The organism is Paenibacillus sp. VTT E-133291, from assembly GCF_002264395.1.
Lineage (GTDB): Bacteria > Bacillota > Bacilli > Paenibacillales > Paenibacillaceae > Paenibacillus_AQ > Paenibacillus_AQ nitricinens.
In genome coordinates, this window is the sequence record NZ_NFVA01000010.1 from 57,672 (window position 1) to 104,484 (window position 46,813).

The following is a 46,813-nucleotide window of genomic DNA, read 5'->3' on the forward strand; positions in this document are numbered from 1 at the left end:
CTCATACGTAATTATCTCGTTGTTTTCATTAAACCACTTTCGGGCTGCTGTCTTAGCAACATCACGCTGAAAAGTCATTTTTTCCCCTCCGTTGTCTTGAAATTCAGATGAACCTATCTTATCAAAGTTTTGCGTAGTGACTTCAGTATGGCTGCGGCACCAATCATAGAAGATGCAGTAACTTCTTGTTGCTCTGTTTGTTGGGGAGTTTGGTTCTTGAGTTTGAACTGTTTGAGTCTTCTTGTCCGAACAAGCGATCAGTTAGAGCTCCTTTTAATATATGTCTCGTATCTTCAGGCAAGCTAGCTAAGTAAGAATCAGTTGATGGTTATGTGCCGTGGCGATTACCGCCTACTGGGAGTAGACTTTCTAAAAAGCTTCAGAATGAAGAAAATCAAAAATTTCTTTAAATTTATCATCGTATTGAGGAATATCATTGAAAAATACTTTATCAACACCCGGTTTCTCTTTATTTTTTCTTATTGATTGTTCTCTAACCATCAAGTCATTAGCATTGTGAATACCTAATTCAGGGCGGGCAAGCTGCTTTACGTGGTAATCCATTAACTGTGAGTGTTTTAATACGTAATATTGCTCTCGATAGATTTCATCTTGAATTGCATAAGAATGTACGAGAACCCAGAAGTCAGGAGTAGGAATACTGATGTCATAATAAGTCTGAAAAAATCTAGTAGGGACTGAAATTTCCTTAGTTGCTTTTACCTGTATTTTTACACTTTTATTATTTGCAGTAGCTATAATGTCGAATGATTTTTTATTTCCATGTGTTAAGAAGGCATCTATACCGTATCTAGATAATTTCGCAATAGTCCCAAACTCACCAACGCGATTAATAAAATAATTTTTCTGATCTGAAAGCGTTCCGTTCTTATCAAGAATGTCCCTATAAACGATTTTTTTACTTTTCGGCACTAATTGTTCCTCTCCTTATCGTATAATAGGATAACTTGGTTGCCTATTAACTTTAGACATTAGTTGTAACTACTGGGAAAACAAATATTCAGATAAGATTCTATCCTAAATCCTTATTATTTGATATATTTTAATGATCAAAAAGAAGGGAATAGCAAAGCTTAGATTATGGCTTTCATTGGTTGTTAATGAAGATGGTTATGTGAAAATAAAGCCGTTATCAAACTTAGATTATAAAATCATATGCGGAAACTCTCTTATTGAAGATTTAATTGTTGGTGAATATCATATAAAATTATATGATGCCGATTAAGTTAGAACGAAAAAAAGGATTAAGTAAAAAAGAGAAAGTTGATGTTTTTCAATTAAAATTGTGGCTAGAAAACCCATTATCTTGCTCTATTCCTATGAAAGATCCTACACAGGATAGGTACTTATTATGAAATTCTGAAGAAACTATAAGTGTATGCGATGAGGAGAAAATCTTGAAAAAAATATTAAATCATATGTATTCGGACAGTGTTGAATCACAATTGATTGACCCAGTTGGAGACGAGAAGATTATCGACGGAGTCCTTTATAAAAGACGATTTAGTTTAAAAATACCAATAACAAAAAGAGATTCCAAAAATTCGATTGTAGTCATTTTAAAAAATCCAAGCCAGGCTGATAAATCCAAATCAGATCTGACAATTAATAAAGTAATCGAATATATACTTCGAAATGAACAACTAAAAGATCACGATCAAATTATTATTGTCAACCTATTAGCTTTGTATCGAACGAGTTCAAAAGAAATTAAATCTATTATTAAATGCACGAGTGAGGAATTTGTGGCTGGAAATGATAGTAAGTTGGAAAAAAATGATTCTGCTATTATCAATGCAATTACTGAATCAAAAACGGTTATTTTGGCTTGGGGAAATCATGCATTAGGAATTAAAAAACTTTATGATTATAGAGTTCAGACTGTGTTGAAAATGGTTTATCAACTACAAAAGCAAAAGAAAGTATATTACGTTAAATCACTAAGCAAATATGATAATCCTCGTCATGCACAAGTTTGGGGTTACGAAAATTCATTACATTCTTGCTTGATAGAAAAAAAAATCAAGAAGTATTCAATTATTAGAAAAAATATTCAAAATTAAGACATATAAAACCGTTTTACGGGTGCACGAATTATCGGAATTACCGAACAACGATGAACAAATAAAAAAATCGCCTCGTCCTGGGCGATTTTTCATTAGTTTATAAACTAGAGTGGTTTACTATGCCAAAGAGACTGCTAAACTTAAATCAATTGCGCTGAAGTCCCTTGGGTGAAGAGAACCTTGTTTAGGATCTTATTGCGCGCTCATAAGCTATTTTACTTACGACAGCGATGGAGCCTACATCTAGAAACTTGTTATGCTTTCGTTTGATTATTACGCTAATGTTGGTAGTCTAACTTGAAAAAAAGTGGATTGCAGCTAAATTCTTTTAAGCGATTATACTGATTATAACCGAACTTGGGGTCAGTTAATCTGAACAAATTGATAACTGTCGTCTCAATGTTTCTTATGGCTACATCATCTTTTTGTTTTGTGCTGTACAACGGATAATGCGAAAAGTTTGCCTCTCCGAAGTTTTCGAAATCTTCCTGAAAATACTTGGTTCTGTGCTTTCCGTTTCGCAAATCATGTAGCATACTAGCATGCCTGTGATAAATATTACCTTTCCCACAGTACATTTTGTTATTGACATGATTAATGTAGAGATATACTCCATAATCATCTCTGGCAAATTTGCTTTCTTCATTAACAACGGCTGCGTCTTGACTTTTAATGAAGTTATCAAACTCCCTCTGTGTCTCTTGTAATAATGTTGTGATCTTATCAGATATTGATTTACTCATTGCTTCAACATCTCCTATATCTAAAATTGGGAACACTATAAAATATAGTGTTCCCAATTTAATGAAATATTATACATTATAGTTATTATGAACCATATGAACTTCGTTTTTCTAGTCAATTCTTGTGGACACAGAAAGCAGAGAGTAACTTGCCTTTATATTAGATGGAAGCCTCTTTTGATTAATTTTGTTTCGAAATACGACGGGACACTATAGTTCATAAGAGTTTTGTTATTGTGTTGTATAAACAACTGTGAATAAGCTGCTACTCCACAACTTTTGAGGAACTCAACTAATTTGTAAAACTTCCCTTTCAATACCACCGAATTCTTCCGCCTTTTCCACTAACCAATTATCTATAACTTCCCTATCAATACGATCCGCTGTATATAACAAATCTTCAGATGCAAATATATCGAAAAACTGAAAAAACAGGTCACTACTACATGATTCAAAAACTTCTAAATCGCCGAAATTAGAAAAAGCGTCTTTTGTCATATAATTTATTAATTCAAACATGTCGTTCCTTTCTTCATCCGTTAGCAAATTCATTAAATGATAGTTGTGTGTGATTAAAATTGTTTTCAAGCTAAAAAAACCGATTTTTTTCTCTAATTCTTGCAGTAACCTCTGTTCTTCTAAATCCTGTTGTATCTTCTGTTCGCGCACAATATTTTTTTTAATTCTGTCAGACAGCGGTCCATCAATAGATATCTTCAAAGTATATTCGCCATAGTGGGAATGATCATTATTATTTCCCGAATTCAGGGACACAGTTGACTCCCATTTGGCAGCAAAACTAGTGAGTTTCTTATATGCCATTTGTACATTTTCAAAGTCACTTAAATAAGTATCAGGTTTCGAAGCATGTAGTATGAAATACCCATCATCTGTGATCTTGATTTGATTTTTAATAATTGCCGTAACTGATGGAACAAGACGAATTGATTTATTCATTATGTATAAGTTCCTATTATCGTATGATGGTATCTAAGGCAAAAAATAACAAGTGGAGGAACATTTTATCCAAGTCTTTTTTATTGTAAGCCTAATTTGTCACTCTAATATTACCCTAGAGAAGGTACCTATCGTTAGAAAATTAACTCTGTCTATTAGGATGAACCAGTGAAATTTATACAGGAGCGCTAAGCTAACGAAATCAATTGTTAAAAAGAAAATGCTACCGCATGATGATAGCATTTTCTTATTTTAATAGAACAAGCATTTATAATGTATCACCAAACAATGTGAGAGCGGGTGTGGTAATTAAAAGGGTGAATGAGAATGAGAAAGAGATGGATCAATATCTCTATCCGTTAAGTTACCTTATCAGCTATCGTATTATTTGGAGTTACTTAGTAAGTGGTTATATACTGAGAAATAACAAAAAGAGGCTGCTAATCTAGTAGCTTTTTTGATATAAGCATATTTCTTTGTTTACTTAGCCGTTCCTATATAAATTCAATTTTCAATTTTACTAAGGGCGAGCCTAAAGTAGGAAACGCACGTGTTTCGACCAACCTGCATAATTATCTATTGAATTAATAAATCTCCCGCCAGTAAGCTGCGGGGAATTAAACCAGTAGTGATTCAAGATAAAATCTTAAGTGCTACGTCAAATATAAACAGGTACTTCCATTTGATTAGAAAAACCTTTTATGTGAACAATATCAACAAAATACTCATTATTATCTATTATTTCTCGAAATATAGTTGCCCAAATAAATATTTATACAAAGGTATTAATCCTCATCCCCATTATCCCGCTTGTAACTCTCTCTCCAATCGGCATTGAGCGAGTCCCCCCAAGTACGATCCGCTTCTCGGTCATACATCTCCACTGCCCAACTAGGACCACCAGTACGTCTCTCCATATCAGCCATACTAGCGTTATGTTCTCTGTTTTTAGCAACTATTTCTCTATCCTCAGCATCGTAATCACGTTCAACTCCTGTAGAGAAATTATCTTCATCAGAATGAGAATATGATGAGTAACTACCAGTACCAACGCCTTTAGATTTTAGGTTAATTGCTGCATACACAAATATTGATACGGCACATGTGATGACAACCACAACCTGCCATACGAAACGATCCAAGGCACCTTCAAATGATAAGAATGGATTATTGGTAAAGATAGAGAGCAAATAAAAGTATCCTGTAAGGACAGTTATCCAAATTGTGCTCCTTCGAAATGTTATCCCCAAAATAATAAAGAGAATTGTCCCAATCCAATGCAATGTTTCAACCCCTGTAGTACGTGCGAAAAATAACCCGAATAACGCATAGTGGTAAAAGAGACCAAAAGCCGCTGCATTTAATAGTCTGGAACATGTTTTTTTAAAATTAGATAGGAGCAAGCATACTCCTAAACTGAGAAAAAAGATAAAAAAATTCATATCGTTATATTTAGTAAGAAAACCAATACTTCCTAACAATAACAAAAAATTAAGAAAATGAAGACTCCTATAAACTTTCATATAATGTACGCTCTCCTTATGTATAGATTAATTTAGCTTCGACGTACAACTGAATATTTATTTTTACTGTTTGGCAATGTATCGACGATCTTTCCATTAGCAAGTAATTTAAAAGGACTAAGTAGATATTTCCTTTTTGAACAGAATCAAAACCTTTAGAGGGATAGACCGATTTGGGTTTGTTTGTGTCTACCGAATTCATCGTTACACTATAGTTACAAAGAAAAATACATTAGTTATACTCGTATAAACTATTCCCTGTTGATCTTTCGCCCCTTTCTTTTCTGCACGCTCAAAGAAATACCCAAGAGACTTGAAATGAAAATTCATGGAACTACTGAGAAAATTTTTTTAGAAAAATCGAACCATTTGGTGTTTTTGGTACCTTAAATCTAGATCTTTCACCAAAAGGACTTTTACATAAGGCTAAACCGATACACGATGCGAATAAGTTGTGAAAGTTTTTCTTCATACTGCCCAATATTGATCGCATAATATTCGCGAATTGAAGAGGAATATCGGTTCATAATACCACTGTGAATCGTATTAGTATGATTTTTATACTTAATAGAGGACACTTCTGGGAAAAAGTTCGGTTTCAAACCTAACTCAATTTTCTAAATCTCGCTTTTTTAGTTTGAATTTCAGTTAAAAGAGGAAGGGCTTCTGCCACTTCCTCTTTTGATGAAACCTTATTTTTCTTTATCGAATGGGACAATGATCGCAGTGCTTTCAAGGAGTCCCGTATTTGTGATTGAAATCTTTAATTGTCCTGTTCCAGCCCCAATTTGTGGCAATTTGATTTTCACTGAGTTTTGTCCGCTTACGACTGCAATTGATGTAACTAATAGCTTACCTTTACTGTCGTAGACCTTAATAACGTCACCCTTTTTCAACTTATTAATTGTAACCGAATCATTAGCACCTTTACCGTTTGAAATCAAAATCTGTTTAAGATTCAAGGAATTTGATGCTGCTGATACCTTGAAATAATAGGGCACTCCATCAACATTACTGGTTGCATAACTTATTCTTAAATAATATTCACCCGCAGGGAGTGAAGCTATTGATTGTGTGCTTCCTTTAGAGAGGTTACTGTAATCGGTCGACTGATACCAATCAAATGACTTACCGGTGGAATCATAAAGCTGATAATTCCAACCTATATTTGATTTATTAATCATGCTAATTGCTACTTTTGCACTCGATGGTAAATTGAATTTATAGAAATCAACATCACTATTATACTGTAAGTGAGCTTCATATTGCTTGTTTAGGACAAGAGGACTTGCACTGGATAGATCATTATTGAATTCTTTTTCAAAAAACTCCCCTGCTGTAAATTTCACTTGTAGAGAGTAGGGGATTCCTTCGACATTATATGTAGTCTTACTTACTCTTAAATAATAAGTTCCAGCAGGCAAGCCTATGCCGCTTTCCGTGTTACCTTTTGCCAACTCACTGTAATCGGTCGACTGATACCATTCGAATGACTTACCCGTGTCATCATAAAGCTGATAATTCCAACCTATTTTTGATTTATTCACCATGCTGATTGTTACTTTTCCACTCGAGGGCAAATCGAATTTATAGAAATCAACATCGCTATCATATTGTAAGTGAGCTTCATATTGCTTGTTTAGAACAAGCGAACTTGCACTTAATAAATCATTATTAAATTCTTTTTCAAAAAATTCCCCTGCTGTAAATTTCACTTGTAGAGAGTAGGGGATTCCTTCGACATAATATAAAGTCCTACTTACTCTTAAATAATAAGTTCCTGCAGGCAAGCCAATGCCGCTTTCCGTGTTGCCTTTTGCCAACTCGCTGTAATCGGTTGACTGATACCAATCAAATGACTTACCCGTGTCATCAAAAAGCTGATAATTCCAACCTTTATTTGGTTTATTCGCCATGCTGATATTTACTTTTCCATTAGAAGTAGTAGTAAACTTATAAAAGTTAATGTCACTGTCAGTATCTAAAACACCTGAGTATGTCTCGTTAAGATTGATGGTTGTTGCTTGCTCAATGGAATCATCGTTAGCGTTCGCAAAGACTGATCCATATGGATCAATGGAGCAAAAAAACATGAATAATAAAAATGAAAACAAACCTTTTTTCATACATATCCCACTTTCCATATTTGGTTAATTAATCAATATAATATCATTAGATAAATTGAAATTCTATTGTTATTTTAATTTTTACTCATTTATCATTACCATTATCTAAAAGAAGCTCTTTTTTATCAGTTTTGCTAACTTCTCTTTCCGCTATTATTTATAGAGAAGTGGTGGGTACCCACTCACCTGCTTGTGGAGTATATGTAGATACTGATCAAGAATCTATTGGTATAAAATTTGATGAACAGCTTCTAACCACTATGGCGTTTTCTTGAATTGCATTTCTTTTTATCCTGTATATTGTAGAATGTTGTTCCCGGCATTTTATGAAGTAATTCTAGGTGTACCGTTCGGAAATCCACTTCTACTTGCCCTTAATACCATAGACATCGCGTCGAACAAAATCCTAATGAAATTGAATAGTCCAAACATAATCTCGAGTATTCTGGATGATCAATATTTAGTTTTTTGAATTTAACTACATAAACGCTAATCAATACAAGAGACAGAATAATCGCTAAACTAATTCAGCTCAGCTATCTCTTACTTTTCCTCTACATGCGGTTCAAAGATTGTTTATTAAACATCTCTATCACTGGTAATTGAATTTATGTATAATAATTCTAAATAAAAAATTCACTGGGGGGAGATTTGAATGTCTTTTAAAAAAATGATTTATGTAATAAGTGTATGTAGTTGTCTTTGTATTTTTTTTACAACAGCTACTACTTCGACGTTTGCAGCTAGTTCGAAGACAGCTAGTAAGGCGGTTAAGGTAGCAGATTACAAAGGTTCTTGGACTAACGTAGTAGATGGATCCGGAGATATTCTTGAAATTACAAATATCAAAGGAAATGCAGGGACAATAGAATTAATTACGCTCTGGTATATGGGTAAAAATGGAGAAAATAGCCGTGAGGCTCATAGCGATAAAGTAACAGTAACTTTTAATGAAAAAGGAATCGGATACTTTAAATTTACCGATAATTGGTCTGGCGAAGAAGGTAAAGGGACTATTATCTTAAAGAATGACAAGGTGGTTGTTTATACATCATACCCTGAAGACTCAACCGGTTTTCTTTTCAAACATTACATGAATAATACCAACTACCCTTCGATTCTCAAACGATCAAAGTAGCTTAAATTATGGTGAAAAGAAAAATCCGTCGACTACGGCGGCTTTTTACTTTTTTTGACAATCCCTCCTAAATTTATGACCAGCAATTTTGAAAACTAATTAAAGATCTTTACAGGGGCATCATACTTTATTCCATTATGAGTTACAGACGTCACTTCAACGCATGAATATTGCATCTTATGTTCTGTTCACGTGTTGCTTCTACAGTCGTGATTTGAACATTTTTCCACGATGCTCTGGAAAGAGCTTCTCCAACAGTAATTAGTAAATTATATGATCTTTATTCATGAGATCTAAGCCAGTTAAATAATGTAATTATACTTCGATCAGTCTTAATATGCTTACAAATAACACGAAAGGATGTAATTATAATGGTAAAAAAAATAATCACAGGACTTTTTGTAGCATTGTTATGTTTGTTTATTGTTTTCCCTAACCGTATGTTCGCTGATCCCAGTTATCGTTACAACTTTCCTGGAAACGATACAATTCGAGAAATGTCTGTGACCAAAGACGGCACTGCCTACGGTGTCTTTTTATCCGGAGATCGCGGGAAACTTGTTTCTTTTTCCAAAGACGGCAAGGTTAACTGGTCCATTTATGGTCCTCATCATGAAGAAATGTATATGACCACGGATGGTAAAGGGCGTGTATATACCGCCATTGGTGCCAAAGTGACCGCTTATGATACATTGGGCAAAGTGCGATGGACAAAAAAATTCAGTGAGAGCGTCAACATTGTTGCAACTAAGGAGATTTTCATTGCATATATGCAATCTCGCGTTCAAGCCTTCACACTGGAAGGTAAGTCCGTATACGATGTGAAATTTAGCGCCAATGAACTCAAAATCCCAAGCCCAGATATAGGGTATGGTATCTGGAGCGTGTGGTTGGAAAATACAATGGACGTGTACAAAAAAGACCGAAAGTTATTTTCTATTAAAGGTCCTAAAAATACGATACTTGGCGAAATCACTACAAGCCCAGATTCGAAAGTGATATATGTGCCATTAAAAACGCAACAATACGGATCACCTTCGTATATGCTCGCCTATGATTTAACGGGAAAACAACTATGGAAAACGGATGTGGGCACTAAAGCAGGGCGTATTGATGACGTTGCGGTTCTTTCCAATGGAACCATCGTGGTACTTCACAATATCAAACAGCTTTTATCGGGTCTTGATAAAGATGGCAATCTACTTTGGACGCAAAGAGTTAAACCAATCATGGGACATATCAAGGCATCCGGTAATATTATTTATGTTGGTGGAGATCTCTATGATGCTTCGGGGAATTTGCTGCAATCCATTGAAGGACCTACTCAAAATATTCTTTACGGGGAAGATGGTAGTGTTATTTTCTGTAATATTTCGTATTTTGAGAAAAAAATGCCTTCTCTTATAACCCAGTAACACAAACAACCTCACGGCTCTGTGAGGTTGTTTGTGTTTGTCAGGTCGGCGTACATAGGTTGGTTGATGATTCGTTGTGAGTTTTAGATAATGACTGGACTAGATTTGGAAATTACATTCACCCGTTATATTACCGCATCAGCCGATATCGTATGATGTGGGGAGCGAAAAGGACGTCTGCGCAGCAAACCATTGTGGGCATCTTTCAAAGTTCCTGCTGCGCTAAAAATTTTAGTTACCTCAAGCGCCTCACTCTCAGACAATTTCGGAAGGATACTTGGAAGGCGTTTAATCAGCATCGTCTTCCCTGTACCCGGTGGACCGATAAGTAGTATATTATGCATGCCAGCTGCCGCAATGGTTAGGGCTCTTTTTACATGTTGTTGCCCTAGCACATCACTGTAATCATCCATCATCTCGTTCATTACATATGAGGCGTCCTCAGATGCACCGTAAATCGGGGTATATTTAAGATGTTCCAAAGAAAGAAGTAGAACCGGAGATCGTTCATTAGCTTCTATCCCCTTGGTCACAGTTACAGGAAAAGGAAGAGATGATAAAGAAGTCATCTCTTCGGAAACTCTTCCATACCGTTGATTCTGTTCGTCTTCCCCTTTTATACCCTTAGCTGAATTGGATGGTGATTCTTCCGGGTTCGGTAATGCACGCAAATGGTTGATTGCGTATATATTTATGCCACTGATCAAAGCTGCCTCAGCAGCATTTCCTTCAGGAAGCAGTACAGCCTTAAATCCATTCTTACGCGCAGCTTCCACCATTGGTAGAACACCTGATACTGGACGCAGACTACCGTCAAGCGCAAGCTCTCCAATAAAAAGCACCTCATGGGCTGAGGGCATTATCAGTTGTCCACTAGTTATCAGTATCCCCAGAGCAATCGCTAGGTCAAAGGCAGATCCTTCTTTTCGTAAGTCGGCTGGTGCTAGATTTATCGTAATGCGCTGCTGGGGATAACGATAACCACAGTTCTTAATAGCGGCTCTTACTCGTTCTACTGCCTCACGAATCGCAGAATCAGGCAGACCAATGATATTTGTCTGTGGCAATCCATTCGCAAGATCAATTTCTACACCTATCATTACCCCCTCAATTCCATACAGACATGCACTATGCATTTTTCCATACATAAAAACACCTCGTCTCCTGAAATACACCCCTGTTTGGGTGTCACATCTTCAAGAAAAAAGGTGCTTCCTTATTTTCCGGTAATAAATTAGCTACATATCTCATTATATATATGAAATCTTAGCGTAATCAAGAATTATTAATAAACATCAAATTGCATTAACACGCATAAATAATCATTTAGACCCACATTAACCTTCTTCACTAACTATGACAGAGTCCCTAATCTGTTCAAAAGTCAATGGTTTATAGCTCCAATGCTCTACACAAATGTTAAAATAATTCTTTCCTTCATATTTTTGTCCGTGAATATGACCATGCACATTTACGTAAGGCATATGTTTATTCATATACATAGGCTCGTGAGAGAGAAAGAAGAAATCCTTATAAATCAGCGGATATTCACTAACCTCGTCAAAGCCTGCTTCAAGCCACCAATCCCGACCGCGTCCCCGATCATGATTGCCGAGAATTAAAATCTTATAGCCATGTAACCTCTCCACAATAGCACGTGTCGCTTCCTTATTAAGAAACGAAAAGTCTCCCAAATGAAACACTTTATCATCCGGATTCACTACCGAATTCCAACTCTCAATCATAGCTTCATTCATTTGCCCCACATCTATAAAGGGTCTGGATTCAAAATCAATAATCAACTTATGGCCAAAATGATGGTCGGATGTAAAAAAAACGTTAGCCATATTCACCCTTCTTTCTTTTTTGATCATAGTTTGTATGATTATCACCAGTCACGCCGCTTATGTGATCGTTTTTTATTATCGCTCTGGATCAGTTCAGCTAGAGGGGGAGTCTCTTCATTCTCAATGAGCCAGCCACGCATTTCTTTAATCGCTTCCACCTGTCCATTTCCTTTATCTCGCCATGTAAGAAGCTCTATGACTTTTATAACAAGCGCTAAGAGACTGCTATTGCTGTTTTGTGATTTATCAGCACGGATTTTTTGAAATAGCGCCTCATTTTTCCAATCGATTAATATTTCCTCAGCTATAGTGGGCCGCATAACCGTGAAGTTCTTATTGCAATTTGCACAACAGACAACGGATACTGGCTCTGCGGTAAATTTCACTTCAATCTTCTGCTGGCAATATTGGCAAGCAAAACTAACCTGCATTTCAAAAGGTTTATTCTTCACTTAAACAGCCCTCCTCATGATGACATTAAAAAGTTACTCTAATGTTTACCCATTTCTTTTGAGAAATGACCCACTGTGCGGAGGCTATGTAAAGACTTTTTTCATAAGAATGCTAGTGCCCATAATGAATGGCGTGAGAATATGGGGTGCAGCTTAAAAAGCCTCACGTATATGCCCCAAAGAAGCGATGCTTAAATCTTCATTCAGTAAAATGCTAATGACGTCAAAAGTTACTCTTCGATCATCATAACCTTTCATATGCAAATAAACCTGTGCCGTATTTCGCACTTGATGTATTTTTCTTGTATTCACAGATTCCTCCGGAGTCCCTTGATATAGCTCTCCACTACGACTGCGAACTTCAACAATAATAATACAGCCTTCATTCTCCGCAATAATATCAAGTTCTCCGGTTCGACAACGCCAATTTCGTTCTAAGATCTTGTACCCACAGGTAGATAAGTACTGCACAGCCCCTTCTTCAGCAGCGGCTCCCTTCTGTTTGCGGTTGTAGCGTTCTCTTGTGTATGGCTCTTTCATTCCGGTCTCCGTTCACCGGCGGAACGGTCGCTCTGATACACAAAGCTGAGGATTTCAGCCACTAGCTGATAAAGTTCAGATGGAATCTGTTGATCTAGATCGAGCTTTGAAAGAACTTCTACGAGAGCTGCGTCCTCTTGGACAGCAACCCCACTCTCTTTAGCTTTTTGCAGAATCAGATCCGCTATCGCCCCTTGTCCTTTGGCAACAACGACAGGTGCCTCGCTTTGTCCTGGGCTATATTTGAGAGCGACCGCTTTTTTGAGCCCTTGTGAAATTAGAGGTACAGGCTCATTCTCGTTCATATACGGTAATCCACTCCTTTATAAACATCAGGAACATAATCAACAAGCTTACTATGGGGATTGGCAAGTTCTGTAGATAGCTTTAATTCTGGCAAAGGTTCAGTTCTTAATCCCGACAACTGATAACCAATAGATTCTACTGCCGTTTTAATGTCATCACGCCGCTGTTCCAACAGCTCAAGCACCCAAGGATGATCATTATGCAGCTTAAGACTAACGATTCGATCAACAACCTGCACATCAACCAGTGTCTGGCCGAGCTGCTTCATATCCAAATCAAACCAGAGCCTGCAATTGGCAGCATCTAATTCACCCTTGCGTCCCCGACGCGACTGAATATGAACGGAAGCTGTCTCCTGCCCATCTGGACCTTGCAGCGGCAAGAACAAAGTTACTTGCGCGAAAGGAGCCGTTCGATCTGTATTGAGCAGCAGCTGTTGTCCTGTCAGCTGCTGCACTAGTCCGCTCGCGGCTTCTTTTACCGCGGGCGGCACCTCGCTGCTGCTCATGATCTGCAGCAGCACGCCCTTTAAGGTGTCGGTGGCTTGTTCGCCACCGACACCCGCACTGCCAAGCGCGGCCGTACCTGCCGCCGCGCGGGCCGTCTCAGCGGCGGCTATTGCGCCGCCGCGCACCGCCTGCTGCTCGTGCTCCGCACCGAGCAGCTTCAGCACCCGCCCCACCCACGACTCCGCGTCCGCGGATGGGGCGGTGTCCGGCTGCACCGGCGAAGCCGTCGCAGCCGGGGTCTCCCCGCGCGGCGCAGCAGCGGGGGCAGGGCTTGCTCCCGCCGCGTCAGCGGGCGGGACCAGAGCGAGCTGCGGCAAGCTGCCGCGCAGCTCGGTGAGCACGCCCTGCAGCTTCGCGAGCAGGGCGGCACCACTTGCTGCGTGGGGCGCCGCACCAGCAGCAGGACCTTCGGCGCTCACACTCGCGCCACCCGGCATAGCCCCTCTCTTATCCATCGAGGCAGCCAGACTCTTATCCGCATGTATAACATTATCCAATGCCCCATCCTTATTCAAATTCAAGGCATTCCCTTGAATCTCAACTTCGCTAGAACGGATAGGATTATTCGCTGCACGATCAGCTTGAGCGCTTAAAGCACTATTTAGAGCGCCGGATATCATGGCAGGTGTTGATTTACCAGCCATAGACTCTGTAACAATACCACCCTTCAGGATCTGAGTCCCTTCACCTGTCTCATCAACTACAACTGGCTTGCCAGTTCCTATCACCGTTTCATTCTCAGAAGCTATATTAAGAGTCACCTTGACTGGCGCACCTTGTTCAACCGGTTTCAGAGCACCTTCAGTTGCTCCTTCCGAAAGAGCAGTACTTCCGCTTGCGATAGTCCCATCAGCAATTTTAGTTGTAGCTTGTCCATTTCCTTTAGCTGCCGATTGTAAAGAGTCTGCTTCTGTAGCGTCTCCCTCTACAACTCCCATGTTATTCCCACTTCCAGCACCTGCAGTTACCGAGATTTCAAGTTTACCAGTATTTGTACCCATTCCAGCCTTAGATTCTGCTGTAATTGTTTCATCATTAGCAATTTGACCTGCCCATATTGTAATCTGATCTTCCAGTGCTGATAAAAGCTGATGCAGCTGCGGGCCAAATACAGCCTGCTGCAATCCTTTCACACTCTCAGCTGTAACGGGTAGTCCCCGCTTTACAGAAATGACTGCTGCGTCAAGCCACTCTGAAGCAGGCACACCAGCTGGTTTTGCACTCATTACCGCATCCAGCAGAGCCGCTGTCTCTTTTGTAAGCGGAACGCCTCCTGCTTGCATCGCTAGTACGATTTCTCGACCTGCTTTGGAATCAGCTAATCCTAGCGACTCCAAAGCCTCACCCATGCTTTGGGGAGTGACTAACGCCGTTTCACCGAGGGAGACCGGCTTCAATACGGGCAATCCGCCTTCTCCGGGTGATCCGACCTGTAAGTTCATGGTTTCTCCAGGCAGTAATGGTGTCTCTAATTCCGCACGAACAGGTGTACCTTGGATTTGCACAACCGCTTCTTTGCCTGAATCCGATACAGAGAGAACAACACCACGGACAACTTGCCCTTCTTTTAATTCTAAAGACTTCGCCGCACCCGGTTTTTGATCTCCAAGCAATCCACGGATCAATGTTCCGATATTCATACCGTTTCTCCTCCCTCCATTTTCTCTCTTCTTACTATATCGGTATTCATCCTACTTTTTTAAGCATTGCTTCTAGAATAACGTTTGCTGCTCCGCGAGAATCCGCCCAATAAAACTGCGTCGATGCATAGGTGTTGGACCTAGAGCTGTAATTTGTTCCCGGTGAAGCTTGGTCGCGTAACCTTTATGTATCGCAATCCCATAATCAGGGTATAATTCCTCCCAAAGACCTTCACACAGCCTGTCTCGTGTTACTTTAGCAATAATCGAAGCCGCAGCAATGGACTGACTATTAGCATCTCCTTTAATAATTGCCTGTTGCGGCAAAGGGAGATCTACCTTTTCAGCATCGATCAGCATATAGTCAGGAGTGTGTTCCAGACTCTCTACCGCTTTTTTCATGGCAAGACGTGAAGCCTGCTTGATATTAATTTCATCAATAACATTAGAATCCACATAACCCACACCCACTGCCAGCGCTTGCTCCATTATAATCTCGTATAAAGCCTCTCTCTTCTTCGCTGTAAGTTTTTTGGAATCATTTACACCATCAATAATAAGCCCCTCCGGCAAAATCACCGCTGCTGCGACAACGTCCCCAAACAAGCATCCTCTTCCTACTTCATCTACGCCTGCTATTCGGCGATAAGACTGTTCCCAGCCTTCTTTTTCATAGGCCAACATATCTAACGAACTCACTAATTTGTCACCGCCAATTATGAATTATTCTATGATCTATATAAGTCAGCTTATCATAGTAAAGCTTACATGGTCATCTTAAAATAGGCGTTCCAATTTGATCCATTCCCATAAAAAAAGAGCCTCCGAAATTTCGGATGGCTCTTCCATACCTAGTCCATTAAACGCAGCTTTCACACCACTTAAGGCGTTTCCAGCGTAAAGCGTCCAAGCTTACCTGCCCGTAGCTCATGTAACAAGGCCCGCGAAGCTTTTTCCAGATCTACACGTCCACCGCTAATTAGACAACCGCGTTTACGACCCACAGCTTCCATAACAGCTACGATCTCATCTGGATTCTCCAGATCCTCAGGAAGCTTCTCAATGCCAAAGCGTTCTTGAAATCTAGAACCGTAGTCCTTCACCAAATATTTCACTGCATAAAAGGCAATGTCCTCAATATTCAGGATTTCTTCCTTTATTGCACCCGTTACCGCTAGGCGATAACCTACTTCTTGGTCCTCAAACCTCGGCCATAGTATACCTGGGGTATCCAGAAGCTCCAAGTTGCCGCCTGTCTTAATCCACTGTTGACCCTTGGTTACCCCTGGGCGGTCCCCAGTAGCAGCAATACTCTTACCAGCCATCCGGTTAATGAGTGTTGATTTACCAACGTTAGGAATACCAACGATCAATGCACGCATAGCTCGCGGATTCATTCCCCTTGTGATCTGCCGGTCAATCTTTTCTTTTAACAACAGTTTGACCTGCTCTGGAATATCCTTAACACCCGTTCCAGTAGATGCATCAACAGGATAAGCAACATGCCCTTGTCCCTTGAAGTACGCCAGCCATTTCCGTGTAATTTCAGGATCTGCCAGATCCGCCTTGTTCAAAATAATCAATCTTGGCTTGTCCCGCAAAATATCGTCAATCATCGGATTGCGGCTGGAAAGCGGCAGACGGGAATCGAGCAATTCTATTACAACATCAATCAGCTTCAGCTTATCCTCGATTTGCCGCCTAGCCTTCGTCATATGACCAGGAAACCATTGAATGGCCATTGCCGTCACCTCCTTTGACTTCTGTCAACTTAATGGTTAATCAGTGTAATATCCTTTATCGGCCAGAAGATTAAATCAGCCCGGCCCACAATATCACCTAGAGGTACATAACCGATCATTCGGCTATCCGTACTATCCGAGCGATTATCTCCCATAACGAAAACATGTCCTTCAGGTACAGTACCATCCGTGAACTTTTCATTCGGGAAGTCTTTATTATTATACAGAGCGTTGTTACTATGCGCAGCATCAATAGCGCCTTGGATATATGTCTCGTTAACAACTTCTCCGTTAACTGTAACTACATCCCCTTCTACTTTCACGGTATCTCCAGCCACACCAATTACACGTTTAATAAAATCTCTGCCCTCAGAAGGCACGTGGAATACTATAACCTCGCCCCGCTGTGGAGATCTAATATCGTACAAAATCTCATTTACGATAACACGTTCTCCAGTATGGAAATTAGGCTGCATGGAAGGTCCATCTACAATAAAAGGCTTGAACAAAAGCCAGCGAATCAGAAAAACCAACACTAAAGCAATCGCAATGGCCTTGATCCATTCCAAGACTTCGTTTTTGGGTTTACGTGGGTTCTGCGCGCTTGAATCCAAAGTTTCACTTTGTTCCTGCTGCATAGTTCACCGTCCTCTCTTAATACTACTCTTACTATACAACACAAAAAAACTCCTGCCAAAAACCCCTCCACAGATACTCCTTCAGGAGGCCTTTTCGGAGAAGCTGATCCCCAAGCGTATATGTCGCACGCATTATATACCAAGCTAAAACGCCCTCAGCGTCCTTTAAGGACGGTAAGCGTTTATGCGAGAAATATAAGAATAATGTATAACGTGGAACTTATGCTTTCTTATATTTTCAAAAAATAATAAAACGAAAGGAGCTTGAACTCAAGCCCCTTTCCTTTGTCACTATTCTAGCGACGAATTTCTTTAATTCTCGCTGCTTTACCACGTAGTTCACGAAGATAATAAAGTTTAGCACGACGCACTTTACCACGACGAGCCACTTCGATTTTCTCGATTTTAGGCGAGTTGATTGGGAATGTTCTTTCCACACCAACACCGTAAGAAATTTTACGAACCGTAAAAGTCTCACTGATTCCACCGCCACGACGTTTGATTACAACGCCTTCGAACAACTGGATACGCTCACGAGTTCCCTCGATTACTTTTACATGCACCTTCAAAGTGTCACCCGGGCGAAAACTCGGGATATCTTTACGAAGTTGCTCTTGCGTAATAGCTTGTAGGATATTCATTAAGGACTTCCTCCTTCCGTACAGGTGTTCTTGCCTCTTCCGGAGAGAACTTTGCTCTCCTTCATTATCCGCAGCGGACCACCGTATTCCACACAACAGAGATAATAATACCATAAAGGACGGGCTAATACAACTTATTTTTTCTATTTAAAGCGGTAGCATATCTCTTTTTTTCGCCTTCGATTGGCAATCTTTACATAGACCAACCACAGTTCCGTTATCTTGTGCATAGAAGACAAGCTTTCCATTCTTCTTCTTACAAGAAGAGCAGGGCTGCTCCCCTGGGCTCTGTTTGGCTTTACGATGACTATCCATTGAGATTACATTACTCCGTGTAGTACGCGGATAATTTTTTGTGGTATTTATTTTCCGTTTCCAGACTAAAAAATATACGCCTGTCAAAACTACTAAGGCAAGCAAAATGGCTACATATTTCATTTGGCTCCCTCCACCCTTCAAGATTTATTAAAGAAAGAAAGTAAAAAGACCGCCCTGTTCTGCAAGTGAGGTAACGGTCTATATCTGTATACAATATGAGGATTTCTGCGCCCTTTTAAATATGTATCGTAACCGTATTTATTCAGCGAGTGATCTTTCATTTATTTTAGCACAATTAAAAATCGAAGTGTAGTGAACACTTTTGAGACCTAGTCTTTGGTCCAGTATAATAACCCGCCTCCAGCCGTTTTTACAGATAAATCCCATAAGCTATACTTACAGAAGTACATAACGAAATCACATATGTCAGATCACATACACCCATATTCGAGGAGGAGTTTGTTCAATGAGGAAAAGGAATAATAATAGTGTGTTAGCAGCAGTAGCCGTATTATCTATCGTACTTTTGGCGGGTTGCACTGAATTACCAGGCAGACAATCTGCCAAAAATGAGGTTGAAAAAAGTATTTCTGAGGATGCGCACCAGAACTTTGGTGAAGTTGTCAAGCAAGAGCTAGGAAAAGCAGCTGCAACTGTGCAGCAAGCTGTTGAGGAAACAGCTACTAAGGTAGTTGATGAAGTTAAAGCAGACAGCATTAACAAAGAACTCTCCGTATCGCAAGCGATCGGTTCAGCATCCGTGCTCAGCATGGACAATGCAGTAGGAGAAATAGAAGTAACAGCTGTTACAGGAGATCTGATCCATGTAAATGCAACGATCTCATCCCACAACAGCTCTCTCCATACGTCTGACCGCCAAAAGATTATGGATGATGCTGAAATTTTAGTAGAGGTCAGTGGTGATACTTTGAAGGTGTCTACGCATTCCAAAACAAGTCCTAAGAAGGACTTATGGACATGGGCGCAAGACAAATATGGATATTCAGATTTTAGCATAAGCTATAATATAGAGCTCCCCGCCAGCATGAATAAATATAAAATCACAAATAACGTAGGTCAAATTCGCCTTCGTAATTTAGAGGGTAATTATCATATCGTCAGCAACGTCGGAGCCATCAATATTGAAGGGGCTAAAATCACTGGGAAATCCACTGTAGAATCCGATACTGGCAGTATAAGAATGGATATAGCAGGGATGAAGGATGATAGCAGCCTAAAAGCCAAAACAGAGGTCGGCAGCCTCAGTGCTGTCCTGGCCGATGGTATGAAATGCAGCCTGGAAGCCAATAGTGATCTCGGGCAAATCAAGGGTGTAGAAGGTGGAAAGACCGATATCAATGGAGGCGGACCTTTGCTGTCCCTAAGCTCAAATATTGGTGCAATTACAGTACAGTAATCAGTAATAAACAGACCGTCCGGGAAACCCGAGCGGTCTGTTTTTGGTTCCAAATGATTAGATTAATGCGATGGCCAGCAGAGTGAACAGACTCAGAGTTAAGATCTGATTTCCGGCATAAGGATTTCCATAAAACGCAGAAGTATGCACAGAACCATTTCCAGTTCTTAAGTAAACATTGTATCTATCTACATCTGTAATAACGCCTTCGTGCTGTCTACCATCTCTAGTCAGAATCCGTACCCTTCTATCTTTACAACGCAAACAGTTATAATAAGCTTCCACTAGTGTACTCCTCCTTGTTCGTAATGATATAATCTATGTGTAGGAGTACAGGTCGGTAACGGCGAACTTACATAGGTCGGACTTTGGGTTAATATTTACTTTTTTCGATCCTTGTATCTTTCGTATTCCTTAAGGCTATAGATAATGTAAGACCTATCTTCAGCTTGCAGTCCGCAATATCACATCCATTCGAGGAGGCCAATCTCATGAATGTAGAAAGAAAACAGTTTATTAAAGAAGGCGTACTGCGTATCACCATTTTCGTTATTTTAGCTTCACTTACTTACACCGTCCGCAACTATGCATGGGCTGTTACTGTTCTCGTATGTGTTGCGCTTTACTCACTCCTTACAGGAGTACACAGAATCTTACGCAAAGAATAACATGTGCCTCCACGAACTCTTATAGCAAGCTAAAACGCCTTAGGCGTCCTTTTAAGGACGGTAAGCGTTTGTGCGAGAATTATAAGGATAAAGTATATCGTGAATCATATACTTTCTTATAATTTCAAAAAATAACCACTTTTCGCTGAGATGCTAGATCTCATTGGAAAGTGGTTATTTAACAATAATAATAAAACCATTAGCGACAGCGAACACATTCACTGTTTCTAATGGTTTTATTTACGCGGCGGTCAATCCCTAACATTCAATCTTATATGTTCACTCTTTAAATGGCGAATGGGAATTGCGATTTGTATAAAAATCGATAATATCATTCACGGTGCGGAGCGGCTCCGCCTCCTTGTGGATTGTGTCCACGTTAGGCTTGAATTCTTCATGCGTCTTCGTAGTCACTTCAGTTCATTCCCTTCAATAGTTAAGCTTGCTGCGTGATCAGCTGCATATATTAGTGCGGCACCTCTATTCATTACCCTAAAAAGAAGCTTTTAACGCACCAATACTCATATTATTTTGAAAACTATTATTTGATTTGTTCTCAGGTACACATAACAAAAACGCCTCCTCAACGTAAGATACGTTAAAAAGACGTCAACTATACCTGTTTCATTAAATTATCACTCCGGCTTGTCCACATTTCTTAGACGTTCCAGTGTCTTTTTGTCTTTCAATGTAAGCTCTGCAGTCTCAAGCAGGTCCGGTCTGCGTTCCAATGTGCGCAACAGTGCCTGCTCTCTCCGCCATATGTCGATGTTAGCATGATGACCACTCAGCAAAATATCCGGCACCTTCCAGCCACGAAACTCGGCAGGACGTGTGTAGTGTGGATATTCTAGCAGTCCCGTGCTGAACGAGTCAGATATCGCAGAGGTTTCATTTCCAAGTGCCCCCGGCTGAAGCCGGACTATGGAATCTATAACCGTCAATGCAGGCAACTCTCCACCTGTAAGCACATAATCACCCATTGAAAGTTCATCTGTTACCAGATGCTCACGAATCCGCTCATCATATCCCTCATAATGCCCACATATGAAGATTAGATGCTGCTCTTGCGCCAGTTCCTCTGCAATCTTCTGATTGTAAGTTTTTCCTTGTGGGCACATAAGAATGATACGCGGCTTCACAGAAACCTCTTCATCAGTTCCATTGCGTTCTTCCTCGTTCGGTGTACCAAGCACATGCTCGACTGCATTAAAAATTGGATCCGGCTTGAGCACCATGCCCCCGCCACCGCCATACGGTGTATCATCCACACTATTATGCTTATTTCCCGAGAAATCACGGAAGTTCACAGCATTTAAGGAGACGATTCCTTTTTCACGTGCTTTACCAAGAATACTTGTGCTGAATACGCCTTCGCACATTTCTGGAAAGAGCGTAAGCACATCAATTCTCATCATGGCAATAGCCCTTCCATCAAATGAACAATAATTCGCTTGGCTTCTATATCCACATTCAGGACTACATCGTTAATTACAGGAATTAGGATGTCTTGTCCTTTTGCAGGCTTAACAACCCATACATCATTCGCACCAGGCTGTAAGATTTCTGTAATCGTACCGAGTGGTTTGTTTTCATCTTCATCCGTGTATACCTCACAACCGACGATTTGGTGGAAGTAGTATTCGTTCTCAGGGAGATCCACCAGATCATTACTCGGAACCTTCAGGAGGCTTCCTTTATATTTTTCCACTTCATTGATGTTCGTATACCCTTTAAGCTTAACGATGAACATACCCTTGTGCTCACGAGCGGATTCTACTGTTACTTCGAATTTAGAACTGCCATCTGCAGGGATCACCTGCAGCTTCTTACCTGCAGCAAAACGAACATCAGGGAAATCGGTATGGGATAGAACTTTAATCTCACCGCGAATACCATGTGTGTTCACAAGTCTGCCTACGGTTAACTCTTCTGTCATACAACCCTCTCCTTTACAAGCTTCATCTAATCTATATTTGAACAAAAAGGAGCCGGGATATACTATCCCTAGCCCCTCATTGTACGCATCATTTAAGATAAAATATCTACAGTTACGCGTTTATCGCTCTTGACTGCTGCAGATGTGACCACTGTACGGAGTGCCTTAGCGATCCTTCCTTGTTTGCCAATGACCTTTCCAACATCATCAGGATGTACGGACAGTTCATAGACAATTAGGTGATCCTTCTCCACCGCTCGTACCGTCACATCTTCTGGATGATCCACTAAAGCCTTAGCAATTACTCCAACTAATTCTTCCATAGAGGACCCTCGCAATCAGTCATTATTTCTGTTGCTTAAGCTCATGAAACTTCTTCATTACGCCTGCTTTGGAAAGCAAGTTGCGTACTGTATCAGATGCTTGCGCACCTGTTTGAAGCCATTTAAGAGCTTTTTCCTCATCGATCTTAACTACTGCCGGTTGTTCAATCGGATTATAATAACCGATTTCCTCGATAAAACGACCGTCACGAGGGGACCGGGAATCGGAAACCACTACACGATAGAAAGGCGCTTTATGCGCTCCCATTCTTTTCAGACGAATACGTACTGCCACGAAAAATCACCTCCTTATAATAGTTTCGAGATATTAGAACAGCAAGATCATTTAAAAGGGAACTTCATACCCTTTCCACCTAGACCTTTAAGCTGCTTCATCGCATTCTTCTTAGAGGCTTTGCCGCCTCCGCCCATCATGCCTGAGAATTGCTTCATCATCTTACGCATCTCATCAAATTGCTTAATGAGGCGGTTGACCTCAGCAACCGAAGTTCCGCTACCAGCAGCAATACGTTTGCGGCGGTTATGGTTGATGATCTCGGGCTGACGCTTTTCCGTCTTAGTCATAGAATGAACTATGGCTTCAACGCGGCCCATTTGCTTGTCGTCAACCTTCAAATCCTTAATGCCCTTGGCTTTGTTCATGCCAGGCAGCATGTCAAGAATTTGATCGATCGGGCCAAGCTTCTTCACCTGATCCATTTGCTCAAGGAAATCATCAAACGTAAATTCTGCATTGCGCATCTTACGTTCCATTTCCTTAGCTTTATCAGTGTCAATGTTCGCTTGCGCTTTCTCAATCAGCGACAACATGTCGCCCATACCCAAAATCCGCGAAGCCATACGTTCCGGATGGAACGGCTCCAATGCGTCAATCTTCTCACCTAACGCAGCGAATTTGATCGGGCAACCAGTTACGGCTTTGACGGATAGTGCAGCACCACCGCGGCTATCGCCGTCAAGCTTCGTCAATACAACCCCTGTAAGCTCAAGCTGCTTATTAAAGCTCTCAGCTACGTTCACGGCGTCTTGACCAGTCATTGCATCTACTACTAGCAGAACTTCATCAGGATTTACAATGCCCCGAATCTGCTTCAGTTCTTCCATCAATTCTTCATCAATGTGCAGGCGGCCTGCAGTATCAATAATTACATAATCAAGTCCGTTATCCTTCGCATGTTGTACAGCTTGTCTGGCAATCTCCACCGGACTAGTCTGATCACCCAGCGAGAATACTGGAACTTTAATTTGTTCTCCAAGTACTTGAAGCTGTTTGATCGCAGCAGGGCGATAAATATCTGCCGCAACAAGCAATGGACGATGATTGCCCTTCTGTAATAGCTTGGCCAGCTTACCCGAAGTGGTTGTCTTACCCGCCCCTTGTAAACCCGCCATCATAATGACAGTTGGTGGCTTGTTCGACTTGGCCAGCTTCGCTTGGCTTCCGCCCATCAGTTCGGTTAGTTCCTTGTTAACGATGTCGATAATGACCATCCCAGGTGTAAAGCTGTCCATCACTTCTGTGCCAATAGACTTTTCTTTCACCTTAGCCACGAATTCTTTAACTACCTTGAAGTTAACGTCGGCTTCCAGAAGGGCCAACCGTACTTCGCGCATAGCTTCGTTCACATCATCTTCGGATACTTTACCTTTACCGCGCAGCTTGCTGAACACATTCTGCAATCTTCCGGTTAAACCTTCAAACGCCATATGCAGTTTCTCCCTTCATGCTACTCTAACCTCTGCAAGCGATCCACGATCTCCGCGAACCGAAGTTTATATTGCTCAGGCAGCATCCCATTTTCCGGCAGTCTGCGCAGTTCTTCTAAATATTTGGTACGACTCTCATGCTTCACTAATAAACCAAGTTTTTCTTCATAATTTTCTAAGACTTGCTCCGCCCGTTTAATATGTTCATAAACGGCTTGGCGGCTGATTTCAAATTCAGCGGCAATCTCTCCCAAGGAAAAATCGTCGTGAAAATAATATTTAAGAAACGTTTGCTGCTTATTTGTAAGCAGTCGTTCATAAAAGGCAAAAAGCAGATTGATACGATTCGTTTTCTCGAGCCTATTCTCCTGACTCATTAAGGGCACTCCCTTCGTCAAGGAAAAACACTTTACACCTTCACAACGTCCCTTATGATACCTAAAAGAAAGAGAGATGTCAAGCATTTTTGCTTGTCATCTCTTTCTTTATTAAAAATCCCTTTTTCACGCAATAAATTCGCTTGAAATTATTGGATCGGCAGTACATAAATCAATACGGCGAAGAAGTGTGTGACACTACCCGCAAGGACAAATACATGCCAAATCGCATGATGGTATGGAAACCCTCTCCATACATAAAAAACAGTACCTAATGTATAGAGTATACCTCCAGCCATCAGCAGGATCATTCCTCCGTCAGCTACAACAGCCGAAAGAGGGTTCCAAGCGATTACAATCAGCCAGCCCATTGCAATGTAGAATATGGTTGACATGAACAGAAACTTTTTAACAAAAAATGCCTTGAAGAAAACGCCGAACACTGCGATTCCCCAAATAACGCCGAACAAACTCCATCCAAGCGTTCCCCGAATGGCGACTAACAAAAAGGGGGTATACGTGCCAGCAATAAACAGATAAATAGCGGAATGATCGAAAAATTCGAACAAATCCTTCGCCTTACCCTCTTTGAGACTATGCACTAGTGTTGAATTCAGATACAGAAGCAGCATTGTCGTTCCATAGATGGAGAAGCTGACCACATGCCATGTCGTTCCTTTCAGACTTGCAAAAACAACAAGCAGAACAAGTGCAGCCACGCTTAATACCGTTCCAATCCCGTGCGTAATCGCATTCGCGACTTCTTCTCTCCGGCTGTAGGTGTGAGTATTTGCCATATCCATATCCTTCCGTTTAAGCTTTCTTTCTATTATACCACGCGTATCCTACTTGATTACAGTTTGTAAATCTCCGTATACTTCGCTTCTAAATAATCAGCTAAATAATCTGGACTCAGTGGTTCTCCCGTTACTTGCTCAATAATTTGTGAAGGCGTTAAGCTATTGCCGAAACGATAGATCTTATCGGTTAGCCACTCTTTAATAGGTAGTAGCTTCCCTGCAGCAATTAACTCATCAAACTCCGGTAACTCTTTGCGAAGTGTATTCAGAATCTGTGCAGCGTACATATTACCTAAGGAGTAGGAAGCAAAGTATCCGAAATCCCCGCCAGACCAATGGACATCTTGCAGCACACCAAGAGCGTTAGAAGGCGGAGTAATACCCAAATACTCTTGATACTTAGCATTCCATACCTGAGGCAAATCTTTTACAGAAAGACCCTCATTAAAAATAAGCTTCTCGATCTCATAACGCACGATAATGTGCAGATTGTATGTAAGCTCATCTGCTTCGATCCGGATAAAGGAATTTTCCACGCTGTTGATCGCCCGGTAGAAATCTTCCAACTCCACATTTGCAAGCTGCTCCGGGAATTGTTGTTGAAGATCCCCATAATAACGTTGCCAGAAAGCCCGGCTGCGTCCGATCATGTTCTCCCATAGTCTCGACTGAGATTCATGAATCCCCATCGATGCACCTTGTGCCAGTGGTGTTCCAACAAAATCCTTGCTGATATTTTGCTCATAAAGCGCATGTCCGCCTTCATGCAGTGAACTGAATATGGCACTAGTCACATTATCAAGCAGGTAGGCGGTCGTAATACGAACGTCGCCTGGATTCAATCCTGTAGCAAAAGGATGCACACTCTCATCTAAACGACCCGCGTCAAAATCGTAGCCCATTTGCTCTAAAATAAAGTTGCCGAACTTTTCCTGCTGTTCTTTAGGGAAGATCTGCTGCAAAAAACTTGTGTCCGGTTTATTCGGCGAAGCAGCGATAGCTTCTACCAATGGAACCAAGCGGCTGCGCAGACGGCTGAATACTTCATCTACTTTCTCTACTGTTAGATCAGGCTCGTACATATCCAAAAGCGTATCGTAGCGCGTTCCCTTTATACCCCAGTAGTCGATAAACTCTTGCTTTAGAGCAACGATCTTGCTTAAGTAAGGCTCAAAAGTGACAAAATCATCGTTCTCCTTGGCTTCTTCCCAAATGGTTTGAGAATGCGCGGATAGGACAGCGTACTCCTCAAATCTTTTGGAAGGGATGCTCTTGCTGCGCTCATATTCTTTACGGCAATCGGTAACGATTTTCTGCTGATCATGAGTTAGCTGGCTAATCACTTCAGGACGGGTAAAAAATGCTGTAAATTCTCCCATTTCCTCCGAAATACCAAGTCTAAACAGTTCTCCACTTAGCATCCCTATCGTACCCGAACGAACCTCTACGCCCTTACGCGGCGCACCGGTGCGCAAATCCCAGTGAAGTAATTCTATGGCCTCTGAATATCCACTTATTTTTGATAATAACTCGCTAAATTTTTCCCACTGTTCCTTCACTTGCTGTTCCATTTTATTACACCTGCTTTCTCTGTTTTGCCGACTCCTCTTGATGATACTTTTTTGAATGAGTATAATCAACTTCAGAGATTACATCTCTAATTTAAAATATTCAATGGGTTACATAAGAAGCAAGACTTGCTTCGCACAAAATTTGAAGGAGCGTGAAGCGGCTATGATGATTCAGGTTACACCTCTCGCAGAAAGGAAGTTGAAGGAAAGGCTTGAAGATCGGCCAGGATTTTTCAAGCTCTTTTATGATACGGAAGGCTGCGGGTGTGACGGAATTAATGTATTACTAATTGTTTCAGAAATGGAGGACGGCGATTCCAGGATGGAAAGTGATTCCCTTCCCTTTATCGTAAGCCGCCAGCAGGAAATCTTTTATGAGGACAAGATGCGTCTGGATGCCGAGGAAAGATTCTCTTCCTTTAAGCTAGACAGTGATTCACAGATTTACGGAAAAAATATCCTGGTCAGAGATATGCGTAATGTAAGTACATTTTAGTGATTATAGGGAGGAAAAACAGCCATGAGCCATGTATCCGATATTATTAGCTTTAATAAGAGTTTTGTAGAGAATAAAGAGTATGAAGCGTATTTAACTAGTCGCTATCCAGATAAAAAAATGTTGATTATCACCTGTATGGATACCCGTCTGGTTGAACTATTACCAAAAGCGATGAACTTTAAGAACGGTGATGTCAAAATCATCAAAAATGCCGGAGCGGTTATTTCGCAGCCCTTTGGTAGTGTTATGCGTAGTGTCATGGTTGCTTTATATGAACTTGACGCGGAGGAAGTTATCGTTGTTGGGCACTATGAATGCGGTATGGCTTCCCTCAACGCCGACCATATGATCAATTCCATTAAAGAACGTGGAGTATCCGAAGAGGTGCTGAACACGCTGGAGAATTCCGGGATCAAGCTAACGAAATGGCTACGCGGGTTTGACAATATCCAAGAAGGGGTAGCTCAAACTGTGAGTCTGATCAATAAGCATCCATTACTCCCCCCAAATGTACCTGTGCATGGCATGATCATCGATCCGGCTACCGGAGCGCTTGAACTTGTCGTTGATGGGTATAAATAATTTAAGTAACAACCTTATAACACTTGATTGCGTGGATCCTGGATCCACGCTTTTTTCGATTAAAAAAGTATAAGTTATGACAAGCATAAACTTTCTTATATTTTAAATAAAAATTGAAACCTAGTAGGACTAGCTGCGTAATACTGAACATGCACACAAATTTTATACTCACAGGAGGGTTTTCGTACTAAATGAAACCAATGAAACGCGTAATGATGATTGTAATGGCCTTCACACTTTTTTTCGCCGTAGCTACCCCGAACTTTGTGGATGCGAAGCGAGGTGGTGGCGGATTTAAATCCGGCACTCGTAGTTATTCAACAACTCCAAAAAAATCAACAACCGATAACGTAAGGAAAAGCGATAGCACTAAAAGCTCCACAGCAGGATCTACTGCAAATACGAAACGGGGATTCTTCAGCGGTGGCGGCTTAATGAAAGGTATGATGATCGGTGGTTTGGCAGGGTTACTGTTCGGCGGAATGTTCGCCGGTATGGGTGCCTTCGGTAACATTCTAGGATTCGTCATTAATATGCTTGCTATCTATGTGCTCGTAATGCTCGTGATGTCCTTCTTCCGTCGCAGAAAAGAACGTCGTCGCTTAGAAGATCAAGGTGGGCGTTACTAATGTCAACAATGGTTCTAAGCATGGATGAGATCATCAATGCCCTATGTCTACACATGGCTGAACGTAAAGCGGTTCGCCCTGAAGATGTTCAAGTAGAACTGAGCTGGGAAGAAGACACCGGATACTCTGCTGAGGTTTGGGTACAGGGACGTAGTCAATATTTAGTTGAGTCCAACATGATCGAGGCGATCCTACGTTACATGCTTAGCGAATATGGCATTCGTGCATACCGCGAAGATGTAAGGCTAGACTTGGACGAGGAAATCACCGCTATTGTAACTACAGGGAACTAATAGTAAAAGGGACAACCCAAATGGTTGTCCTTTTTTTTGTATGCATCTATTCATAGAAAAATTGCTTTACCGTTCCTACTCCGTCCGTCACATCAACTTCTGCGTACGCACCGTTAATCAGCGTAATTTGCGGTGGGATATGACCACAATCGATATCATACACAATAGGTACCTGGAGTTCCTCAGAAAGCTCTGCGTAGATGTCTTCGGCCGTGTAGTTCTCTACGGGGCGATTAGCAGGACTTCTGCCAAACATAATGCCAGAACAATTCTCAAACCAACCTGCCAGCTTCATCTGAACTAATGACCTACGTACATCAACCGTATTCAGTTCGCAGTTTTCCAAATACCATAGGATCGGTTCATTGTTAATCATTTGTTCTTGAAAATGCCGCAGATTCCCAAATGGTGTGCCAATCAGATGCCTAATTACATCTATGCAGCCCCCAAGCAAACGCCCTTTCACAGTTACAGGACCAGAGGATACTGTCTTCCAACGGGTATCTTCTGTCAAGTGAAATACATAAGGCGTAGGAGCATCATGTTGCCATTCCCCCTGGTATTTAAGTGAAGAATGCTGGACGATAGAATCCCCTGCTTTTGTGTCTAGAACCGCTTCCCACATGGCTGTGGTATCATCTGAATACTCTCCTCTTAAATCAACGAGGTTAGTCCCGTGGGCTGTGGCAATCCCTGTCCTTAACGTTACTGCAAGCAACAGTACGCTAATATCTGAATAGCCTAAGATCCACTTGTCCTTCATAGTATCAAAATCAATATATTCAAGAACCTCAATTAACAGTTCTCCGCCCCAAGGCGGAATAAGGATATCAATATGCTCACTGCCCATCATCTCGTTAAACTCCTGAGCACGAACTTTGGCTGGTGCGGATTTAGCTTTCTCTTGCGTCCATACGGTATCCCCACAAATCATATTTAATCCTTTAGACTCCAAACGGCTTGAGACCAACTTAATTAACTCTGCGTTTTGAGGACCAACTCCAGATGAAGGTGCTGTTACCCCTACTGTCGCATTTTTCTTCATAATCGGATATCTAATCATATGACACCTCCAGGTTATACAGCAATTATATCAAGAGTAAACTTTATGTATACAAAAAAGAACATGGCTAGATTTCAGCACATGTTCTTTTTCAAGATAATCTAGAGTAAAGAAATGGCAAGCAGTTCGAACAACACAAGCGGCAAAATCACATTATTATTAGGAGGACCTGGGTAAGGACCTGGGCCTGGGTGTGGACCTGGGTAAGGACCAGGACCCGGATGCGGATGATAAGGCTGGTATGGATTATAATAACCGCGTGGCATTTGGCCATTCACCGCAACGTTCAAATATAAATGTTTATTATCTACTCCAGCTAGGGTGCCTTCATGCACTAAGCCATCTAAAGTCTGTATACTCACCTGATGGTTAAGATAGGGCCTGCAGGATTGATGCAAGGAATCACGAACACCGTGCAGGTGCCGGATCACCGCAGGATCGGCCTGATAAATCACATTATTTTGCTGTCCAGTGTTATATGTCGACATGGATGCTCTGACCTCCGTAAATGGATTTGCTCCATTCTATGCAGAAGCCTATATCACGGTGCCTATTTGAGAGATATCCTTATACTGGAAGGGCTACCTTCTCAACTTTCACATTTACCGAAACAAGGGACAAGCCCATCATATTCTCCACAGCATTACGTACATTTTTTTGCAGCATATAGCAGACCTCTTGAATCACACATCCGTAATTAACAATAACCCGCAGGTCGATGGCAACGTCTACTTCCTTCACTTCTACAGATAACCCTTTTTTCACATTTTTACCGCCCAAACGTTTGGCCCAGTTGTCCGAAATATTACTTCCTGACATCCCAGCAATACCTGGTGTTTCCAGAACCACCTGTCCAACGATCGATGTGACTACATCATCTGAGATATGAATTAATCCTTGCTCCGTTCCTTCATTCATATAAACAACCTCCATATTTGTTAATTTAAGAGATATTAAAGACTCTCCTCTACCTCTACCTCTACCTTTACTTCTACCTCTGACTCTGCCCTGTGGTTCTTAACAAACAAATTATACACTTTGGTCAAGAGGATTTTCACAATCATATACAATGGAATAATCAGCAATATCGCAATAATCCCGCCTATATCTCCACCAACCAACACTAAAATGATCGTTGTCAGCGGATGAATATCAAGCTTTTTCCCAAAAATGTAGGGAGCAATCAGATTATCCTGAATTTGCTGAGCTACAAGAACGATGATGATGGACCATACGGCTATGGACGGCGATTGGATGAATCCGATAATAAAAATTGGGATGCTGGAGAGAATTGCACCAATGAAAGGTACAAAATTCATTACAACAGCAATTACTGTCAGCAACAATGCATACTGTAGTCCAATAATAAGGAAACCAATATACATCAAAACACCAAGCGCCAGATTGACTAATACCCGACCAACAATGAATCCACTTAACGCACTGTCAATTTCACTCATCATTGTAGTTCCTTCTCCACGATACTTCTTTGGAAAGAAACTTACAATCTTACGACCAAATTTCCCACCTTCCTTAAGCATGTAAAACAACATAATAGGAAAGGTAAATAAAATAATCGCGAAATTTGAAACAAAGGAGAATAGACCCGTTACGTAATTCGAAATCAGATTAAATCCTTTATTCAAATATTCAGTCAATTGGGAAGCAAGATCCATATCTGCTGGGATAATAGAAGCCAAAAATCCACTGTCCTCGAGCCTCAATAACTGCTGATTCACGGCTGCGATCAGATTTGGCATATTATCGACAAAATTAACTAGCTGTGTTCGAAGTGAAGGCCATACTCCAATACTAAAACCGAACAAGAGCAATGCAATGACCACATATACAATGATGATCGCAACAGAGCGATTTAGTTTATATCGCTCCAAAGTATTGATTAGAGGCCGGAGTAAATAATAGAAAAATCCTGCCAACATTAAGGGCACGATAATAACATTGAACAAAGACAAGATTGGACTGAAAATAAAATTAACTTGTGAGCCTAAAAATACGATGCCTAACACCAAAAGGATCGCTATACAAACTCGAATGAATGTGTTCAGTTTAGCCATAGTTCTCTCCTATCTTCTATTTTCGGGAGGCTTTCATCTCGCTATTTGGGAATACGGATGGTGAATACCGTTGGTTCCTTCTTTTCGCGACTGAGATGAAGCGTGCCACCCATTTTCTCTGTATTTTTCATAGCAATGGATAAACCAAGACCCGTTCCACCTGTAGTTGACCGCGCTTTATCTCCACGAACAAACGGATCAAAAAGCGTTGACCAAAGCTCTTCAGGAATACCTACTCCGGTATCTGCAATTTCAATTGCAACCTCACTCTCCGAAGGGATAACCTCCACACGTAGATGAGTACCTGGCGGATTATAGGTCAAAGCATTGGAGATCAAATTATGAACTACACTCGAGAGCAGCTCCGCATCGAAGCTTGCGAATACTTCCTGTTCAGGAACATTCAGCTGCAGGATGAAGTTCTTTTGTTCAATCTCACCATAGGAGTCTGCAACGATTTCACGAATAAACTCACCCAATTCATGACGCTCCATTCGTAGTAAAAAATCTGGGGAATCTATTTTAAGCAGCTCCACCATATTTTGAATCAGCTTGGTCACTTGCGAGGATTTATTATAGATATAGGTTAAATACCTTTTCTGACGTTCTTCATCCTCCCCACGACCTTCAACCAACGCCTGTGCAAACCCCTGTATACTCGTAATGGGTGTCTTCAGATCATGAGAAAGATCAACCATCATGCGTTTCTTACTTTCTTCCGCTTGACGTTTTTCTTTCGTTGTCTTCTCAATGACGTCCGCCATATAATTAAAAGTCTCCCCTATTTGCGAAAATTCTTTCTCTGCATATAGCGAGATACGAGTATCATAATTTCCTTCAATCATCTGCTTCAAACCAAGCGTAATAATACGCAGCGGCTTCCTGATTCTTCGTGCCACCCAATAGCTGTACACGATAATAAGCAAGAGAACCATTCCAACTCCTAAAAAAACATAATATGAGAGCGAGTGGTTGAAGTATTCAACTAATGGATCACTGTTAATTGAAATGTCGATAACTTCTCTAGGGATCTTCAAAAGCAGCCACTCTGATTCATTCTCATTATTACGTGTAGTCAACGAGTAGAAGTACGCCTGATCTTCTCCGTTTTCCAGATTATTCAAGAGCTGGTTGTCGGTATATTGTGTTACATCGTCTTTCTTCTCACCAACAACGTCGATGACCTTCTTGTCTTGACCCAAGATCTCAATCCACCCACCGCTACGCAGAAGCCGTTTGGTTTCTATACCATGCTCCAGATTATCCCGATAGGCACTCGCTTCAACCTTCAAATCAGGATCAGCGATTTTATTTTTTTCGAACATATGGGTCACATCAAGATTAATGAACAAATAATAAACAATCACAAGAAAAAACAAAATGCAGATGAATAACAAAAAATCCAGCGTCAGTGATGATTGTAAAGGTCGTTGATCTCTATTGCTCCATAGGCGCTTCAATTTTGTATCCCAGCCCTCTAATAGTCTTTAAATAAACCGGCTTTTTGGAATCTTCCTCGATCTTTTCCCGGATATTACTGATATGTACCATGATACTATTATCTTCGTACACATAGAAATCTTCCCATACCGCCTCATATATTTTTTTTCGTGTAAAGACCCGACCCGGTTGTTTCATCATTAATTCCAGAATTTTGTACTCAGTAGAGGTAAGAACGACGGGTTCTCCTGAACGATAGATCAGACACTGGCTTTGATCCAGCCTCAATTCTCCCAACACAATCTGTTCAGCTGTCTTTTCTTCAATTATCTGTGCGTCAAAATGATGTACCCGCCGCAGTAAAGCTCCCGCACGAGCTACAATTTCCAATGGATTAAACGGTTTGGAAATATAATCGTCGGCACCGAGTTCAAGTCCCAGTATTTTGTCGTAATGTTCGCTTTTTGCAGATAAAAACAACACCGGGAAATGATGAGACTCACGAATCTTCTTCAATAATTGCAGTCCATCTAGACCAGGCATCATAATATCAAGAATCGCTAAATCAATTTGATGGTTCTGTACTTGCTTTAACGCTTCAGTCCCACTGTTCGCTTCCACAATGTTGTACTCTTTCTCTAAATATAATCTCAACAATTCCACAATTTCTGCTTCATCATCTGCGATTAGAATTGTATACATAGTAATCACCCCATCTAACTATAATCTTCGATTATTAAACCCACCTAAACGCAATCTAAAGAATAGCTAAATTATTACATCCATCAAATTCTTATATTTAAATAAAAATCGCACACAGGAACCCGTCCCATGTACGATCGTATAATTCCAGAAATCCGAACGCCTGCCGGCAAATATAAACGCCCTCAGAGTCCTATTAAAAAGCAACACCAATTCCACCTTCACCCGCATAGGTTCCCATTACAGGTCCCATACTTGAGAGTAAAACTTCTTTGAACGGGTGCTTTTGTAAGATGCGTTCTTTAATCTCAAGCGCAAGCTTCTCACAGTTACTGTGTACTATAGCGATAACAGCCTTCTCGTAGTCATGCTGCTTCTCATCCAAATGTGCAAGCAGTCGGTTTAATGCCTTTGGAAGACCCCGGGTCTTCTCCACTACCTCAACAGTACCCTCTTCGCTGATTTTGAGAAGTAGTTTGATATTTAGCACGGAAGCAACCGCTCCAGATATCCGGCTTAAACGTCCGCCCTTCATTACATTCTCAAGTGTGTCCAGTGTAAAATATGCTTGAACTTCATCCATTTGCTGAAGCACCTTGACCTTCAGTTCCTGCAGACTTGAACAAGTCTGTGACCACTTCGCCGCAAGACCCACGATCAGCGACAACCCGCCAGAAAAGGTCTTGGAATCTATAACCTCTATCGCATTGGTGTGTCCTTCTTCTTGGTACATTTCCATAGCGATCATAGCCGTCTGATAAGTGCTACTAATATTAGAGGACATACAAATGACCATAATGTCAGTACCTTCCTCTACTTGCCTGAATGTCTCAAGGAATTGGTTTGGACTGGGACTTGCTGTAGTAGGTAGCTCCTTGGATTCACTCATTTTAGCATAAAAGATTTTCGTATCCGTATCCGCAGGCATTAACTCATGCCCAAAATGAACCGGTAGATGGACCACGGAAACATTATACTTCTCCATGTAGTCAAGGGGTAGGTCAGAACCGCTGTCTGTTATGATCTTGATTGCCATAATATAAGTACTCTCCTTTCAATATCAGTACTATTATAGCTATCGGCAAATGAAATCTCCAGTAACCAATATAACTTGAAAAATCCTTCGATTTGTGCTTATGTCTTTCTTCCTTAACTTGTCCTAATATGATATGGTTTATGAATAAGCGTATAGAAATGGAGTGTATGTATGAGTAAGGGAAGAGTATGGAACAGAGGCAAGCATGATGGAACAGGACTATCGAGGAAAAAAACCACAGATCAAGAATTAACGGTGTCTACCGAAACAGAAACCACTGAAGCTTTAAATGAACCGTCAAATGACAGAATTGATACAGTTAAACCGATGAATCGTTCGAACTGGGTAACTCGTCCAGCACGGGTCATCAATAAAAATTCTAAAGACAAACAATGAATTTGACAAAAAGGGTTTCAGAACTTGTCCCTGAGTTCTGAAACCCTTTTTTTATATCTTAAACGTAGGTAGTTTACATATCTACATCCGGACGCTTATACAAAACGAGGATAGCTGCTGCTATAAGGATCATGCCCATAAATGCGGGTGCGGCATGGCCTAGTGATACATAAATCTGACCTCCAATGATAGGCCCAATCATTCTTGCTAAAGCCTGAATAGACTGGCTACCTCCTTGAATCCTACCTTGTTCACTAGAATCGACAGACTTGGAAAGCATCCCGTTAAATGAAGGCCCAAAGATCGAATCCCCAAAGCCAAATATAAACATTCCAGCGATTAAAAGAGGATAGAATGAGAGCAAAGCAGATAAAGCAATAAAACTGTAACCGATAATTTCCGAAGCCATTCCAAGAATTGCTATATGTTTATCACTAAGTTTCTTCAAAAGCTTTGGCATGATCAAACCTTGTGAAATGATGTCTTGGAGACCCATAATCGAAAACATAACTCCGATTAGTGCAGGCTTCCAGCTGAAAGTATCTATCGTAAATTGAGAAAATACTGCCTGTAAAGATCCGTTAGGAATCCAGAGTAAAAAAGCTGAGACTAGCAGCCTATTTAAGTTTTTCGTAGAAAGTAAGTTGGCAAGCTGTGAAAATGGATTTAGTCTTACAAAGGTAATCTCCTTCAGTCTATTCTTCTCGGCAAGGCTCTCTGGCATAAAAAAGAATCCATAAACAACATTCAATAAAGTTATGATTGCTCCAAAATACAAAGGAACAGAATAACCAAACTTAGCAAGTAATCCGCCTATCGTTGGGCCAATGACGGTGCCTACACCTACAACTGCACTCACCCATCCGAAGTATTTGGTTCTCTGTTCTGCAGGAATGATGTCTGCAAAATATGCGAAGATCGTGCTTATGCTCCCGCCTGTTATACCTTCGATTATGCGCCCAGCAAATAGTACCCATAGAGCCCCTCCTATACCAAAAACCAAGTACCCGATGGCGGAACCCAACAGGCATACTAAGAGTAATGGACGCCGGCCATATTTGTCGCTCAAAGCTCCAAGTACGGGGGCTGCAAAAAATACACAGACTGCATAAACCGAGGTCAGCATCGTAACAACTATTGCTTGTTCTCCCGAACTGCTTGTATATGGCTGCACTAAGAAAGGGACGACAGGTATTATGATACTAAAGCCAATTCCGCAAAGAAACACAGAGATAAGACCGAATATTAATGCGTGCTTATCTACGGATTGTCCTGTGTTCTGTTCATTGTGTGATTTAAATATGGACATTTATGTTCACTCCTTAAAGTTGCATTTTGATTCCTAGGAAACATGTTTATCGTATCGCCATTTTGTTTCCTTGTCAACAAAATAATCACAATAAAAATACAGCCGTTCTCCATAGAGCCCGACTGCATCTGGTTCATTTTCATTATTCAAATTTTATTCCGATTTCATATCTTTACCCTGTTTTTTTATTTCCGCATCCAAATGACTACTATATTTTTCCACGAAACTAAGCATACTATCAAATTGTTCCTCGGTTATCTGCTCAAAGACGGCCTTATCCCGCTCTTGAAACTCTTTGTGAAGGTTCTCATGGATTTTATAAATTACTTTTCCTTGCTCAGTAAGCCTAAAATAGATTTCTTTTTTGTTATCCGACTTCTGGTAGCTTTCGATCAGGCCTTTTTCTATGAGTTTCTTAGTTAATTTACTTATGGCACCGCGCGTCATAAAAAAGGACTCCGCAAGTTTTGTTACGTTGGAATCTACATTTTTTTCAATGTATTCAATACAATGTACTTCAGAAGATGTATAACCCTTAAGACTGGCTTCCATCTTATCTTTGTTAAGCCAGACCATCTTATTATATAGGTCCCTGACACCCGTTAGGATCTGATCTTCTTTGTTCATGACCTGTCCTCCCACCCGCTCTTGCATTAACAATATTATATCACATTATTTTTTGTTTCTATTTCAACAATATTTAAAATCATTAATTCAGGAATTGAGCGAACAGCAAATAGGGTTTCGAAACGAAATCATTCGTTTCAAAACCCTATTGCTCTATAGTCTGAAGCTACTTACAAAAGCAGCCTTTGCTAATCCTAACATTATTCACGAGTGGAGAGAATGAATCTCTCTAGTGCTGCTGTATCCGTAATCCTATGATTACATGCTTGGCTCTCAATGCAAATATATTGGCCAATGGAAGAGTAATCATCCGGCGAAGATTTCGCAAGCTTGGTCTTGACCGTAAAAAAGGCGAGCTGTTGCTGCCGATTACAGAACAGGCAATACCCCTTCTTGTTCATTGGTGTCATTCTACCTTCAATACCGATAAACTGCCCTTCGAACGGATATACAATAAATAATTTATTGGTAGCAATATCTATCCAGCTCAAATATGTCATATATCGAAAGTCGATGGCTGATAAATCAGGTACCTTCAGCTTTTTATTCTTAGGGAACAACTTCTGAATCTGTTTCGGTGTAATCTGCGGAAAAGGTTCTAAATAAGGCTCTAATCCACTAAGATACTTCTGAAAATCGTATGCAGTCTCAAAGGCTGATATTCGTTGCAGCAACTGCTGCTGACTATCACTTAGTGTTGAAAAAGCTTCTACAACATTCAACGATGAACGATATCTTACCGTCTCCAAGACTCTTCGATCCGCTACAGTTCGCAGTGTTTTTAGAAGGAAGTCTGTTTGTTTTTTAATAAAATTATATTGATGGTTTCTAATAAATGGTGTATTCATTGCTCTTCAGCCCCTTATTTGTTATGAAAATTTCATAAGGTGCAAAGCCCATTATCAGAAACGATAATATTTAGTTTGGGCGATCATCCATCCTATCGCACCTCACGCAAAGTATCGCCCTAATTTAGGCTTTGCGTGAGGAACTTCTAGCTAATGGGCAAACCAGCATTAGCACAGTACCACCTCCGATTACATTCACGAAAAAAGTATAACAGGAATGTTTGCCATCGGCTAGACCATGTTGCCAACCTCTGCTTCATCTCTGGAAGGTGCTTCACCAATAAGCTGCTTCAAAAGTTTCTTCATCATGACTGAAGCTTTCACTTTGGTGTGAAGACACGGCGAAAGCTCAATTTCGTAGTTGCCTTGCTTAATGGTTTCTTTCAATTCCTCAACCGTTGAGCAGGTAATATTCAACCGATTCAGAACACTACCATATTGCAGACATTGATGACTATCACTACCGGCAATCACCGGTACACCAAGCTTTTCAGCAAAAGGTGTGATCAGGTTCTTGTAAGTCTCTGCCCCCTGCATGTAAATATCCTTTGCATTGAAATCAAAAGCATCTAATCTCCGAAGCAGCTCTGGATCCAGTTGATGTAATGGCGTAGAGATTCGGAAGGGATGAGCTCCGATTTTCCAAAGCTTATGTTCATCAGCCATGTCCAGCAGATCCTTGAAAGGAATAAAATCCCCCTCCTTCGTATGCTCATCCAGTAAAGCGCGAACAGCTAGAATATTCTCCTTAAGTCCAATCAGCAGAATATGACCCGTCTCCGCGATATCCACCTCCATACCCGGAAACAGTTTAAGTCCGTTTACATCATAATAATGTCCGTTATAAGGATAAGTCTGGTCCAGCGTCTCATACATCGCAAAGAAATTAGAAGTGTTAAAGTGCTCGGTCAAAGCTACTGCCTGTAATCCGTTCGCTTTCGCCTCAAACATCATTTCAGCAAAATATTCAGGGGAAAAGGTTGATTTCTTAGATAATTTACCGTGGGTATGCAGATCAATATTCATGTCTAATTCGTCTCCTTTGAGCTTATGAGTGATGTTAATACACCAGTTTAGGGTAGAGGTAACCGATCCAAAAAAGCAAAATAACATAAACGGTGGATCCGGATAAAAAGTACCAGTCGGACCGCTTCATTTTCAAATAAGATAGCTTAATCTTCTTCACTTTCTTATTGTTAAGACCGTAGCTAAATCCCCGAGTCTCAAGCGCCTCGATCGTGGTCCGGGAACGTTTAGCGGTATTTAGCATGAGTGGATAAAATGCCAGGATCACAATGCGCAAATAATATGTTGCTGTTCTCCAATACAACAAACCATGTTGCAGCGGTCTTTGCCCTCTCAGTCTGAAGGATAACAAAATCTGATGGAATTCCTCCAGTAACGTAGGTAAAATACGATAACCATAAGATAAGCTGAAAGCAAATGTATCAGGAATCCCTAAGGATAGCAGGCCGTCACTAAGTCTTTCCGGATCGAGACTGGAGAACACCGTAATACTAGCTAGTGATATTACTGAGAGCTTAAGTGTCAGCGTCAACATAGGCAGCAACGATTCAATTCCTCCGCCGAAAAAGAGAGACAGGATGAACATCCACCCAATTTGGCTGATTAATCCCAGACACAATATAAAAATAATATACGGGCTGACCCGGGAGAGGACCGTCGTTAAGACCATAAGCACGAACATCCCTAACAAAACTGTACGGTTATGTACGAACCAAGGCACGATGGCAAAGAACAAATACCAAAGTAGCAGCGTTCGCGGGTCGAGCCTCCCCAGAAATGTACCGCTACTGTTATAAGCAGTCCCTAAGAGCTCCAGTTTAATTTGTTCTACAGATATACGGTCAAGTGCCCGTTTAACAGCTTCCATGGATTGCAGCTACCTCCTTTTTCACTTCCACTAGACTTACGAATTCCTCTAAGCTGCTGCAAATTTTGGGCAGACCGAGCATACGGCTCAGCTCCATCAATTGCGTCTGAGCCAGACCCGCCCTCCGTAATAGAAGTCCGTCAGCGAAGATTTCATCTTTCGTTCCGTCAGCAATAATCCTGCCTTGATGCATAACGATAATCCTGGTCGCCCACTCAGACACAAGCTGCATATCGTGAGTCGCGATCACCACTGTCTCAACATGACTGCGAAGCGTTTCCAGCACATGAACCATTTCCTGTTTGGTCGAAATATCCAAATTGGCCGTTGGTTCATCGAGCAGCATGACGGCAGGACGAACAGCTGCACCAATGGCTAGCGATACCCGGCGCTGCTGACCCCCACTCAGAAGTCGAGCGTCACGTTCTGCTAATTCATGGAGCCGGAATGCTTTTAGCATTTCTTCTACTCTCTCTTCTGCGTCTGGTAGCTTCCGCGCCTTCAAATAATAAGCAATTTCTTTGCGTACAGAATCCTCAATGAACATTTCCTCTGGGTTCTGAAATACGTATGCTACGGTACCGGAGAGACGCTCGGGTGGCAGACCGTTCACGGTCATCCCTTTCACATTTACGGTTCCAGCTGTAGGTCTGACAATTCCAGCAATCAGCTTCATTAAAGAAGATTTTCCCGCCCCGTTGTTGCCAATAAGAGCAATAGACTCACCCTGCCGCAGTTCCAGCTGAACACCATTCAAGACAGGATGCATCGTCTTATGAATGGTACGGTATGAGAGGTATACATTCTCCATCTGAACGACACTCTTCACTTCCCGATTTACAGTAAGGGACTGCTCCTTCATATAGTCAGATGGATCATTTCTCTGGATCCTATCCTGCCGCAATATCATGTGGGCATTCCCTTCTTCAGCGCTCAAGGGAAGGAATTGGGTTAGCGGCGCATCAGATTGCAAGAGCCAAGCTGCCCGAGTCACATCCGGGGGATAAATGCCCAGCTCCAGCAGTTCTTTTACAGATGATAAAGCTTCGCGCACCGGCTTCTGCCAGCACATTCTCCCCTTATCCATCAGGACGACATTCTTACAATAGTCGGCAATAAATTCCGCATGATGTTCGATCACTACAATGGTCTTCCCATGCTCCTCATTCAAACGGCGCAGAATATCATAGATATGGCGGGCATGCTGCGGATCCAGCTGAGCTACCGGTTCATCAATGACTAGAATTTCTGGATCCATCGCTAGTGCTCCGGCTAAAGCGAGCAAATGTTTTTGCCCGCCACTCAATTGCCAGATGAATTCATTTCTTAAATCGCTAAGTCCGGTTAGTGCCAGTGCCCGCTCTCCCCGCTCCCTATAATCGGCAAATCCATAATTGAGTGGCGTAAACGACACATCATCTAGGACCGTCGGACGCACTAATTGATTCTCAAAATCCTGATAAACATACCCGATATGCCCGGAAAGCTCAGCTACACTTTTCCCATCCGCCGGTTGTCCACAGATCGTCGCCTCTCCAGTGAAGTCCCCTGTGTAATAATGATGAATCAAGCCATTAAAGCATTTACACAGCGTGGATTTTCCCGAACCATTACTACCTATAATGGCAATGAAATCTCCTTCTTCTAGCCGCAAAGATACATCTTGCAGTACAGGTTGTTCGGCTCCCGGATAAGTAAAGGTGACTCCATTCAGTTCGAGTATTGATTTACGCATCTACTTGACCCGCTTCCTGTCTTTTACGTACTGACCGCCGAATCAGGGATATAATTGCTGTTGCTGCAACAATTGCCGCTACCAGCATACTTAGCCAGATTAAGCTCTCTTCATTCGACTCTGCCCAAGCAAACTCAAAGTCACCAAAGTTCCATCCGGATTCCGAGAGCAATTCTGATCCAAGCGCAACCATGACCAGAATCGTTCCAAAAATAACTAGCTTAGGAGATAGCCAAGCCCCTGTAGCATATTTCATGTTCCGTTCACGCGGCTTCATACCAAGCAAAGGTTCGATTTTCCCATATAAACGTGGGACCAGATACATAGTAGGAATTAGAGCGAACAAGATACCGGAGAAGAGTACGTCGTTCAAAAAGCCAACTCCCTCGATTACAACGATACTCTCTGCCAGACCTTTAACAGCTTCAAGTTCTTCTACACCCACCCATACTTTCACTATATCCACAACAGAGCTGAAGAACTGGTGAATCGCTACGCCAGTAATCGCTGCTACTCCAACCTGTCTACGATTCTTCGGATCAGATACCATACGGCCAGCGGTATACATCGCTAGTGAGAAGGTGATGAATTTCTCCAATTCGCCCAGCCCGCCAAATTGACCTAACATCAGTTCCCCAAAGATCACTTCACCCACAGCTGCCCCAATGGCCGCATACAGTGGATGAAACAGCATACATAAGGTCAAAGGAATGAATGCGAAATATTCAATCGATAATTCAATGGGGCCTAGTTTGATCCCAGGCACAAGCTCCGTAAACATATTGGACAAACCGTAAAGCGACATCGACAGTACAAAAATCATCATTTTTTGTGACTGAGTCAACGTGTAGCGCGTTTTTATCGTACTCATGAATATTTGACCTCCCTACAAGAATTTATCTTCATTATAAGAAGGTCATGTCAGCACAACTTTTACCAATTGTTAAATGGGAGTAATATTTTTTTCAGTATTTTTAACGTTGTAAAAATATTTACAACATCTTCATACGTTATATTCTATTTAACACTTCATATTAGGAGGAATGAGAGATTGTATAAAGATTGGAATCGCCGCGCCTTCTCACCAAATCAACGAATAATTGCTGACTTTATTCAGAAAAATGAGCAACGTGTAGTCTATATGACGGAACAGGAAATGGCAGATGAACTTCAATTAAGCATTGCCTCCGTCTCGCGGTTCTGGAAAGCGGCTGGATTCAAACATGCCAAAGATTTCAAAAACCGGCTCCGTTTCCGCTTTGAGTCCACCCCTTCCATAAAAATGCGTGATGCCATGCAAAGATCGGATGATCGTTCACTTCCTCAAGTGCTGTTGGACAATTGCTTACATCATCTGCAAGAGACACGCCGCTATTTGAGCGACGAGGCGCTGCAGCGTGCAGTAGTAGCACTATCTGCAGCACGCATTGTATATGTATATAGCCCAGGCCCTTGTGCTGGACTAGCCGAGCTGATGATTTATCGAATGGCGCGTTTTGGACTACAGATGAAAAAAATGGCCCCCAGCGGACACGAACTGCTAGAGTCCTTAATGCATGCTGATCAAAAAGATGTATTGCTTGTCTTCGGATTCGTTCAACTGTTACCTGAAATCGAAGTGATTCTGGACCAAGCACGTGAAGCTAATTACCAGGTCATCCTGATCACTGACAGACTTGTGTATCCTCGATCCCAAGATGCAGGTATTGTACTTTATGCCGGGAGAGGTGAGGTTTGGGAGTTTCACTCCATGGTCGGTCCCACATATATTATCGAGAATCTGATTCTTGGGGTAGGTTTAGCAAATAGAGATAGTAGTCTAAGCAAATTAGACAAATTACAGCAGCTAAGAGCGCAGTATGGAGGGAAGCTTCCGAGGAATTGAGTTTTTAATAAAAAACAATTTTTAAAGCGAAATTTAATCAATTGCATAAAATAATCATACGCTTTCAAAATAACATAATGCTAATATAATAACGATAAATCCAAAGAAATTAGTGAATTCATGAACGCACAGTTAAATATGACTCCCTCATTATTCTAACAATAGGAGGTGAACGGACGTTACCAGTATAAACTTAATGAGGGTTTACATAAATAAAATTCATGAGGTGGTTTTTGGTGATTTTACGCAAGTGGTCAATTACATTTGTAGCATTCTTACTGATTTTCACATGGACCGGACAACTTTCGAACAAAGCACATGCTGCGAGCGGATTTTATGTAAGCGGTACCAAATTAATGGATGCTACAGGACAACCATTTGTTATGCGAGGAGTCAATCATGCGCACACATGGTATAAGGATCAATTGTCTACCGCAATACCAGCCATTGCTAAAACTGGTGCCAACACGGTACGCATTGTATTAGCGAATGGATACAAATGGACGATTGATGATGTGAATGCCATCAAAAAAATCATCAGCCTCTGTGAACAAAATAAACTAATTGCCGTTTTGGAAGTACATGACGCAACAGGAAGCGATAGTCTATCCGATTTGGACAACGCCGTTAATTACTGGATCAGTATTAAAGACGCACTGATTGGCAAAGAAGACCGTGTACTCATAAATATAGCTAACGAGTGGTACGGAACATGGGATGGAGTAGCCTGGGCTAATGGTTATAAGCAAGCTATTCCTAAATTACGAAACGCCGGTCTAAATCATACGCTGATTGTTGATTCTGCTGGCTGGGGACAATATCCAGATTCGGTCAAAAATTATGGGACGGAAGTACTGAATGCGGACCCGTTAAAAAATACATTGTTCTCTGTCCATATGTATGAATATGCTGGGGGCAATGCAAATACCGTCAAATCCAATATTGACGGTGTGCTGAACAAGAATCTTGCGCTGATTATCGGCGAATTTGGCGGACAGCATACAAACGGTGATGTGGATGAAGCCACCATTATGAGCTATTCCCAAGAGAAAGGAGTCGGCTGGTTGGCTTGGTCCTGGAAGGGCAATAGCAGTGATTTGGCTTATCTTGATATGACGAATGATTGGACAGGCAACTCCCTCACCTCGTTCGGCAATACCGTTGTGAATGGCAGTAACGGCATAAAAGCAACTTCTGTGTTGTCCGGCATTTTCGGAGGTGTAACTCCAACCTCAAGCCCTACTTCTACACCTACACCTACTCCTACTCCTACACCTACACCTACACCTACACCTACACCTACTCCTACACCTACACCAAGCCCGAGTCCGGGAAATAACGGGGCGATCTTATATGATTTTGAGTCGGGAACTCAAGGTTGGTCGGGAAACAATATTTCGGGAGGACCATGGGTCACCAATGAATGGAAAGCTACGGGAGCGCAAACTCTCAAAGCCGATGTCTCCTTACAATCCAATTCCACGCATAGCCTATATATAACCTCAAATCAAAACCTGTCCGGAAAAAGCAGTCTGAAAGTAACGGTTAAGCATGCGAACTGGGGAAATATTGGCAACGGAATCTATGCGAAACTATACTTGAAGACCGGGTCCGGGTGGACATGGTATGATTCTGGAGAGAATCTGATTCAATCGAACGTCGGTACCACTTTGACACTATCCCTCAGCGGCATTTCGAATTTGTCCGCAGTCAAAGAAATTGGGGTGGAATTCCGCGCCTCCTCGAACAGTAGTGGCCAATCCGCTATTTATCTAGATAGTGTGAGTCTGCAATAATTTATTAAAACTGTTAAATAACAAAAAAGATAAACTGCGAGGGGCCGTACCTTACGGCTCCTTTATTACTGTCAACCACAGGATTCGGGTCAATTAATAGGCGACCTCGGAAGCCATGAATAATTTACCTCCTTTTACAAACACTACGAAACAAAAGGAGGCTGATGTTTCATGTGTCAACGTTTTTCGCTAGCGGCCGAACTGCAGGAAATTAGGGATCATTTTGAAATTAACCGAGTGATGTACTACTATAAAGACCGCTATAATATTAGTCCCACGCAGGATATGCCGGTAGTTTTACAACAGGATGGTGAGCGAATTCTAGATGAGTTCCGCTGGGGATTCGTTCCTTATTGGGGAAAAGATGCGATCAATGCGGATCTCCGAAACGTGCATCAGAATCCAACCTACCGCAAGATGGTGGACAAGCATCGTTGTATTATCCCGTGCAATGGATTTTATTATTGGAAAAAGGAAGGCACGAAGACTTATCCAGTTCGGGTAGTCATGAATAATCGCAGTATGTTCGGAGTGGCTGGGCTATACGAAATTTGGCGGG

The 46,813-nt window shown here is 41.4% G+C and carries 52 protein-coding genes and 1 pseudogene (1 of these 53 running past the window's edge); 13 read left to right on the forward strand and 40 right to left on the reverse strand.

Features of this window, described 5'->3' with window-relative positions; genetic code table 11:
- Together CA598_RS06835 and CA598_RS06840 are read right to left on the reverse strand one after the other, a co-directional pair.
- Nucleotides 1–78: the 5' end (the start) of an HNH endonuclease gene (locus CA598_RS06835; RefSeq protein ID WP_094876022.1), read on the reverse strand. It extends 888 nt beyond the left edge of the window; only the first 78 of its 966 coding nucleotides appear in the window; it begins with the start codon at nt 76–78; its stop codon lies beyond the left edge, outside the window.
- Nucleotides 79–369: 291 nt separating this feature from the next.
- Nucleotides 370–933 carry a hypothetical protein gene (locus CA598_RS06840; protein WP_094876023.1) on the reverse strand — a complete coding sequence of 188 codons (564 nt, stop codon included), beginning with the start codon at nt 931–933 and terminating at the stop codon, nt 370–372.
- A 485-nt stretch (nt 934–1,418) separates the two neighbouring features.
- Between CA598_RS06840 and CA598_RS06845 the strand changes: the two genes are divergently transcribed.
- Nucleotides 1,419–2,084 (forward strand): DUF1643 domain-containing protein, encoded by a 666-nt coding sequence (locus CA598_RS06845; RefSeq protein ID WP_094876024.1) that lies wholly within the window; start codon nt 1,419–1,421, stop codon nt 2,082–2,084.
- A 281-nt stretch (nt 2,085–2,365) separates the two neighbouring features.
- Here the strand turns inward: CA598_RS06845 and CA598_RS06850 are convergent, their stop codons facing one another.
- The 4 genes from CA598_RS06850 to CA598_RS06865 form a co-directional block, all read right to left on the reverse strand.
- On the reverse strand, nt 2,366–2,830 hold the full coding sequence (locus CA598_RS06850) for a GIY-YIG nuclease family protein (protein ID WP_094876025.1): 465 nt from the start codon (nt 2,828–2,830) through the stop codon (nt 2,366–2,368).
- Between the two features lie 288 nt (nt 2,831–3,118).
- A complete protein-coding gene (locus CA598_RS06855) occupies nt 3,119–3,787 on the reverse strand; it encodes a hypothetical protein (RefSeq protein WP_094876026.1) in 669 nt (222 codons plus the stop codon).
- Between the two features lie 785 nt (nt 3,788–4,572).
- Entirely contained in the window at nt 4,573–5,310 is a 738-nt protein-coding gene (locus CA598_RS06860; RefSeq protein ID WP_094876027.1) for a hypothetical protein, read from the reverse strand.
- A gap of 692 nt (nt 5,311–6,002) precedes the next feature.
- Nucleotides 6,003–7,436 (reverse strand): PPC domain-containing protein, encoded by a 1,434-nt coding sequence (locus CA598_RS06865; RefSeq protein WP_179283605.1) that lies wholly within the window; start codon nt 7,434–7,436, stop codon nt 6,003–6,005.
- A 655-nt stretch (nt 7,437–8,091) separates the two neighbouring features.
- Here CA598_RS06865 and CA598_RS06870 point away from each other — a divergent pair.
- Nucleotides 8,092–8,574: a hypothetical protein gene (locus CA598_RS06870; protein WP_094876029.1), complete on the forward strand. Its 483-nt coding sequence runs from the start codon at nt 8,092–8,094 to the stop codon at nt 8,572–8,574.
- 371 nt (nt 8,575–8,945) lie between these two features.
- Nucleotides 8,946–9,989, forward strand: coding sequence for an outer membrane protein assembly factor BamB family protein (locus CA598_RS06875; protein ID WP_094876030.1), 1,044 nt, complete (start codon nt 8,946–8,948; stop codon nt 9,987–9,989).
- A gap of 128 nt (nt 9,990–10,117) precedes the next feature.
- Here the strand turns inward: CA598_RS06875 and CA598_RS06880 are convergent.
- The 11 genes and pseudogenes from CA598_RS06880 to CA598_RS06930 all read right to left on the reverse strand — a co-directional run.
- Nucleotides 10,118–11,137 (reverse strand): annotated as a pseudogene (locus CA598_RS06880) (YifB family Mg chelatase-like AAA ATPase); the annotation flags it as partial.
- A 189-nt stretch (nt 11,138–11,326) separates the two neighbouring features.
- Nucleotides 11,327–11,836: a phosphoesterase gene (locus CA598_RS06885; RefSeq protein WP_094869596.1), complete on the reverse strand. Its 510-nt coding sequence runs from the start codon at nt 11,834–11,836 to the stop codon at nt 11,327–11,329.
- Nucleotides 11,837–11,877: 41 nt separating this feature from the next.
- Nucleotides 11,878–12,288 carry a hypothetical protein gene (locus tag CA598_RS06890; protein ID WP_094876032.1) on the reverse strand — a complete coding sequence of 137 codons (411 nt, stop codon included), beginning with the start codon at nt 12,286–12,288 and terminating at the stop codon, nt 11,878–11,880.
- Between the two features lie 153 nt (nt 12,289–12,441).
- Complete coding sequence (locus CA598_RS06895) at nt 12,442–12,828, reverse strand: YraN family protein (protein ID WP_094869594.1); 387 nt, start codon at nt 12,826–12,828, stop codon at nt 12,442–12,444.
- Nucleotides 12,825–13,133, reverse strand: coding sequence for an EscU/YscU/HrcU family type III secretion system export apparatus switch protein (locus CA598_RS06900; RefSeq protein ID WP_094876033.1), 309 nt, complete (start codon nt 13,131–13,133; stop codon nt 12,825–12,827). Before CA598_RS06900 ends, CA598_RS06895 begins: the two co-directional genes overlap by 4 nt.
- Nucleotides 13,130–15,283, reverse strand: a complete 2,154-nt coding sequence (locus CA598_RS06905; protein ID WP_094876034.1) for a hypothetical protein — start codon at nt 15,281–15,283, stop codon at nt 13,130–13,132. The genes CA598_RS06900 and CA598_RS06905 overlap by 4 nt, the downstream gene beginning before the upstream one ends.
- A 72-nt stretch (nt 15,284–15,355) precedes the next feature.
- Nucleotides 15,356–15,967, reverse strand: a complete 612-nt coding sequence (locus CA598_RS06910) for a ribonuclease HII (RefSeq protein WP_094876035.1) — start codon at nt 15,965–15,967, stop codon at nt 15,356–15,358.
- 197 nt (nt 15,968–16,164) lie between these two features.
- Entirely contained in the window at nt 16,165–17,025 is an 861-nt protein-coding gene (gene ylqF, locus CA598_RS06915) for a ribosome biogenesis GTPase YlqF (protein ID WP_094869590.1), read from the reverse strand.
- 29 nt (nt 17,026–17,054) lie between these two features.
- Nucleotides 17,055–17,663, reverse strand: coding sequence for a signal peptidase I (lepB, locus tag CA598_RS06920; protein ID WP_094869589.1), 609 nt, complete (start codon nt 17,661–17,663; stop codon nt 17,055–17,057).
- A gap of 296 nt (nt 17,664–17,959) precedes the next feature.
- Complete coding sequence (gene rplS, locus CA598_RS06925) at nt 17,960–18,304, reverse strand: 50S ribosomal protein L19 (protein WP_042128973.1); 345 nt, start codon at nt 18,302–18,304, stop codon at nt 17,960–17,962.
- A 147-nt stretch (nt 18,305–18,451) separates the two neighbouring features.
- On the reverse strand, nt 18,452–18,742 hold the full coding sequence (locus CA598_RS06930) for a hypothetical protein (RefSeq protein ID WP_094869588.1): 291 nt from the start codon (nt 18,740–18,742) through the stop codon (nt 18,452–18,454).
- A gap of 346 nt (nt 18,743–19,088) precedes the next feature.
- Between CA598_RS06930 and CA598_RS06935 the strand changes: the two genes are divergently transcribed.
- Nucleotides 19,089–20,039, forward strand: coding sequence for a hypothetical protein (locus tag CA598_RS06935; protein WP_094876036.1), 951 nt, complete (start codon nt 19,089–19,091; stop codon nt 20,037–20,039).
- A gap of 57 nt (nt 20,040–20,096) precedes the next feature.
- Here the strand turns inward: CA598_RS06935 and CA598_RS06940 are convergent, their stop codons facing one another.
- Entirely contained in the window at nt 20,097–20,324 is a 228-nt protein-coding gene (locus CA598_RS06940) for a hypothetical protein (RefSeq protein ID WP_094869586.1), read from the reverse strand.
- A gap of 206 nt (nt 20,325–20,530) precedes the next feature.
- Between CA598_RS06940 and CA598_RS32180 the strand changes: the two genes are divergently transcribed.
- Nucleotides 20,531–20,707: a hypothetical protein gene (locus CA598_RS32180; RefSeq protein WP_179283606.1), complete on the forward strand. Its 177-nt coding sequence runs from the start codon at nt 20,531–20,533 to the stop codon at nt 20,705–20,707.
- Nucleotides 20,708–21,342: 635 nt separating this feature from the next.
- Here CA598_RS32180 and trmD read toward each other — a convergent pair.
- The 8 genes from trmD to CA598_RS06980 all read right to left on the reverse strand — a co-directional run bounded on the left by trmD (nt 21,343) and on the right by CA598_RS06980 (nt 27,445).
- Nucleotides 21,343–22,122 (reverse strand): tRNA (guanosine(37)-N1)-methyltransferase TrmD, encoded by a 780-nt coding sequence (trmD, locus tag CA598_RS06945; protein WP_094876050.1) that lies wholly within the window; start codon nt 22,120–22,122, stop codon nt 21,343–21,345.
- Nucleotides 22,122–22,646 carry a ribosome maturation factor RimM gene (gene rimM, locus CA598_RS06950; RefSeq protein WP_042189470.1) on the reverse strand — a complete coding sequence of 175 codons (525 nt, stop codon included), beginning with the start codon at nt 22,644–22,646 and terminating at the stop codon, nt 22,122–22,124. Before rimM ends, trmD begins: the two co-directional genes overlap by 1 nt.
- A 92-nt stretch (nt 22,647–22,738) precedes the next feature.
- Nucleotides 22,739–22,969 carry a KH domain-containing protein gene (locus CA598_RS06955; RefSeq protein WP_042128982.1) on the reverse strand — a complete coding sequence of 77 codons (231 nt, stop codon included), beginning with the start codon at nt 22,967–22,969 and terminating at the stop codon, nt 22,739–22,741.
- A 22-nt stretch (nt 22,970–22,991) separates the two neighbouring features.
- Nucleotides 22,992–23,264 (reverse strand): 30S ribosomal protein S16, encoded by a 273-nt coding sequence (gene rpsP, locus CA598_RS06960; RefSeq protein WP_036688604.1) that lies wholly within the window; start codon nt 23,262–23,264, stop codon nt 22,992–22,994.
- 47 nt (nt 23,265–23,311) lie between these two features.
- Nucleotides 23,312–24,697: a signal recognition particle protein gene (gene ffh / locus CA598_RS06965; protein ID WP_094869584.1), complete on the reverse strand. Its 1,386-nt coding sequence runs from the start codon at nt 24,695–24,697 to the stop codon at nt 23,312–23,314.
- Between the two features lie 20 nt (nt 24,698–24,717).
- Nucleotides 24,718–25,074 (reverse strand): YlxM family DNA-binding protein, encoded by a 357-nt coding sequence (gene ylxM / locus CA598_RS06970; protein WP_094876037.1) that lies wholly within the window; start codon nt 25,072–25,074, stop codon nt 24,718–24,720.
- 149 nt (nt 25,075–25,223) lie between these two features.
- A complete protein-coding gene (gene trhA, locus CA598_RS06975; RefSeq protein ID WP_042189474.1) occupies nt 25,224–25,871 on the reverse strand; it encodes a PAQR family membrane homeostasis protein TrhA in 648 nt (215 codons plus the stop codon).
- Between the two features lie 56 nt (nt 25,872–25,927).
- The gene (locus CA598_RS06980) at nt 25,928–27,445 is read right to left on the reverse strand and encodes a carboxypeptidase M32 (RefSeq protein ID WP_094876038.1); all 1,518 of its coding nucleotides are present in this window, start codon (nt 27,443–27,445) and stop codon (nt 25,928–25,930) included.
- 163 nt (nt 27,446–27,608) lie between these two features.
- Here CA598_RS06980 and CA598_RS06985 point away from each other — a divergent pair, with 163 nt between their 5' ends.
- The 4 genes from CA598_RS06985 (at nt 27,609) to CA598_RS07000 (ending at nt 29,448) form a co-directional block, all read left to right on the forward strand.
- Nucleotides 27,609–27,941, forward strand: coding sequence for an iron-sulfur cluster biosynthesis family protein (locus CA598_RS06985; RefSeq protein WP_094869582.1), 333 nt, complete (start codon nt 27,609–27,611; stop codon nt 27,939–27,941).
- Nucleotides 27,942–27,965: 24 nt separating this feature from the next.
- The gene (locus CA598_RS06990; RefSeq protein ID WP_094869581.1) at nt 27,966–28,526 is read left to right on the forward strand and encodes a beta-class carbonic anhydrase; all 561 of its coding nucleotides are present in this window, start codon (nt 27,966–27,968) and stop codon (nt 28,524–28,526) included.
- A gap of 200 nt (nt 28,527–28,726) precedes the next feature.
- Nucleotides 28,727–29,155, forward strand: coding sequence for a membrane protein (locus CA598_RS06995; protein ID WP_042194151.1), 429 nt, complete (start codon nt 28,727–28,729; stop codon nt 29,153–29,155).
- 8 nt (nt 29,156–29,163) lie between these two features.
- Nucleotides 29,164–29,448 (forward strand): YxcD family protein, encoded by a 285-nt coding sequence (locus CA598_RS07000; protein WP_094869623.1) that lies wholly within the window; start codon nt 29,164–29,166, stop codon nt 29,446–29,448.
- Between the two features lie 46 nt (nt 29,449–29,494).
- On the opposite strand, the gene CA598_RS07005 is transcribed toward CA598_RS07000, so the two are convergent.
- The 7 genes from CA598_RS07005 to CA598_RS07035 all read right to left on the reverse strand — a co-directional run bounded on the left by CA598_RS07005 (nt 29,495) and on the right by CA598_RS07035 (nt 35,764).
- The gene (locus CA598_RS07005; RefSeq protein ID WP_094876039.1) at nt 29,495–30,511 is read right to left on the reverse strand and encodes a S66 family peptidase; all 1,017 of its coding nucleotides are present in this window, start codon (nt 30,509–30,511) and stop codon (nt 29,495–29,497) included.
- A gap of 101 nt (nt 30,512–30,612) precedes the next feature.
- The gene (locus CA598_RS07010; protein ID WP_094869579.1) at nt 30,613–30,999 is read right to left on the reverse strand and encodes a hypothetical protein; all 387 of its coding nucleotides are present in this window, start codon (nt 30,997–30,999) and stop codon (nt 30,613–30,615) included.
- A 79-nt stretch (nt 31,000–31,078) separates the two neighbouring features.
- Nucleotides 31,079–31,429 carry an Asp23/Gls24 family envelope stress response protein gene (locus tag CA598_RS07015; protein WP_042129003.1) on the reverse strand — a complete coding sequence of 117 codons (351 nt, stop codon included), beginning with the start codon at nt 31,427–31,429 and terminating at the stop codon, nt 31,079–31,081.
- A 35-nt stretch (nt 31,430–31,464) separates the two neighbouring features.
- Nucleotides 31,465–32,586: an AI-2E family transporter gene (locus tag CA598_RS07020; RefSeq protein WP_094876040.1), complete on the reverse strand. Its 1,122-nt coding sequence runs from the start codon at nt 32,584–32,586 to the stop codon at nt 31,465–31,467.
- Between the two features lie 41 nt (nt 32,587–32,627).
- Nucleotides 32,628–33,911, reverse strand: a complete 1,284-nt coding sequence (locus tag CA598_RS07025) for a sensor histidine kinase (RefSeq protein WP_256990379.1) — start codon at nt 33,909–33,911, stop codon at nt 32,628–32,630.
- A 112-nt stretch (nt 33,912–34,023) separates the two neighbouring features.
- The gene (locus CA598_RS07030; protein ID WP_094876041.1) at nt 34,024–34,728 is read right to left on the reverse strand and encodes a response regulator transcription factor; all 705 of its coding nucleotides are present in this window, start codon (nt 34,726–34,728) and stop codon (nt 34,024–34,026) included.
- A 196-nt stretch (nt 34,729–34,924) separates the two neighbouring features.
- Entirely contained in the window at nt 34,925–35,764 is an 840-nt protein-coding gene (locus CA598_RS07035) for a DegV family protein (protein WP_094869575.1), read from the reverse strand.
- Between the two features lie 171 nt (nt 35,765–35,935).
- Here CA598_RS07035 and CA598_RS07040 point away from each other — a divergent pair, with 171 nt between their 5' ends.
- On the forward strand, nt 35,936–36,160 hold the full coding sequence (locus CA598_RS07040) for a hypothetical protein (protein WP_094876042.1): 225 nt from the start codon (nt 35,936–35,938) through the stop codon (nt 36,158–36,160).
- Nucleotides 36,161–36,233: 73 nt separating this feature from the next.
- Here CA598_RS07040 and CA598_RS07045 read toward each other — a convergent pair whose 3' ends face one another.
- The 7 genes from CA598_RS07045 to CA598_RS07075 form a co-directional block, all read right to left on the reverse strand.
- Nucleotides 36,234–37,469 (reverse strand): MFS transporter, encoded by a 1,236-nt coding sequence (locus CA598_RS07045; RefSeq protein WP_094876043.1) that lies wholly within the window; start codon nt 37,467–37,469, stop codon nt 36,234–36,236.
- 153 nt (nt 37,470–37,622) lie between these two features.
- Entirely contained in the window at nt 37,623–38,096 is a 474-nt protein-coding gene (locus CA598_RS07050; protein WP_094869572.1) for a MarR family transcriptional regulator, read from the reverse strand.
- A gap of 200 nt (nt 38,097–38,296) precedes the next feature.
- Nucleotides 38,297–38,944: a FusB/FusC family EF-G-binding protein gene (locus CA598_RS07055; protein WP_094876044.1), complete on the reverse strand. Its 648-nt coding sequence runs from the start codon at nt 38,942–38,944 to the stop codon at nt 38,297–38,299.
- 231 nt (nt 38,945–39,175) lie between these two features.
- Nucleotides 39,176–39,970, reverse strand: a complete 795-nt coding sequence (locus tag CA598_RS07060; RefSeq protein ID WP_094869570.1) for a PHP domain-containing protein — start codon at nt 39,968–39,970, stop codon at nt 39,176–39,178.
- A gap of 34 nt (nt 39,971–40,004) precedes the next feature.
- Nucleotides 40,005–40,838, reverse strand: coding sequence for an energy-coupling factor transporter transmembrane component T family protein (locus CA598_RS07065; RefSeq protein WP_094876045.1), 834 nt, complete (start codon nt 40,836–40,838; stop codon nt 40,005–40,007).
- Nucleotides 40,825–42,573, reverse strand: coding sequence for an ABC transporter ATP-binding protein (locus CA598_RS07070; protein ID WP_094876046.1), 1,749 nt, complete (start codon nt 42,571–42,573; stop codon nt 40,825–40,827). Before CA598_RS07070 ends, CA598_RS07065 begins: the two co-directional genes overlap by 14 nt.
- The gene (locus CA598_RS07075) at nt 42,566–43,444 is read right to left on the reverse strand and encodes a DUF8171 family membrane protein (RefSeq protein ID WP_094869567.1); all 879 of its coding nucleotides are present in this window, start codon (nt 43,442–43,444) and stop codon (nt 42,566–42,568) included. The genes CA598_RS07070 and CA598_RS07075 overlap by 8 nt, the downstream gene beginning before the upstream one ends.
- A 180-nt stretch (nt 43,445–43,624) precedes the next feature.
- On the opposite strand from CA598_RS07075, the gene CA598_RS07080 reads away from it, so the two are divergent.
- The 3 genes from CA598_RS07080 to CA598_RS07090 form a co-directional block, all read left to right on the forward strand.
- Nucleotides 43,625–44,458, forward strand: a complete 834-nt coding sequence (locus CA598_RS07080; RefSeq protein WP_094876047.1) for a MurR/RpiR family transcriptional regulator — start codon at nt 43,625–43,627, stop codon at nt 44,456–44,458.
- A gap of 236 nt (nt 44,459–44,694) precedes the next feature.
- Nucleotides 44,695–46,254, forward strand: a complete 1,560-nt coding sequence (locus CA598_RS07085) for a glycoside hydrolase family 5 protein (RefSeq protein ID WP_256990381.1) — start codon at nt 44,695–44,697, stop codon at nt 46,252–46,254.
- Nucleotides 46,255–46,425: 171 nt separating this feature from the next.
- On the forward strand, nt 46,426–46,813 hold a 388-nt coding region (locus CA598_RS07090; RefSeq protein ID WP_143812399.1), incomplete at its 3' end, for an SOS response-associated peptidase.

Coding starts and splice junctions, on each gene's coding strand:
- CA598_RS06980 (WP_094876038.1), bottom strand. CDS start 27,445: ATGGAACAGCAAGTGAAGGAACAGTGGGAAAAATTTAGCGAGTTATTA.
- CA598_RS06900 (WP_094876033.1), bottom strand. CDS start 13,133: ATGAACGAGAATGAGCCTGTACCTCTAATTTCACAAGGGCTCAAAAAA.
- CA598_RS06985 (WP_094869582.1), top strand. CDS start 27,609: ATGATGATTCAGGTTACACCTCTCGCAGAAAGGAAGTTGAAGGAAAGG.
- CA598_RS06990 (WP_094869581.1), top strand. CDS start 27,966: ATGAGCCATGTATCCGATATTATTAGCTTTAATAAGAGTTTTGTAGAG.
- CA598_RS06865 (WP_179283605.1), bottom strand. CDS start 7,436: ATGAAAAAAGGTTTGTTTTCATTTTTATTATTCATGTTTTTTTGCTCC.
- CA598_RS07030 (WP_094876041.1), bottom strand. CDS start 34,728: ATGTATACAATTCTAATCGCAGATGATGAAGCAGAAATTGTGGAATTG.
- CA598_RS06875 (WP_094876030.1), top strand. CDS start 8,946: ATGGTAAAAAAAATAATCACAGGACTTTTTGTAGCATTGTTATGTTTG.
- CA598_RS07000 (WP_094869623.1), top strand. CDS start 29,164: ATGGTTCTAAGCATGGATGAGATCATCAATGCCCTATGTCTACACATG.
- rplS (WP_042128973.1), bottom strand. CDS start 18,304: ATGAATATCCTACAAGCTATTACGCAAGAGCAACTTCGTAAAGATATC.
- CA598_RS07010 (WP_094869579.1), bottom strand. CDS start 30,999: ATGTCGACATATAACACTGGACAGCAAAATAATGTGATTTATCAGGCC.
- CA598_RS06930 (WP_094869588.1), bottom strand. CDS start 18,742: ATGAAATATGTAGCCATTTTGCTTGCCTTAGTAGTTTTGACAGGCGTA.
- CA598_RS07020 (WP_094876040.1), bottom strand. CDS start 32,586: ATGGCTAAACTGAACACATTCATTCGAGTTTGTATAGCGATCCTTTTG.
- CA598_RS32180 (WP_179283606.1), top strand. CDS start 20,531: ATGAATGTAGAAAGAAAACAGTTTATTAAAGAAGGCGTACTGCGTATC.
- CA598_RS07055 (WP_094876044.1), bottom strand. CDS start 38,944: ATGAATACACCATTTATTAGAAACCATCAATATAATTTTATTAAAAAA.
- CA598_RS07045 (WP_094876043.1), bottom strand. CDS start 37,469: ATGTCCATATTTAAATCACACAATGAACAGAACACAGGACAATCCGTA.
- CA598_RS06855 (WP_094876026.1), bottom strand. CDS start 3,787: ATGAATAAATCAATTCGTCTTGTTCCATCAGTTACGGCAATTATTAAA.
- CA598_RS07025 (WP_256990379.1), bottom strand. CDS start 33,911: ATGTTCGAAAAAAATAAAATCGCTGATCCTGATTTGAAGGTTGAAGCG.
- trhA (WP_042189474.1), bottom strand. CDS start 25,871: ATGGCAAATACTCACACCTACAGCCGGAGAGAAGAAGTCGCGAATGCG.
- CA598_RS06955 (WP_042128982.1), bottom strand. CDS start 22,969: ATGGAAGAATTAGTTGGAGTAATTGCTAAGGCTTTAGTGGATCATCCA.
- CA598_RS06870 (WP_094876029.1), top strand. CDS start 8,092: ATGTCTTTTAAAAAAATGATTTATGTAATAAGTGTATGTAGTTGTCTT.
- CA598_RS07040 (WP_094876042.1), top strand. CDS start 35,936: ATGAGTAAGGGAAGAGTATGGAACAGAGGCAAGCATGATGGAACAGGA.
- CA598_RS07005 (WP_094876039.1), bottom strand. CDS start 30,511: ATGATTAGATATCCGATTATGAAGAAAAATGCGACAGTAGGGGTAACA.
- CA598_RS06905 (WP_094876034.1), bottom strand. CDS start 15,283: ATGAATATCGGAACATTGATCCGTGGATTGCTTGGAGATCAAAAACCG.
- CA598_RS07075 (WP_094869567.1), bottom strand. CDS start 43,444: ATGAGTACGATAAAAACGCGCTACACGTTGACTCAGTCACAAAAAATG.
- CA598_RS07015 (WP_042129003.1), bottom strand. CDS start 31,429: ATGAATGAAGGAACGGAGCAAGGATTAATTCATATCTCAGATGATGTA.
- ylxM (WP_094876037.1), bottom strand. CDS start 25,074: ATGAGTCAGGAGAATAGGCTCGAGAAAACGAATCGTATCAATCTGCTT.
- CA598_RS07065 (WP_094876045.1), bottom strand. CDS start 40,838: ATGGAAGCTGTTAAACGGGCACTTGACCGTATATCTGTAGAACAAATT.
- lepB (WP_094869589.1), bottom strand. CDS start 17,663: ATGCAGCAGGAACAAAGTGAAACTTTGGATTCAAGCGCGCAGAACCCA.
- trmD (WP_094876050.1), bottom strand. CDS start 22,122: ATGAGAATTGATGTGCTTACGCTCTTTCCAGAAATGTGCGAAGGCGTA.
- CA598_RS06935 (WP_094876036.1), top strand. CDS start 19,089: ATGAGGAAAAGGAATAATAATAGTGTGTTAGCAGCAGTAGCCGTATTA.
- CA598_RS06885 (WP_094869596.1), bottom strand. CDS start 11,836: ATGGCTAACGTTTTTTTTACATCCGACCATCATTTTGGCCATAAGTTG.
- CA598_RS06850 (WP_094876025.1), bottom strand. CDS start 2,830: ATGAGTAAATCAATATCTGATAAGATCACAACATTATTACAAGAGACA.
- CA598_RS06895 (WP_094869594.1), bottom strand. CDS start 12,828: ATGAAAGAGCCATACACAAGAGAACGCTACAACCGCAAACAGAAGGGA.
- CA598_RS07070 (WP_094876046.1), bottom strand. CDS start 42,573: ATGCGTAAATCAATACTCGAACTGAATGGAGTCACCTTTACTTATCCG.
- CA598_RS06910 (WP_094876035.1), bottom strand. CDS start 15,967: ATGTTGGCCTATGAAAAAGAAGGCTGGGAACAGTCTTATCGCCGAATA.
- ylqF (WP_094869590.1), bottom strand. CDS start 17,025: ATGGCCATTCAATGGTTTCCTGGTCATATGACGAAGGCTAGGCGGCAA.
- CA598_RS06995 (WP_042194151.1), top strand. CDS start 28,727: ATGAAACGCGTAATGATGATTGTAATGGCCTTCACACTTTTTTTCGCC.
- CA598_RS07060 (WP_094869570.1), bottom strand. CDS start 39,970: ATGAATATTGATCTGCATACCCACGGTAAATTATCTAAGAAATCAACC.
- ffh (WP_094869584.1), bottom strand. CDS start 24,697: ATGGCGTTTGAAGGTTTAACCGGAAGATTGCAGAATGTGTTCAGCAAG.
- CA598_RS07035 (WP_094869575.1), bottom strand. CDS start 35,764: ATGGCAATCAAGATCATAACAGACAGCGGTTCTGACCTACCCCTTGAC.
- CA598_RS07050 (WP_094869572.1), bottom strand. CDS start 38,096: ATGAACAAAGAAGATCAGATCCTAACGGGTGTCAGGGACCTATATAAT.
- CA598_RS06860 (WP_094876027.1), bottom strand. CDS start 5,310: ATGAAAGTTTATAGGAGTCTTCATTTTCTTAATTTTTTGTTATTGTTA.
- rimM (WP_042189470.1), bottom strand. CDS start 22,646: ATGACAGAAGAGTTAACCGTAGGCAGACTTGTGAACACACATGGTATT.